Genomic DNA, 57,671 nt, shown 5'->3' on the forward strand with positions numbered 1-57,671 from the left:
GATTTCTTCCCGAAGGCATAGGTCTATCCATAGCAGTATTCCTAGTCGTTAGTTTAAGGAATACCGGCGGTCCGGGGAATCATGGGGCTACTTCAGGAATTTAAGGTGCGAGACTTGGGGGATCCAAGGCGAGACCAGCATGCGAAGGAGTTGCTAACGCTGTTGGCGGCAAAGCCCAGCGAGAGCATTCCTGGCGCATGCGACGGCGGTCCTCCTCATTGGTACTTGGTGACGAGGAAAATGGCCGGATACGTTTTCAAGAGCCTTTGACGTAATAGCCCCCGAGTGTTGGCGGCGCCTTGACGTCTCCCGCCGTTATCCCGACGCTTCCGCCGTGATCGATCACCCGTCGACGGGCGCCACCCAAGGATACGGCCACACGCGGGTAAAGATCCTCGAGTTCCGGATACGTCTCGACCAACCATGCAGGGAAAGCGGCCGCCTGGGCCAATTTGAGAACTTTCCCGTTGATCTCAATCTCGCCTTCCGCGAGATCTCTCACCATCGGAAGCGTCGCGCCGCCGCCCGTCAGCGCAACGGCGAGTCTGCCGTTGGGCGCGCCGGCGATGAAACTTTTGTCGACAGACGCCAAAATCTCTTTCATACAGGTGCGAAGGGACGCCGAGAAGCTCGCTACCTGCTGTAACCCCAGGAATTCCTCGCGAGTCACTTCTACGACGTCGCCGTTGAAGAGCGAGACGGAGACTACGCCGTCGTTGAAGAGAGCTTCCTTATAGTCGCGCAGGTTGAGCTGGAGTGCACCGAGGATGTTGATCCAATATGGGTGGCGGGAATCAATGCCGGCTTTCTTCAGCACGATGCTTTTCAACAAATTGTCAAGATGATTGCCAGCTTCGGTGAGCCCGCGCGCGGAGTTTCTTACTTCGAAGGCAGATGCCCTGCCAGTTTCATCGTTGAAACCGAGACGAAACAAGCTGAAGTCGCTAGTGCCAGCGCCAACATCCACGACCATGACCAACGAATTGGCAGCCGCCTTCCAGCTCAACAAGGCGCCGGCCACCCCAAGCGGCTCGGTGACAGCCTTGTCAATGAATCCCGACGTGGCCTCTACATTGCCCGCCGCCGAAGCGGCCTTCATGAATTCGGCCAGATCAATGCCGTCCGCAATACGGGTAGCGAAGGTGTCCGCGAGTATCTGGGCTTCGAAAAGCATCCGTTTCAAGTCCTGCGCCGTCTTTCTCGATTTCGCGCCATCAAAGCACGGCATGGCGAATCGGCGCGAGATATTTCGTTCGTAGCCCAAGTCGTCAAGGCACTGGTTCATTGTCCAAGTGAGGAATGTCAAATAAGCCAAGATCATGTCCCGGTATGTGATGGTAACGTCCGTCGGATTAAATTGACCGGCCACCCTGTCGCCAAATCCTTCCTCCGAGAGATATCGTTTGACGTTATCGATTCTCTGTCGCTTCCCATCGAGACCCTCGACTTGCGAGCGCTGGACCGCTTGCGCCCCAAACCATAACAAACCATCGTTATCGATGTAGACCGAGGACACCAGCATCTCCTCGCTGATCTCCTCTTGGTCTCCCGGCCTGCCCAACTTGAGCACGTCTATTTCCTCGTAGGGCCGGTTGGCAGTCTCATCGCTGACAAGCGTCACCTTCGACATCGCGGTGCCGAAATCGATGCAGACACGTCTATCCGTCCCGGGCGCTGGCAGCGATAGACAACTTAGGTCTAGGAACGGCGCCTCATCCTCTGGAATCGGCCCTTTATCCGTGCCAGAGGTCGAGCGTTCTACCAAGATAACAGGCCTCTCCACGGAGGAAGCCTCGAAGCCTTCACTCTTCAGAGCGGGCCTTGGAACGAGCGCCGGCGCGGGCTCGACCTCCTGCGGATGCAGTGGTTCGCCCAAGCCAAGCGCCCGCAGCCCGGACCGCAGCGCTTCGATCTCGTCCTCGGTGATTGTCCCTGACAACAGGCCGGACCCATCCTCCTGTGGTCGTATCCGCTTAAGCAGGTTTTTGAGCAGAATGTGAGCTTCGGACGTGTCCATTATCTCTTCTTATTCCTTGTTGTTAGTCGTTCGCGGGCTCGACCCACGGCTTCACCAGCGTTTTTATCTTGCCCGCAAATTCCTTCTGGATGCCTTCCCGCACGATTCGCACGTGCCTGACCCCTGGCCTGGATCCTCCCAGCAACTCATGCTGCAAGGGGTTGTATTCGATCACTGCATCAAGCAAGCTGGTCTTTGATAGCCGGCGCATGCGGGCCAACTGCGTGGCTATGCGCGCCATATCTTTATAGGCCACGGCGGCCCGCTTGACGGTCGACGCCAATGGCGGCTCCGATATTTCAAGCTGTGGGACAACGGCGCGCTCAAGCTTGTCCATCGTTTCCTTGCATGCCTCTACCTCGATCAACAGCGCCCCTATCTGCTGGTCCTCTCCGTTCCCGATCTGATGATTGACCTCCCGTTGAACTTGCTGAACTGCGCCCACGCTCACCCACCAGGCGCGAATTTCGGGATCCAGATCGTGCAGTTCGGCGAAATACGCACTCATCGACCTCGCCGCCTGCTCCCGGCTGGAGAACACGACCTCTAGCGCCGTTGCGATATCTTTATCGGTGCGATTTTGACGAGCAAGCACCAGCGCCGATTCCTGAACGCATTGACGAATCTTCAACAACACCTCGGACTTGCCAAGGTACCGGGACCATTGGTCGCGACCGACCAATGATTTTGCGCGTTCCAGTGGCTGATAGGTTTCGGCGACGAACGCATTGGAAAATCTCAGTTCCACCACTCTGAGCGCCATCGCCAGCGCATTGTCGACGATGTTGAAAACGAGTTGTTCCTCCGTGGAAGCCCTAGCCGCGTTTAGTAGCACCGCCATCCAGGCGGACAACGCGGCGCCGGGGCGCGGCCCAATCGGTCCGGACCAGCCGCGGACAACTTCCAGCCAGATGGACGAGACGTCGGCCGCGCGCCGCAATTGGCCGTCGGTACCCACGCCCTGTTTAACCATCGCCGCAGTGACGGCGTGCCACGCCGACGCCAAGTCGCCCGAACGGCCGATCGCGGTTTGCAAGAGGACTTTACGCGCGTTTTCCGCAGTGTTGATTGCGAACGCTTCGTTAAAGCAGTAGTCCGTCACCCACGGATTTTCGACATACTGCAAGCTCAACGATGCGTAGTATTTTTCCTTGCCCTGCAGTTTGTCGATAGCGCCTGGTCGACGCGCGAGAACTCGCGGAATCGCGTCGATGACGGCACGGGATTGCGCACTTCCAAGCACGCTCGCGAGCCGTCCAAGCGCGGCTCCAGCTAGCAGCCCCGAATCCTCTTCTGTTCCCTCGCCCAGTCGAGTTATCGCGTCGATTGTCACGCGCAAATCCTCGTCTCTTTTCAGAAGCGAGTGGATGGTCTGCCGCGCCATACTGTTGGTTAGGATTTCGTTCAGGTCCCGGAGGCTTCGCGCCTCCCGGATGCTGGCCAGTTGCTTATCCCAGTTGTCGGAATATGTCTGATCTTTGTTTTCCATAGCGGCAGTTAAAATTAACCCATCTATACTCATGCTTTCCAATTGGAAAATCAATAACTTTCAGCGAATGCAGACCAGAATCACATCCACCGGAAATCGCATCCCTTTCGTATTCAGCATGGCCGCCTGCTCATTTTTCAAAGACGACAGTCTACCGGACAACAGAAGTCTCCTCGCCCTCACTTTCAAAAATACAATGGGTTTCATCAAGACCAAACAGCGTACGCGATTCGCCGTCGACGACCAGTTTCCGGGCTCGTGATGTGGTTGGTTGGTTCATTCGTCTTATCAATAGCAATAGGCGCCATTTGTTTTTTTCACAAGTATGCGAAAGATGCACGATATGGAACCGCGTTGAGATAGCCTGCGGCACAGGCAGCGATCTTGGTCAGGTGCGGCATTATCGACGCGTGACAGACAGACAACGCTGGACTTCTTTACTGCGCAGTTTGCGCCATGCGGCGCAGAAACGCGCCGAACAACTCATCGAGCTGAAGCGTCTGGTTTTGCAGACGATGTCCGTCATCCAGCAGATGGACGCTACAGGCATGCTCACGACCGAAACGCACGGAATGCTCGTATGGGATGATGTCGTCGCCCCAGCCGTGGACGATCTCAATTGCGCTGCCCGGACAAGCCGCCTGCAGCGGCGGATAGGCCGGCAGGAAGAACGCGGGCGCCAGCAGAAACAGCGCCTGCGGCTTTAACTTCGCGCTGGCGGCCGTTGCGACCCAGCCGCCCATGCTGGAGCCGACCAGGATCAGCTTTTGCGTGACCGATTCGCAACTGCGTACCAGTTTTTCGGCGCGCGCGACCGGATCGTCCATGCCGGCATAATCCAGGCTTTGGACCAGCATAGGATGCGCGCGGGCGATTGCGGCAAGGCGGCTGATCTTGCTGCCCCACGGGCCGCTCTCCTTGCCATGGACGAAGTGAACCAGATAGTCTACTTCCATAATCTCAGTGCTCATTGAAGATCCTTTCAACGTAATCGGACCATGCCGCTCACGCCGCTGCGCGGTCGGTCTGCTGCGCAGCTGCCGACAGAAACGCCAACCGTTCCTCCAGCAACTCCCGCAGCCCGCTGGTGCGTTGTGTCTGCCTGTCCATGCCCTGCTCCAGCATGGACGCCAGCGGCGTGACAAGCGTGAAATTGTCCCGGGCGCGCGTGATGCCGGTGTAGATCAGTTCCCTGCTGACCACGGGCGATGGTTTGACCGGCAGTACCAGGGCTGCGTGAGCAAATTCGGATCCCTGCACCTTGTGCACGGTCATGGCAAATGCGGTTTCGACATGGGCCAGGCGTGACGCCAGCACGCTGCGCACCCCTGCGCCGTCGAGCATGTAGACCCGCATGATGCCGCGCGGTCCCGGCTCCTTCAGGCAGACGCCGGTGTCGCCATTGGCCACACCCAGGCTGCGATCGTTGCGGGTGATGATGACCGGGCGGCCTTCGTACCACTCTCCGCTGCCGTCCAGCAGTTTCATGCTCCTGGCATGCTGCTCGATTGCCTCGTTGATCCCGGCCACGCCCCAGACTCCTTCCCGGACCGCGCACAGAATGCGAAAACCATCGAAGCCCTGCAGCACGCGCCTTGCCCAGTCCGGATGCTCGGCAGCGTCGCGTGGCCTTGCCGCAAGCTCGGCAAAAAAGCGTCCGTAGCCGTCATTGGCCCGCATCCGGCCCCGGATCGCCAGTTCGAGCAGACTGGCGGTGCTGGCGCGCTCGTCCCAGTGCAGCGTGCCGTCCCCAGCGCCCGCATCCTGCAAGATCGCCAGGGCATCGGACGCGCGATTTTCATTGACCGCCAGCGCCAGCGTGCCGATCGGTCCATCGAACCGGCGGCTCTTGCGCAGCATGACGATCTGCTGACACAAGGCATGGCCATGACCGATCATGGCAGCCGGCACCGCCTGGCCGCTTGCAGCTTCGATATACCGTGCCGTCGCTTCGGAATAGCCGCCGGCATGTGCGTCGCCGCACAAGTCGCCAAGCACGGCGCCGGCCTCGACCGACGCAAGCTGGTCCTTGTCCCCAAGGATCACCAGCATTGCCTGCGGCGGCAGCGCTTCCAGCACACAGGCCATCATTTCGAGATGCGCCATGGATGCTTCGTCCAGTATCAATACGTCCACATCCAGTGGCCGGAATGCGTCGTGGCGGACGGTACGGGTTTCCGCATGCATGCCGATCAATGCATGCAGAGTGACCGGCTGCCCGAGCCGGGAACACAGCCCGGCAAGATCGATCAGCCCGGCGGCCTTCTCTGTCAATCCGGTCAACGCCGCATCGATCGACTCCCGCAGCCGCGCGGCTGCCTTGCCGGAAGGCGCAGCCATGGCGATGCGCAGGTCCGCCGACTCGCCGGCTAGCCCCTGCAGCAGTGCGAGCAGGCGCGCCACCGTGTAGGTCTTGCCAGTGCCGGGACCGCCGGTGATGATGCTCAGGCAGCCGCGCGCAGCGATGGCGCAAGCCGCCTTTTGCCAGTCAACAGATTCGCCAGCCGGGAAGGGATCGAACAGTCGGTCTAGGTAATGCCGGACCTGCGCTGCATCAACATCCCGCTCGACACCGACCCTTGCGGCAACCGCGCGGGCGATCTGGTTTTCTTCGCGCCAGTGGCGGCGCAGATAGAGCCGGTCACGGTGGAGCACCAAGGGATGGCCAGCGTCCCCGCAGCCAGCGCTCCATACCGGGCCGCAAGCCACCAGCAGCTCGCGCCAGGCCTGCGACCCGACGGGCAACGGTCCGGCGGCCTCGCACAGGCGCTGCCACTGCGCCTCTTTCCAGGCAAGCTTTTCCCATGGCTGGTCGGCCAGATCCTCCAGCCGCAGGCAGGAGTGGCCGCGCGCCTCGAACTCGGCGAGCAGGACGCAGCCCAGCAACGCAGCGGCCGGCACATCGCTAGAGGTGGCGATGAAGCGGGCGAAGGACAGGCCCAGCATGCCGACACCGCCGTTGCCGGCACAGTCATCGAGGCAGTCGAACAACTTTGAATGGGGCATCATGCGGCCTTCCTGGCAAGGTCATCATCCCGCAGCAGCGCATCGAGGCGGTCGAGGAACGCAGTATCGGGTTTCAGGTGGAAACATCCGCGCGTGCCGGCATGACCGACACCACGCAGGAAGAAAAACAGCGCGCCGCCCAAATGCTGTTCTGGCACATAGGTGGCGCCGAGCCGGCTGCGCAGAAGCCGGTGCAAGGCGAGCAGGTACAACGCCCCCTGCACGTCGTAGCGGTTGGCGGCCACGCTGGCGGCCATTGCGTCCGCGGTGTAGGCGGCATCGTCCTGGCCCAGCCAGCTGGCCTTGTAGTCCAGCACCCAGTAGCGTCCGTCCTGCTCGAACACCAGGTCCTGGAAGCCATGCAGCATGCCGTGCAGCTGACTGGAGGCCAACGCCGGCACGGCTGTTTCCCTGGCCAACAGCTGCTGGCACAGCACATCCAGCGCAGCGACGCTGGCCTGCTCGGTCGGCAGCCAGAATTCCATTTCCGGTATGGCGCCGTGGAGGTCGCGCAATGCAACGCCGATTGCCGGCAGCGGCGTGGAAACGATCGCGAGCAGCCAGTCATGCACCGACTGGTGATGCCGCTCCCACCCGGCCGCCCTGCAACGCGCTAGCACCTGTTCGCTGAAGTCCGGCGCATATGCCGCGGCAAATCCATCCCGCGCCAGCCATTCCAGTTGTGCATGCATGAACAGCCCGGGCAATGCGCCGCGCGGCAAGCCGTGCCAGCCGGTCGGTGGCGCCGCAACGACCGGAACGACGTCGCCGGTTTCCTGCAGCAGCGCGTCCTGTGCGGGCGTCTGTGGCGAGCGCATGCCGGCAAGCTTGTTGCCGAGGGCGCTGTAGCTGGAAATGGACCAGTTACGCTCGAACCGGCCCCGATACTCGGGCTGCGTCGACAGCGGCGCCCGCGGGTTCTCCCGTCGCAGCCTTTCGTTACCGGGCTCGCGCCGCGCATCCTCGACCACGATGCCGGCCTGGCCGGCAGTCATGCTGCAGATGTCGTCGAGCAGCGCATCGGACGAGGTTTTGGTCTCGCCATGAATCAGATAATTCAGCGCCGACCTGCTGATATCTTTGCTGGACAGCGACGTCGCGCCCAGCCACAACGCATGCTCGGCCCGGGTCAGCGCGACATAGAGCAGGCGCAGGTCTTCTTCCTGTATGGCAGCATTGACCGCTTCAACTGCTTCATCGCCGCCCTTCACCGCAACGACGCGCGTTCCCTGCTCGTCGGTATATTCGTAATAGGTTTCACCGCCTTTAGCTGTCCGTGCCGATACGGCGAACGGCAGGAAAACCAGTGGGTATTGCAATCCCTTGGACTTGTGAACCGTGACGACCTGCACCAGTTCGGCATCGCTTTCCAGCCGCTGGATCCGTTCGTCGCCGGTCTCGCTGCCATCCGCGATCTGGTCCGCCAGCCACCGGATCAATGCCTGCTCGCCGTCGAGCTTCTGGCTTGCCGCCTGCAGCAGTTCGGCCAGATGCAGCAGGTCGGTCAGCTGACGCTCGCCGCCGTCCTGACTGAGCAGCGTCGTCGGCAGGCCGAGGTCGTGGATGAACTTGCGCAGCATGGGCAGAACGCCGTGGCGCTGCCATAACTGCCGGAGCGACTTGAGCATCTCGACCCTGGCTTCCCATGCGAGATCGTCGCCGACGGTCGCGGCCAGTTCTGCCAATGCGACGCGGGCAGTCGACGTGGCGAACGCGGCGCGCCCCAGCGCACCGTCGAACGGGCTGGCCACCGCCTGCAGCCAGCGCAGCACGTCGCGCGCCGCTACGCTGTCGAATACCGAATCCTTGTCGGACAGATAGACGCTACGCACGCCGCGCTTCTGCAGCGCGCGGCGCACCGCGGCCGCTTCATACCGGTCGCGCACCAGCACGGCGATATCGGCTGGCTGCAGCCGGGTGAAGCCAGGCGCCCCGACCCGTCGCTCGAAGCCACATTGGGCGTCGTTGAGCAACGTGACGATACGCTCGGCGCACAAGCCCGCGAAATGCTTCTTGTATTCGTCGGCTTTCATAGGCTCGGGCCGGACCCAGATGGTCATCGGCTTCACGTCGCCGCCCGCCGCCACCAATGTTTCCTTGCGTCCGTTCGCCCGCACCGGTTCGAACGGCAACTGGTTGCTGCCATTGCTGCGGAAGCAGAATGCGCCCGCAGGATGGCCGGTTCCGCCGGCCAGCGACTCGGCATGGCTGAACAAGTGGTTGGCGGCCTCCACCAGCGCAGCGGTCGAGCGGAAATTGGTATCGAGCCGGTAGTGCCGGCCGGCAGTGGCGACACGCGCAGCGAGATAGCTGTGGATATCGGCGCCGCGGAAACTGTAGATGGCCTGCTTCGGGTCGCCGATCATGAACAGCGCACCGCGATCGGCGACACCCTGGCCTACCCGGTACAGGGCATCGAGGATGCTGTACTGGTCGGGCGAGGTGTCCTGGAATTCATCGACCAGCGCCACCGGATACTGCTGGACGATGCGCTCGCGCAGTGCTTCGGCGCTGCCCCCCTGCGCGTCGAGCGCCACGCGCAGCCGCGAAAGCATGTCGGCAAAGCCGAACTGCCGCTGCTTCTGCTTGAGTTCGGCCATACGCCTGGCTACATGGACTGCGGCGTGACGCAGCAGCATCGCGTCCAATGGCTGCAGGCTCTGTATCGCTTGCTGCAACTGCGGCGTGAGATCGAATACCGCGGGCACAGTTGCGGCGATTGTGGTCTTGTGAGCGGCGTTTGCGCAATCGACGATACCGGCACGGCTGAGCTTTTTCCAGACAGAGGCATCGAAGCCGGGAACATCGATCATGGCAGGCGTAGCGGCCCAAGTCGTCAGGCTGTCGAGCCACTCGGCAACTTTGTTCGGCTTGATTTTGCTGGCATGAAATGCTCCCGGCGTGCCGGTCAGCACCGACATCAGCCATCCATGCATGGCAAGCGCATGCGCGCCCCATGCCGCCTTCAGCGGACCGAGTACGGTATCGCACTCGACCTTGTATGCGTCCAGAAGGCTGCCCAGCGCATCTTCCGCTGGCACGTCGCAGATCAGGTGAGCCCGGTCCACCAGGTAGCGCACCTGCTTCTCGAAACCGGCAAAGTCGTTGAACACGCCACGCAGCACGGCGATCTGGTCACGGTCGAGCGCATACACCTGCTGCCGCCAGTAGTCACGCAGCGCTTCGCTGCGCAATGCGCTCTCGCTGCTGATCATTTCCTCATCGAACATGCAGCCGCTGTCGAACGCATGCTCGCGCAGCATGCGCTGGCACCAAGCGTCGATGGTAAAGACCGCGCAATCATCCATCGCCTCGGCCGCCGTCGCGAGCTTGTACGCTGCGTCGCGCCGCATCTGCGGATCGCTGTATTGCGCCAGCAGGCCTTGCAGGAATTGGTCGCCTGCGTCGGGCTGCTGCCTGTCCCGGAAACAGGCTGCGGCTTCGACCAGGCGCGCGCGGATGCGGTCGGACAGTTCGCGTGTCGCGGCGCGGGTGAATGTCATCACCAGGATTTCGGCCGGCATCAGCGCACCGCCGAAACCGTCATCGCCGCCATGGCCCAGCACCAGCCGTACATAAAGCGCAGCGATGGTATAGGTCTTGCCGGTGCCGGCACTGGCCTCGATCAGGCGCGTACCATGCAGCGGGAAGGTCAATGGGTCGAGTATGTGGCTCATGCGATTTCCTTCTCCTGCATGTCGTCGAACACGACGACGTCAGCCTGGCCGGGCACACACATCCATGCGTACAGATCGCCGTACAGCCGCTCGATGCACTCCTGCCAGTCCGGGTTTTCCTGCAGCGCATCGAAGTCGGGCCAGAGCCGGGCCAGGCACGGCTGATAGGCGACCTCACCCGGCCGATCGAAGCCGCCGTCGTATGCAGTGCGTGCACTGCTTTCCTGTTTGTCGCCGCCATGCAGATAAGCCATTGCGGTCCTGCTGCCGACCGGCAGCGGTCGCGCCATGCCGTCGAGCCAACATTCGATCAGCTTTTCGAGTGTCCGGCGCGATTCGTCCGGATCGAGCGGCGCCATGTCGACCTGGCCGTCGGCGCCGACCAGGCAGCCTGCGAGAGCCGGGGCTGTAGCGGTCTGCATTGCAGCGCTTGCCAGTTGGCGCAACCAGGCCAGAAGGATTTTTTCGGCCCTGAGAACCCTATTCCTTCCCTGGGCCTTGAGCACCCGCCCGAACTGCTGCTCGACCAGCACCTGACCTTCGTCGCCGCGCCGGACATTGTCGATCCAGTCTTCCAGCATCACGCCACGATGCTCGAGCCGGACGCGGATGCGCTTGCCAGGTTTGGGAAACCGGATACACAGGTCCAGCCAGGCCAGCCGCGCCGGCACGAAGCCTGTCACCAGTTCCTGCTGGTAGTGCATGCCGAATTCCTTCAGAGGCAACAAGCCTTCGCGCGCCAGTCGCCCGGCCCGTTCAGTCATTGCGCGGTCGGCCTCGTCCGCCGACTCCTGCAGCCCGCGGTCTTCCAGCAAACGGCGCCCGGCATGGTAGTGCTCCAGGCTGTCGAGCTGAAACGGTTCGTTGTCCTGCCCGCCGGCTGCGATGTCATCAAACCCCACCTGCAGGCGGCGACTGAAGAAATAGGCAACCGGCTGCTTGAGGAATGCAGCCAGTTCGCTCAGGCTCAACCGCTGGCCCGGTTCGGGCGTCCATGCAGGCAGCGCATCCGCCGCGGCAGGACCGGCTTCGACATGGGCCTGCCGCCATTCGACGGCGTGCGAAGTCAATCCGTCTTCCTCGAAATAGCGGCGGCTGAACGGCTGCATCGGATGCTCGGTCGTGATTTGCTTCAGATCCAGCTTCCAGCATGTCTCCAGATAGTCGCGCAGCTGGGCAACCAGCACCGATGGCGGCATCGCGCTGTTGTCGCGAATATTGCGGCCGGTCCAGCTGATGTAAAGCGTGCGGCGTGCCGCCAGCAGTGCTTCGAGCATCAGGTAGCGGTCATCCTGTCGTCGCGACCGGTCGCCCGGGCGCGCCAGGCTGGCGATCGCCAGCAGGTCGAAATCAGCATTCTGGGCGCGGCGCGGATAATCGCCGTCGTTCATGCCGAGCAGGCAGACCACCTCGAACGGCACCGCACGCATCGGCAGCAGCGTGCAGAAGGTAACGCCGCCCGAGACAAAGCGCTGATGCAGCGAGGCTTCGTCGACGCCGCCCAGCCAGGCTTCGCGCGCCACCGCGAAGGGCAGTTCGCCATCGAAACCGGCGGCGGCGCAATGCTGTTGCCAGGCCAACAACGCCTGCTCGAGCGTGGCCTGCGTCAGGCGATCGCGCTGGCTGTCGATATCGAAGAAAGCAGCCATCAACTCGCGCCCGCGTACCGCCCAACTATCCGGTGTGGCAGGCAGCGCCAGCTTTTCGCGCCAGATCAAAAGCGCGTGGATCAGGCAGGCAAGCGAGCCGGCCAGCGCCGCGTCCAACCCGCCAACCTCGGCGAACGGCTCGATGTCGAGATAACTGTCGCCACTGCCGCAGGCATAGCCCAGCAGCATGCGTTCGACGCCGAACAGCCAGGCATTCTGGCCCCCGGCCTGGCCCAGGCCGAGCGCATCGCGATGCGCCTCGTCTAGTCCCCAGCGAATGCCGGAACGCTCGATCCACTGCGCCACGCGCGGCAGGTCTTCCTCCGCCAGCCTGAAACGGGCGGCCAGCGCCGGCACGTCGAGCAGGCTCAGGATCTCGCTGTGCAGACAGCGCTGTTGCGGCAGGCGCATCAGCCAGTCGATTGCCATCAACAGCGGGTTGACCCGGCGCGCTCGGCGATGTCGACGACATCGTAGGGGATATGACGAGGATGCAGCAGCGCATGCTGGCCGAACACGGCATGGATGGCTGGCGCAAAAACTTCGATATCGGGCACCATGACCACGATGTCGCGCGGCCGGAGCGCACCCTTGTCTTCATCCAGCATGGTGAGCAGACGGTCATGCAGGACCTCGACCTCGCGCTGGACGCTGTGCGCCACCTGGAATTCGATCGAGGCGTCGACCGATGGCGCTTCGGCCGGATGGTCGTCCGGCGGCAGCAGGTCGCGGATGGCAGCCTGCACCTGCTGCAGCAGCGTGTCGCCCGGCGCGTCGTCGAACAGGTCGAGCTTGTTGACCGGGAACCGTTCACGCGCAGCTTCGTCTTCGTCGAACCCGTCCAGCAGCCGGATGTAGTCGCGCCCCTGCCGGCCCCAGCAAGCCAGCAACGGATGGCTATGTGCATGCATGTCTTCCAGTGGCATGTCCGCCAACGACTGGCCGTTTTTCAGCTGTTGCCGGCGCTTCGCCTGCAACATCTCGCGGCCGTCGATGATATCGGCCCAGTGATATTGGCAGGGATTGTGCACGGCCATGATCACCTGCACATGCTTCGACAGCGCAGCGATGGCTTCCAGCGTCTGGTAAGGCAGCGACGAGATGCCGAAGACGATCACCCGGCGTGGCAGCGGCCGCGCCGGCGCCGCGCCTTCAGCCAACGCAGCGACGAAACGACGATGCACGGCAGCGCGCGCATCGTCCTGCTGTTCGGCCGCGACGCTGTCCCAAATCGCCCGCCACAACCGCGCTTGCCATGCCTGATCCGGCGGCACCGGCTGCGCCGCGCCGCCGCCGTGACCGCGCAGGACATCCTTGCCATCCTCCCAGTCCTGCAGCCAGTCGGCGCGATACACCTGGTATTGATCCATCAGGTCCGACAGGCGCTGGCACAGCTGCAGCAGCCGTTCCAGACTGCCGTCGGCCAGGTAACGCTGCAGCGGCGCATAACCATGGCCGGCGACCAGTTCCGGCAGCAGCCGCATCAGGCGCCAGGTTAGCGCGGTCTTGTCGAACGGCGAATGGCGCGCGACCTGCGCATGGCCCAGCATGTCGCGATAGGCCTGCCACAAAAACCGCGCCGGCAGCATCACCCGTGTCGCGGCACATACCTGCAGGTCCGACGCCAGCGCGATTTTCAGCCACTCGGCCACGCCATTGGATTGCACCAGCACGACTTCCTCTTCGAGCGGGCCCAGCGGATGCTCGCGCATGAAATTGACGACGACATCCCTGAGGTTTTCGAGGCGATTGCTGTGCAGCGCGATCAGCGCGGGCGTAATGGCGGATGACATGGGAATCTGTCCCTTTCGTTTTATCTGGATGACCTGTTGAAGCTAGGCCGCACTGTTGCACGCAGCTTGGCTTGCCCTTGCGACATTCCGTGTCGCAGGCATTGTCGTCTATACTCTTGTTTCTATCAAGAAATTGTTCTAAGAGCGAGAAAACGTGCCGGCATGTGTTCAGATGGTCCATGCCGCACGACGTTTCTGGCCTTTTTTCGACCGCTAACCGATACATTCCATGGCCTTGCTTAGTCCCAGACTTCCCCCTCCCGCCGCTCGGCAAGGCGGTCTTTACCGAGAACTCGATGTGCTGGACCGCCTGCAAGCTTCGCTCTCCGACGGGTATGAAATCTTCCACAGTGTGTCGCTGCAGAACGACCACGACGGACTGGACCGCCAGCGCGAGATCGACATCGTGGTTCTGGGCCCGGCCGGCAACCTGCTGCTGATCGAAGTCAAGGCAGGAGCGGTGACGCTGCGCGACGGCAGCATCTACAAGCTGTACGGCAATGGCGAGAAGGACGTGGCGCGCCAGTGCCGGATGCAGTTCAATGCGATGCAGGGTCGGCTGAAGGAAGCCGGGCTGAACCCGCACATTGCTACCTGCCTGGTATTGCCTGACTACCAGGTGCCGGACGCACACATCGCTGCGATGCAGCGTTCCCGCATCATCGGTGCGACGCAATACGCGCAACTCGGGTCCCTTGTCCGCGAGATCATGGCTGCTGCAACGGCTACGGATAACGTGGGCGCCTTGCGGCGCTTCCTGCGTAATGAATTCCACGTCGTGCCTGATCTATCGGTCATGAGTTTGCAGCTGCGGCAGACTGTGCGTCAGCTATCGGGCGGGCTGGCAGGCTGGGTTCCGCGAATCACTTCGCCGTCGCGTTGCATCCGGGTGCAGGCAACTGCCGGGTCCGGCAAGACCCAGCTCGCGCACCGCCTTCTCGACGATGCGGTGACGAACGGCCAGGCCGCTCTTTATGTTTGCTTCAACCGCTCGCTGGCAGACCACATGGTGCGCATCTCGTCTGCGCGGGCGCAAGTGCTGACGTTTCACGAGGCCTGCGTTGCGCATCACCGGCGCAAGCATGGAGAACCGGACTTCACGCAGGCCGGAATATTCGCTGAAATTGCTGCGACCTATATTGCCGACAGCGCGGAATTCAATGCGAAATACGACGTGCTGATCGTCGACGAGGGGCAGGATTTCGAGCCGGAATGGCTGCAGAGCTTGCTGACTCAGCTCAAGGACGATGGACGGCTGTATCTGCTGGAGGACGACAACCAGCGGCTCTATGAACGTGCGCGGTTCGACTTGCCGGAAGCGGTGGTCGTCGATTGCTCGGAGAACTATCGCAGCCCGCGTGCCATTTGCGATGTGATCAACGCGTTCGGTTTGGCCACGCCGACGGTGCGGTCCTGTAATCCCTACCAGGGCGAGATCCCGGGGTTTCATGTTTATGCGACGCCGGAGCAGCTTGTTGCGCAGACTGTGCATGCGATCGGTCTGCTACTGGCACAGGGGTTCAGGGTTGAGGATATTGTCGTTCTGACTGGACATGGCCTGAACCGGTCTGCCCTGCTTGCCCGGGAGACGATCGGATCGTTTAGCACAAGGCGTTTTACCGGGGCTTATGACCGGGATGGGAATCCGGTCTGGACGGCTGGGGAATTGCTGGTGGAGTCGGTTTATCGGTACAAGGGACAGTCGGCGCCGGCGGTGGTGCTGGCGGAGATGGATTTTGTGGAACTGGGGGAGGCAGAAAGAAGGAAGCTGTTTGTCGGGATGACGCGGGCACAGGTAGCGTTGGAGGTGGTGGTGTCGCGGGAGGCGGAGAGGTGTTTTGCGGGGGTGCTGGGGGCTTAATTTTTGTACGCGTTGCATTGTGCCTGTAAGCCAAATCTCAGGCATTAACGGCTAAACCCGGGCCGCTGCCCCTTCCCTACTGAACTTTAAAAGCTGTTCGACCTTTTTTTACTGACCCACGCAATGTCCAAAATCGATCACGCCTCTTTTGAAGCAACAATATCAGCGCTCACCCAACCACTGAATGGGCAATATCCACGGCCCTGGATGACAGATCTTGTCGATCCATTTTCCGCGAGAGTTTTTATCGTGGGGCGCAACCAGGCGAAGGGCTATGACGCTGCACAGTTGACGCATCGCCGTCATATGGACGCGTTATTCAGTCGCAATGGAGAATCGTGTCGCAGGCTCTATGAAGAACTGGTTGGAACGTCTTCGCAGACTCGACAGAACACCAACCGCCTGCGCGATTTGCTGCTGCAAGCGGGTGTGGATTCGGTGCTAGAGACCAATGTCATCTGCTACTCCACGCCAATGAGTGCGATCCTTTCTACGGCTGCCCATGCTGGCGGCAGAGGGCGCGGCGCCGAAATCTTTCGAACTTTGCTCGAATCTATTCAGCCTCCCGTGCTCATCGTTCATGGAGCCGGGACAATCAAGGATTTATCCAAGGTGCTTTCGTATGATTTGCCGCCGCCATGCGCCGAGCCTGGAAAACCTGTTAGTGCGCAGATTGGAAACACCACTGTTTTCGTCGTAAGAAGTCTCGCGCCGACAGAATGGTGGCAATGGCATGGATGGGCATGGTCGCACTTGAAACTCGTTGCTGAGGAAGTTGCTGACTTGCTGAGGTAATTTTTGTACCCGGCGGCAGCGTTTGCAAGGAAGAACGACGTGTTAGTCTGATTGGAATGTCGGTGAATACACGACAACAAATAAATCTAGAAAGAGTTTTGAACCCTATCTGCCTTAGCGAAAAGCCAAACTATCCAAGCTCCTTTACCTTTGGTTGTCAAGTGATCCGGACGAGCCAGAGAGTTTTTAATATCTCGGATTAACTTAGCGTCGTGGTGGTTCGATGAATAGGTAAATCATCGACATTATTTAACCGCTCGATAACCGATTTGCAAAAATCGACAGCGAGCATTCCGAAACACTACCCTGCGGCAATACCCTAAATTAACTATAGGCTTTTACTTAACTACGAGGCATTATTGACGTGCAGAAAATTTTATTGATTCAAAGCCATCTGCGCTAGTCAACGATTACATAAAGAAATGTAAAATATTGCACGCAATCTTTAGTTTCAAAGGGCAGCAATGAAAACCAACAACAAAGTACTTAGTAAACGCCCATTCATTCACTGCGTAAGGTGCAATGAAATGATTAGGTCTGAGGAATTAGCAAAGCATGTCCGAACGGTCCATGCTGACTGCTTACCGAAACCGCTGCCTATGCCTTCATTCCCAATAAATTTCGGTTCTTCGGCGGCGGGTTACCATAGCAAAAGGGGGACTTCGGAGAAAACAATGTGTAGCGTCTGTGGATCCCCAGCCATTCCAGGTGACAACGTTTGTTCAACTCATGCTGGTTAAGTCAAGCCTGTTCCAATGACTGCTGACGCATTTTCGTGAAACTGCACCGAATCACCTTGGCTCATACGATCAAAGAAGACAAGATGTCTTGGTTGTACTTTTAGAGTCTTTCGATCCATCGTCCGACCATCCTCTAATTTTGAAGGTAGGTGGAATTAACCATTTAATGCCCAGCTCAATGCACTAAACTTTTTCCTTTCTTGTCGAATTTTTGTCGAACCTTTTACAAGATCATAGGTTGCAATCCAAACTGACGATGCGTTAAAGACTCGTTACAGGCCCCGCATTCCCGTCCCAAGGCGGTCACATAAATCTATTTTGGAACCGCTCTAAAGTATTTCTCCGACCTGTCGTTTACGTATTTGTAATATCCCAGCCGGCCGCCACTCAGTGAATGCAAAGCCAAGCGGCATTAATAGGCACGTGCAAGAAGGCAGCGTGCCTGCAGCTGACTAAAAAAAGGAATTGTAATGCAGGAAAAAATCGGGGATGCGCCGGATCATAAAGCAAGCGCAGACGAAAAATTAAAAGTTATCGTACAAAAGCGTAATCAGGATGTACGCGAATATTTCGATAAAAGATACGTTTTCGAAACGATAGCGACCGATATTAGACAACTCATTGATCTCCGTGGAAAAAATATCGACGAGGTACTTTCAGATATGTCCGATATCGAGTCGAGTTTGGAAGTGGTGAGCGAATTATTTACTGAACTCGGCTTCATGACTGAGCACGGTGGCGAATTCGATATCGATTATTATCGATGCATGAGACTCGAACGCAGGATCGCGAATCGGAATATCACCGAACTCGAGGAAATACCGGAAGAATTTCGCGACTCCCTTGGATACATGCTTGATTCCGATGATGACGAGTATCCGCGTAATACGGCCTCTATTCACGACGACCTGCGTGACGAGTATGAGGAGCTGGGCTATAGGTTAAAATCGTACCATGATTTTTCCGACTACATGCCAGAAGGCAGAAAAAAGGAAACGCAAAAGTTGAAGACTGAGCGAGAGCAGCTAAACACTTTATTGGACGAGTTCAAGCGCGCAGCGAAATCCGTTGCCTATCATTTTTGATGCAATGATTGTGAGCGCTTCCCATATCAGGGCACCCGGAACGAAGCTTTGCAAGGAAAAAATGCAGCCAATTAGTCGCTGTTCTATTATTTTGATCGCGATCGGAAATCTCAGCCCGCGACTTGCCATTGCATCTCAAGAATTTGCGAGTATGGTTGGCTCGAAATTGATGTGGCATCACGTAGAAGACGTAGAGTTGAAGCAGGACGTTTTTCTTGAAAGCCTATTCAATGAACCTGCGAAATTAGCGTGGATTTTTGCGAATGACTCGGAGGTGAAAAAACCGATGTTGGCCTATTGTCATTCGAGGTTGCAGAGAACCGTTCCAGTGATGATTGCCAGTTTTTTAGACGGGCAGGAACAGGAGATAGAAAATGCAACTCATCCGATCCTTAAGGAAGGGGCGATACTTCAACCGTATACCAACGAGACTTTCAGCCTTATTTTGGAAATGATAAGGGGGGCTGTCAGCAAGTCCAATCTGTAGGCAGCATGCTTGGGCCACTTCATTACACAGAGCTAAAATTCTGGCGGCCAGGTCCATGATTTTTAAAGCAGTCATGAGCCAAGAATGGCGTCGCGCTTACGTAAGCCTCCTGATCCTCAAAAGCTCAGCCCGCTTGTACAATCATTTTTTGGAGGATTAAAGCTGATGCCTATCTTCACTGTCGGATATGAAGGACTGGACATTGACGTATTCATGTCGTTGCTCGCAGAGCACAATGTCGAAACTGTCGTGGACATTCGTGAAATTCCTTTATCGCGTAAACCTGGATTTTCGAAGAAGTCGTTGACCAGCGCGCTGCATTTCTCTGGCTTCAAGTACGTCCACATGGTAAATCTAGGATGTCCGAAGCCGGTGCGCAATTGTTACCGTGAGGATGGCGACTGGAAGCGCTACAAACAGGGTTTCCTGAAACACCTCAAGAAGCAAAAAGCTCCCATCGCCGAACTATCGGACCTCGCAGGTTCGTCGAATTGCGCATTGCTTTGTTATGAGGCCGACTTTAACTTCTGCCACCGTTCGATGGTGGCCAATGCTGTGCGCGACTACAGTGGGATGCGCGTCGAACACATTCGGGCCGTGACCGTCTAAACAACGAGATCTGCACTACTTCGACAAGCTCCTGCTTAGGCGGATATACCAGACTGATGATCAGCCACTGGTCTTGAAACCGGTGCTGGTTGCCCAGTAGGTACATCAAGTCTCTTCCGCCAAGCGTTTTCTCCAGTTTGTCGCGGAACGGTGCTTCCCAATTGACGCCGTAGCTTTGGCGGCAGTTCCAAAATAATGCGCCAGCTTCCCAATCGACACTCTTGTGCCTGTGCTCCTTCTCGCCCTCTGGCGTGTCACATACGTACCGGTAGTAAAAGTCGAAAGGCACTTTGCGCAGTTCTTTTACTTGCCGCTTCGCCTCGGCTTCGGAAAAGAGATCGCCCTGCATCTGCTCACGCATCAGCTTCTCTTTTTCCTCGTCCGTCCAGTCGTGGTTTCGAGCCTTGACGATCTCGAGGCCTATCAGCCTTTTCGGACGTAGCAGCGCGATAGACAGCCCATCGGTGATCCGCCCTGATTCGATGGAATCAAAGCTGTGAAATGCCGGGATCTTGTCCAACCACTCCCAACGGAAGGCCCAACCCTTCTTGGCATCGATTATGTCTCCACAGGTAATTGTGTCTATATACAGCTTGTGACTTTCGGGACGATGATCCTTGTTGGCTTTCTCGACCCGGACATCAATCCATTGCCATTTCTTGAATTGCTGACCCTGCTCGATCATTCGGAACGGCACGGGGTACAAACGGCGCATCGAACCGTCCTGACTAATGCCCGCAACACACGATGTCTCGATGTACTGTGCGCTGGGCGAGGGGTATGTCTTCGCCAAAACAAGGATGCGCTCCAATTGACCCAATGCCATCGTTATTCCCCTCTCTCCCGATGTTGATTCGCCTTACAACAGAACCCGATAGTGTCGGTTGTCCGCGTCGGTTGACTTCATGAGCCGGTACTCCATGCCGCTCGCCACAGCAATTTGCTGGGCGAAGTCCTTCTTTGCCTGTACCACGGCATCTTCGATCTGGTTGTCAGCCTTTACTTCAACGATGACATACTTCAGGCTGCCATCCGGCTCTTCGCGCTGAAAAATGAAGTCGGGGTAATAGCTGCGGACAGTATGTGATCCCGGATCGATGTACTGGATAAAAAAATCGGACTGACCGTGGGTTAGCATTCCGGTGAAGTAGACCTTCTTCACCCTCTTCTCCCGCAGTAAGTCCCAGAACAACCAATTCTCCGAACCGGAGTCAAAACAGTAGGTGTCGAGATGGAAGCTCTTGGCGCGTTCTTCATCAGTGAGTTGCAGGTCGAGCCTGCGCACGATCTTGTTTTTCGCCGCTGTCACTTCGTAGTAGCCGTTCGAGGGCAACTTTATCAGCTCGACCTCGTGTTCTTCGGTCTGCTGAGACTCATCGAGGTCATAGAGCTGACGGAAAAGTCGAGGGATGATTTCGTCGTACAGCAGCTCGTTGAACTCGTTGGTAATAGCCACAAGTTCATCGGTACCTTCCTTGGTCACGTCAAGCAGCTCCTCAATTTCCAATGGCTTTCGGTTGAGGTAACGCGACACCTCGGCCACCAGCGTCATGCGCGAAAAGGTTCGCTTTTCACGGCGCGCTGTCAGGTCGAAGGTGCGGCTGTCCGACGCACGTGCTGCATCGGCTGCGGTCAGTCCTACCTGTTGGGTTTCGATCAACCGGTACTTTTCGATAAGCGTGTTCCAAGTCTCGCGATCAGCACGCTCGGGCACCAGGTCCTGGCCCGGTATGGGTTGCTTTTCGCGCATCAGGTACTGCTTCCGCACCCGCACCAGTTTGATCTTTACCGGAGGCGCGACCACGCGCACTTCAACGCGTTCTTTGTCGCTGCCCGTCTTCTGTAACTCGTCGACGCTGATGCGGAAATTTTGCTGCAGCTCGTCATTCAGGGTGTTCAGGTTGTCGTTCGAGAGGAATACATGGCCGGTATGCTGAGCCTCCCCGATGGCGCGCAAACAGCGCATCGTGGCTTGCAGGACGAATACTTTTGACTTCGGCTCGCGGAATAGACCCACCCCGAACAGCGAGCGACAGTTCCAGCCCTCGCGGCCCTTATTGACAAGTAGGACGAACTGCTTTTCTGAGCCTTCAGTATCTAGGCGATTGAACTCGCGGATGTCGTCGTTGGTGGTGAGCTTGTCGTCGCCGACGTTGACCAGGATGCGCGAGGTCGGGATACCATGCTTGTACAGCGCCCGCTCGACCGCTGGTTTCAGCTCACCGGTCAGCTCGTTAACGGTGGCGGCAAAGAAAGCCAACTTGGGCAGCAGGCCCTCCGGGCGCAACTCGCCTGACTCCTTTAGAAAAGCCTCGACGGCAATGTCCACAAACTCGTCGGTACGGGTGTTGCCATAGCCGTGCAGCACCACCTTTTTAAGGTAGTTCTTTTCGATGGCCTCTTTCAGGCCATAGGCGTATACCACCTCCGGTAGCACCTCGCGCCCGACGTATGGTGTGCCGGTATAGTTGTAGCAGGCCACGACGCGGGTTCCTGCTGCATTGAGGCTGGCCGCGAGGAGGTCGATTGTGGTACGCAGGCTGGTGTCGGCTTCCTTCGAGCCAACGCCCATGTCCTTGGCCAGCGCCTTCCCAAAGGCGTGATGAGCCTCGTCCACGTAGATGCCTAACTGCTCTAGGCGGCGCAGTTTTTCGAAGCGCTGGTTAGTGGTCAGTTCGCCTTCCTCTTCCGGCTGGTCGAAGTTGTAGAGATCGGCGGCGTCAGCATAGACGCCGGTGGCCGTGAGCGTTTCGCCAGTGGCGCTGAACAGCTTGTTCACGGCGGTCTTTTCCTTGTGCTGGCGCTTAAGGATAATCTTCTGTGTGTTAGAAACGATAATGTTGAAACGCGAGCGATCCATCGTGTCCAGCGACGTACCTGCTTCTTCAAGCTAATGAAAGCGCAGGTGCGTTGTCAGGAAGTTGACGTACTCCGGCGGCACCACGCGGGTGAGGTCGAAGGACTCGATTTCCTTCAGTGAATGCAGCACGGTCTTGTCCGGCGCGAACACCAGTGCATTGTGGCAGTAGCGCGCATCCTTCTCGAACTTGTTGCCAAGCAGGAACTCGTAGAAAATGCAGGTCGCCATGAGGATGGTTTTGCCGGTACCCATCGTCAGCGCAAAGATGTAGTTTGGGTAGACGCGCGAGTTCTTGCGCATCTTGTCGAACAGCACTTTGTACGAGTTCAGTTCCAATTCATCACTTTCGCCGAACTCGAACATCTCCTGCCCAGCGGTCCCGAGGAAGGTGCCGAACTTGCGGCCCTCAAACTTGCCGCTGCGTTTGTACCACGCCTCGAAGATTTCCTCGACCTTGCCGTTGCCGAGAAACTCTTTGAGGAAGACATAGGTTTCCAGCGCCTCAAACTGCGGCTGGCGTAGGAAGGCTTTGGGATTCTTTTCCGGATTGTTGAAATCGAGGAACTTGCGGGTCAGCTCCTTGTAGTTCTGCCGGATCACGCCCCGGTTGTCTTGGTAGAACCGCCACAGAAAGCGGAAGAAGGCGAAGTCGAGCGACGCGCCCGATGTGTTGGCCGCCTTCGCACTGACCTTGGCCGCTGTGCGTTTAGTTGCCATTGCTGACGGTCCCTTCCCACGATTCCGACAGCAAGTCGGTGATCTTCACGCGAATGGTGCCCGCGTCGTCCGGAACCTTGTACACGCCCTTGACCAGATCGTCTTTGCCCGGAATGTCCACCACTGCTGGCTGCAGTACCGCGCCGTCGTAGTTCCAGTCGATCAGCACGCTCTCGGCCAGCTCCTTCCAATCCTCGACCGACTCCTTCTGGAGTGAGAGCTTTTGCAGCAGATTCATCGGGTAAAACTTTGCGATGACCAAATCCCCCTTCTTGATGGCAACCTTTGCTTCAGAGTCGCGCTTGAACTCGAGATTGGCCTTGTCGCGCAAGATATCCACCACCTCCACGTCGATCTTGAAAGGCTTCGTAGCTAGTTCCAGTTGGGCGGTCAAGTCTGGTTCATGGCCCATACATACGAGTGAGATTTTCTCGACCGGGCGGTTAGGGTTTTCGTTCTGTTTGCGCTGCCACGCCTTGTAGTCAAAGCCCGCGATCAGCTCGTTCAGGTCGGCGCGCGTGGCAATGCGGTTGACGGGCATGATCTTGACCATGCGCCCATCCTTCTCACCGTCGAACACGGTGCTGAACTCCAGCTTCTGCACTTCCAACGCTTCGATCAGCAGTTCTTTGGCCTGAACCGGATTACGGAAAATGTCGTAGTGGTTGACGTTGTAAACCTCGAAGCCAATGAAGTGCTTGCCATCACCATCAAGCGGTTGTTGGCGCAGTTCATTTGCAATACCGAGCAACCGCTTGGTTGTCGTCTGAACAGCGCCCAGATTGATGTCTGCGCCAATGAAACGGCGACCACATTTCATGGCAGCGGCTTGGGTTGTTCCCGACCCCATGAAACAGTCGAACACAAGCTCGCCGGGACGCGTAGAAGCTTTGATAATTCGTTCCACCAAAGCTTCTGGCTTCTGCGTCGGATAGTCTTGGCGTTCTTTGGCAACAGGATTCACAGGCGGAATGTCATCCCACACTGAATCAATGATATCGCCCTCAACTTCGTCAAGGTAGATAACTCTTGCACCACCGCCAGTCGGATTCACATCGTCGCGGTAAAGACGGCCATTTTCGTCCTTCTTGAATCGCTTTATGTAATCCGGCCCGTGGGGGCGGAACTGAACTTTCCAGTAGTAGTCTTCTGTTCGGGCGTATGAAAATATTGTGTCGTGCTTCTGCGGGAATTTCCTAGACGTGGACCGTTTAAATCCAAAGTAACTCCAAATTATTTCATTTCTGAAATTGTTTGCGCCAAATACTTCATCGAGGATCATTCGGATGAAGTGGTTCTTATGCCAGTCACAGTGGACGTAAATACTCCCTTCTTTAGAGAGGAGTTCTCTGGCCAACACGAGTCTTTCGTACATAAACTGGAGATACTCGTCGTTTGTCCAAATGTCCGTGTACTGTTTTTCTTCAAAAACGCTCTGTTCAGTTTCGGCTTGATAACCTTGTAACTTGGATTTTTTTCTTATAATCTGCCTTTGAATCAAACGGCGGATCGATGTAGATCAAATCAACCTTGCCTCGGAATTTTTTGAGCAGATGGCTCATCACCTGTAGATTGTCGCCCCAAAATATCTTGTTGCGCCATCCATCAACTTCTTCACTGTGCACTTCCTTGAGTTGCGCTGGAAAGTACTGAGTAGACGTAAACGGGCGTTTCCCGCGCCAGCTCAGCATCGGGTACCCCTTGACTGGGGCGAACTCGTATTTCTCGATGCTGGTCTTACCGACATCAGCGGCAGTTAGCGGTAGGGGGGGCTGCGAAGGATGTAGGTTACTCAAGATTCTTCTCTGTTGTGGATGGTTGACTTTATGCGTGCTGGTAGGTGATCGGCGCGGCGGTATCTGCCTTGGTGTCGGAGTGGATGAAGCGGCTTTCAGGAGCCGAGCAATTAACGCATTCTTCCGTCCCGTCGACTCGACGCCCGCAGCCTCGCAAACTTGCTTGACCTCGGACTCGCCGAGATAGCCAAGAAGGGTCTCTGGCAGGCATCGCCGCGCAGACAAGATCGCGTTGATCAACGCCTGACGGTTGCGCTTGTCATTAACGGACAGCTCAAAGTCGGCAATGATCTGTCGAAGCGTTGGGACGCTGGAAATTGTGAGGATGTGCGGCTTTAGTCTCATTTTGGTTTGGCGAAATTCCAATTCTTGTTGTCGCAGTAAGCGCGCATATCGCAGTCCTGGCACAGCTTGGCCGGACGTGCGGCAATCTGATAGTCCTGCCGCTCGATACGCGCCACGATGTCATCAAAGCGCGCGATTGTTTTGCCGATAGCGCGATCGTCCTTAGTGAAGGACACGTAGGGGTTTCCCCCGTCCTCGCCGGTGTAGTACAGGTGCATCCGGCTGACTTTCTGACCAGTGCGCTGCTCGACCAGATGGGCATATACCTCCAACTGGTGCTGGTACTGTTGGATTCGGCTGCGATCCTTTTCCATGTCGGGCTTCTTCTCCGACTTGAAGTCGATGATCTCAACCGTGTCGTGCTCGCCCCGAATGAGGTCGACGCTGCCTTTAAGGATGTACTGATCCTTGACCAACGAAATCTCGACCTCGGCCTCTTTGATGCGATCCCAATTGCCGTTCTCGCGCTCGTAGTAGCGCATCACGTGCAGCAGCGCTGCCTGCTGCGAACTGGGCGCGAGGTACACGCGCTCCTTCTTGGAGAGCAGCGCGTAGTTGGCCGAAAACCAGTCCTTGATGGCATTGGAGCTTAGGCTGCCTTCTTCGCCACGCAAAACGGTCTTGTGAATGTCCTCGATGGTCTGATGTACCAGCGTTCCGAACAGCATCGGGCTTTCACGGATCGCTGCAAACCCCAGCTCCTTGAAGAAGCGGTACTGCTCCGCGCAGTTTTCGAACACGGTTATGTGCGAGGTGAACGAGTATTCGCGCTTAAGGTTGATCTGCTTGACGGCCTCATAGCTGAGGGCCGCGAGGTCAACATCGCGCCAGCTTGGCAGTTCGTAGAACAGGCGGTCGAAGTATTTGGACGGCGACCTGCCGTGCCCTTGCTTTTCTTGCGCGGCCAGCATCAGCAGGTTCTGCGCGCGAGAGAAGGCTGTGTAGAACAGCCTCCAGAAGTCGAAGTTCTTGATGTCGTCTAGCGGCTCGAAGCGTTCCTTCGAAAGGTAGCCACCGTCCTCCAGCAGCACGTCTAGTGCGCCGTATTGCTTGCGCGGTACTGCCTCCAGCGAGCCGCAGACGACGACAGGGAACTCCAATCCTTTGGACTGGTGGATTGTGAGGAAAGATACACAGCCCTTGGGCGCGTACTCGGCCTCATCCTCGTATTCGCCGATGCCGCCGTCCACAAGAAAGCGCAGGAACTGGTTGAACAGGTCGCGAATGTTCTTTTCCAGCCATTCGGGATTGAGCACGCTGACAAAATGCAGATATTCGAACTTGGTGAGCAACTTGGAGAAGGTGCCGAGGTTGCGCGCAGCGCGACCCTTATCCACGCCCTTTACGGCATCCTCGACGAGGAAGCGCGCGAACAGCGGAAACTGGAGCAGTTGGTAGAACAGGCCGGAGAACGAGTAGTCGGTGTTCTGGGCAAGCGCGGCGTGGCGCTTGGCCAGCGGTCGCGCCTAATCTAGCAGTGGCTTGTTTTCCGGCTTGCGCAATTCCGTGGTAAACGCCGTGAAGCACTGTTGGTCGTAGTAGTCCCAGATTGGAAGCGTGACACCTTCGGCCCACGCCCGCACCTTTGGAAACTGCGGGAACAAGAAGATCAGCGCGCCAATCATCAGGCGAATTTCCTCGCGCTCGAAGAACATGTTCGAGCGCGGCGAGAACACGGGGACGCCCTCCGCTTCGAGAAATCGCGCCAGCTTAACCACTTTCTCGTTCTTGACCGAACGGAACAGGAAGGCAACTTGATTCCAGTCCGTTAGCTTGCCGGACGCATTCAGGACTTTAAGAAAGGCCAGCACCTCAGCGTGCCAGTTGGTGGTTTCGTCCTTGTTGTCAGTGGCAGTCAGCCGCAGCGCGGTGGGCATGTCGGGGAAGTCACCCTCTCGCGGGAGTATCTGCTTTGCAAAGCGGAAGCTGCGTGAGCCGTCATCCCACGTCTGCTCGCGCATCCACTCGTTGTAGAAGCGGATAATGTCTGGATGCGAGCGGTAATTCACGGAAAGCGTAACGCGCTTGCACTGGCCCTCGTCGAACAGCGCGGGGAACTCCAGGATGTTGCGGATGGTGGCCCCGCGGAAGCGGTACAAGCCTTGGTCGTCGTCGCCTACAACGCACAGATTCCGTTTGTCGCCAGCCAGAAGCAGGAGAATGCGCTCTTGAATGGTGTTGGTGTCCTGGTACTCGTCGACCATCAGGTAGGTCAGCTTCTCGCGCAGTTGCGCCAGCACGTCTGGGCACATTTCCAGCAAACGCAGCGCCTCGTATTGGATGCCGGAGAAGTCAAGCGAGTTGTTTTCGTGCAGCAGATCCTGATACTTGTTGAAGCACGCGGCCAGCGCACGGATTTCCACTTCGGGGGCAGCCGCCAGCGTGGCAGGGTCAATCGCTTCCTCGCTGACCTTGTTAAGCCACTTAAGAAGATTTTCCGACTGCGCCCAGCGGCCCAACTGATCGCCTCCAATGACGAGCTGAGCATCGGGCAGTTCGCGAAAATCTTTAATGCGCTGGTAAAGGAAATACTGCTGGTCGAATTGGTCAAATAGCGTGAAGCTGCGCTTGAGTCGCGTGAACTCGCGGTAGTCCTCCAGCAAACGCAAACATATCGAATGGAACGTGCCGAGGTACATTTCGTTCAAGTTGAACTGGATGCCCAGTTCCGCCAGCCGGTTGGAAATGCGAGTAGTTAGCTCGCGCGCGGCTTTGTCTGTAAACGTCACCACAAGCAGCGACTCGGGAGCTACCCCTTTGTGGGTAATGAGGTAAACAATGCGCTCGACTAGCGTGAACGTCTTGCCGGATCCGGGCCCCGCGATGATTAACACCGGGCCATCGGTGGCCAAGATCGCTTCCAGTTGCTGGGGATTAGCCTTGCTTTGAAGAGTTACGGTACTAGCAGTCATTCCGCCCACGTGTCGAATGTTGTGGCCAGGCGGAAGACGATGCGCTTACCTGCCTTCAGGTAGGCGCCCGCTTCGTAGATCGTAAGGATCGTGTCCCGTTGGTCGTTCATATACTTGCCTGTTCGCCTATCGCTTAGTTGGTCTGCTGGCGTATCTTGGCATAAAATGTTTCGATTTGGAAAAATTAGGCAAACTTGGCACTAACTTTGAGGCCGAAATGCTGCATTAAGGGGAAGCTGTGGCGTCTAACTACGAAACAATCTGTGAAGAAAACCGGGGCCGTTATGGCACCGAAGGCGCTCAAAAATCCGGGGGGCTGGCTGCCGGGCTCTACGACAACCGCACGCATTTCATCTTCGAACTGCTACAAAACGCCGAGGACGCCCTTGGACGGCGCGGCGATTGGAAAGGTCCACGCAAGATTACGTTTGCGCTGGCACCGACCAGCTTGGCGCTATCCCACTTTGGCAAGCCGTTCGACCAAGCCGACGTCCGAAGCGTGTGTGACATCGCTGAAAGCACGAAGAACGAACTCTCCATTGGTCGATTTGGTCTTGGTTTTAAGTCGGTTTATACAGTTACCGATCTTCCGGAAATTCACTCTGGCGATGAGGATTTCGCCATTGAAGATTACGTTTTCCCGAAAGCGATAGGGCGCACGGCGCGCGCGATAGATGAAACGCAAATCGTCCTGCCCTTAAAGGAAGGAGACAGGACCGCGTTACAGGAAATCACTGCAGGATTTCGAAACTTGGGCCCCGGCGCGCTACTTTTCTTGCGTCACATTGACGAAATCAACTGGAGCGTTGAAGGTGGCGCAACCGGTTTCTATATTCGCAACAGCCCCGAATCGCTCGGCTCCAACGTCCAGCGCATTACGGTGATTGGCCAAGAAAGCGGCCAGCCCGAAGTTGATCAAAATTGGCTGGTCTTCCACCGGGATGTGTTCTCCGTCGGACAACAAAAGGTGGGGCGCGTGGAAATCGCCTTTTCGTTGGTGGCCGTAGAAAACGTCTCTGATCGGTGGGTTGTGCAGTCACTGAGCAGCTCACCCTTAGTAGTTTTCTTTCCGACCGTGGTTGAGACCCACCTTGGCTTTTTGGTTCAGGGCCCGTATCGCACGACTCCCAGTCGGGACAACATTCCGCCAAATGAGCCTTGGAACCAGCATCTAGTAAAGGAAACGGCCAGTCTATTAGTAGAGGCGATGCAATGGATGCGGGACAAGACAATATTGGATGTCTCCGCGCTGAGTTGTCTACCACTAGACCGCAAAAAATTTCCGCAAAATTCGAGGTTTGTGCCGCTGTTCGACGCGGTCCGTCATGCCTTTCTAAGTGATCGGTTATTGCCCCGCTCCGATGGCGACTATATAACGGCGAGGCACGCAAAACTGGCGCGTACAAAAGAGCTGCGAGAGTTGTTTGGCCCAGGACAGATGACAGCACTGTTCGGCTCAGAAGGCATCTCGTGGCTGTCTGGCGATATAACCCAAGACAAAGCACCAGAGATTCAGCAGTATCTGACGAATGAGCTCGACATCGCATTAATGACGCCAGCAAAACTGGTGCCAAATTTGACCAAGTCATTCCTTGAGGCGCAGCCCGATGAGTGGGTGTTGCGCCTTTACGAGTTTCTGAACGGCCAAGAGGCAGCGGTGCGTCGCCATCTCGACACGATTCCATTAGTCCGTCTTGCCAATGGCACCCACGTTGTCGCACGGGAGAATGGCGAGGCAAAAGCTTTCCTGCCTAGTGCCCTCGAAACAAGCTTTCCGACCGTACGCCGAGCGGTGTGTGCCTCGCCAGAAGCGTGTGCTTTCCTAGGTTCGTTGAGGATTACTGGACCCGATCCGGTTGATGACGTGATTCGAAACATCTTGCCGAAGTACCGGCAAAACGAAGTTGAATTGAGCAATGATGTCTACGCCGCCGATATCGAACGCATCCGCTCAGCCTTCAGTACAGACTCAGCAACGCAGCGGGAAAAACTGCGTTCAGCCCTACGTGAAACTGCGTTCGTGAGGGTCGTAGACAGCGGTAACGGAAAAGGTTCTATGGCCAAGCCCGGCGACATCTACATTGCCACGGATCGACTAAAACAGCTCTTTGCCGGTATTACAGGGGTCTTCATCGTTGATGATGCCTACGACTGCCTGCGCGGCGAGGATACAAGGGAACTACTTGTGGCTTGCGGCGCAAGTCGTTACCTAAGTCCACGTCCAGTCGTCTCTACACTGGGAGCGGACGAGAAGGCGAAGATCCGTAAAGAAGCTGGACTTGAACGGGCAAGCCGGGAGAATCAGCCTGAAGATTTTACTATTCATGGGCTTGCTCAGTTGCTGGAGATCTTGCCAAAGCTCGATGTTGACGATGCGAAAGTCAGGGCAGAATTACTGTGGGATGCACTGGCTGATTTGGAAGCGCGCGGCACAGGTGCCTTCTACGGCTCTTACAAATGGAGCTTTTTTCATGAAACGAAAACGGCCAGATTCGACGCCGCTTTTATTCAGACGCTTAATCTGGTCGCATGGGTTCCATGTGCGAATGGAGCACTTCAGCCTCCTGGCCTTGTAGTATTCGACACTCTTGGATGGAAGCCCAATCCTTTCCTGCTGACTAAGCTCGCCTTCAAGCCGCCAATCATCGACCAGCTTGCCAAGGCGGCCGGCATCGATCCTGCAGCGCTTGACTTGCTTCGCAAATGCGGCATTACCAACATTACGGAACTAGCAGCCCGATTGGGCATTCCTGCCAAGGAAGAGTCTAATGTTTACTCCAACGCCCAAGACCTTTACGACCCTGACATGCCAGAAATCAAGCCTGGGACATATGATCCTGACAGTAGTGACGGTGCGACAGGAGGCGCGGGAGGCGGCGGCAACAAGCACTTTGGCACGAGGGAACAACCTGGAGAGACTACCAGTGGGGGCGCCTACGGTGGCTCAGGCAGCAACAGGAATCATACCGGCAGAGGTGTAGGAAATGGAGACGGTGGTCAAGGAAAACGGCCGCCGGGTCATGCTGGCGGGCGGCCATTCATTTCATACATTGGAGCTCATCCGAATGACGTGGAACCTGATCCAGACGGGCTCGAGCAAGCCGCGCGTATGCAGATTGAAGAGCAAGCGATTAGACTGATTACCAGCCTTGAACCACAGCTGCGTCGCACAGCAAACGGAAATCCAGGGTTCGACCTTTACGAAATTGATCATGGCGGTAAGCCAATTCGATGGGTCGAGGTCAAATCGATGACTGGTAGCCTTGATGAGCGTCCTGTGGGACTTTCGCATAAACAGTTCGAGTGCGCACGGGAGCATAGTGCAGCGTACTGGTTGTACGTCGTCGAATACGCGAGCGCCCCTGGGAAAGCACGGGTACTAAGGATCCAAAACCCCATTGCCCATGCCCGGACGTTTACTTTCGACAAGGGCTGGGCAAAAATCGCTCATATGAAACCGCCGGCCGAGTAATTCGCGGTCAAATAGTTAAATACGCATCGTAACGCACACGAACTTGGTATCCAAATAAGCAAGCAGACGTGGGGGCGGTGCGGTTCACGCGGCAGGCGGGATCAGGACCAACCGGCCAAAACGATCGATGCCGAGCATGTTAAACGCCAGCTTTGCAGGGCTGGCGCGACACGTTTCTCGAACAACAAAAAACAGAAAGCTGAGTGCTAAACAAGAAAACTGAATTTTCCTGACCTTCCTCCTATGACGGCGCTATTGAAAAGGCGACGCCTCAGTCATGGGAACGATTACTTAGCGAAAAGCTTTGAGTTCGTTTCTGCTTGGACTGGCGCTACATCAAGGGCACAGCGCTTTTCGATGACAGACATCGTCGGCGATTTTATTGCTATATTGAAATAACTTGGCTCGCGTGTTGATGTGGCGTATTGTTTCCAAAAGGAGATTTATCATGACTTACTATCGTCGTAGCAGACGTCGGCCGAGCCAGTACAGATTTTTATTTAAACTAAAGCCAACGGCCTTTGCGTTCGTATTTGCAGTTTTCCTGGACCAGGTTCTCAACGTGCCATGTTCTTTTGCCATCATAGGCAGAATTCAGCCAGCCTGCCGCGCTGTGGTACCAACATATGTCTGGTGGGGTATCGTTTTTATGGGGATCTATGGGATTGCGGCATGTTTGTACCGCTACTACCGGGATTTTTACTTGGGCGAATACGTAATGGATTTAGAAGATAGATAATCCTGCTCGCCAAGCAACTTAGTTAGCGCCGCGTCAAGCAGCTTTCCCCAAAGCTGTCCTGCACCAGTATCTCAAAATACATGCTCAGCCCGCATCGAGATAGTCGCTACACCAGAGCCCGCCCAGCGGCAGCCCCTCCGCCACAAGGTTTCTGACTACTTCATATTCAGAAACCCGGCGAATCGTTGAAAAACCCTCCTGCCCCTTCTCAAGGATCCACACCTCCTCCGGCGACAGCGCATCGATGAAGTGCGGATGATGCGTGGTCACAAAGATCTGCGATGCGTTTTTCTTGCCCGTGGCATGGCTGCGGAATTCCTGCGCCAGCGACTCCAGCAGCTTGTGGTGGAGCCCGTTCTCCGGTTCCCTGATGCAAACGAATGGCGGCGGTTCCGGATCTTCCAGCAGCAAAAGATAAGCAAACATTTTCAGCGTGCCGTCCGACATTTGCTGTGCGAAAAACGGGTCGTCGAACGTCCCATCGTTAAAACGCAGCAGAACACGCTTTTCCGCGGTTACCTCGGTATCGATCTTGGCGATGCCCGGAATCTTGCTGGCAATGCGCGCCAGGATGCTTTTGAAACGGTCCTTGTGTTTGCGCTCCATGAACTGCACCACGTTGCCAATATTGTCTCCACGCACGTTCAAATGCCGTTGAGGCCCGGCGCTAGGCAGACTACGCGCCGCATCCGGGTAAAAATAAGAGAAATACCACCCCTTCAGAAAATCCCGAAAACGTTTGATGCGCGGGTGCTCTTTCAACGTTTTCAGGGTGGCAATTCCCAGCTGGCGCAGGTCGGTCAGCTCGACGACTGATTGAGTGCGGTCCTCTTCACCCTCGATTTCGACCGCCTCTTCGCCGGCCCAGGCCAGCCCCTTGCCGCGATCCAGTCTCAGAAAAGGAAAAGGGCGCCCATGGGTCTGCCCCTTGCGCCGCTGTTTCAGCAGTTCGAATGCCACATATGGCCGGCCCGTGTCGTCCAGATTGATGATCAGTTCATAGCTGATAGCCCGCTCGTTGGGCGCTTCCCGGTAATAAATTTCGAAGCGGATCGGACCATCAACGCCTTTGGACCGCAAGCGTTCGAACCCTCCCCGCTGTTTAATATTGCACGCGGTTTCCACATCGCTTGCCAGGCAGTCAACCACAAAGCCGAAGGCATCGAGCAGGGAGCTCTTACCCACCCCGTTCTTGCCGATCACCGCCGTGATCGGCGTCAGCGGCTTCCTGGCAGCCTGCCCCGAGAGTTTGCCCAGTGACACATCGCGTAAGGCGCGAAAGTTTTGAACGTGGAAACCTTCGATTATGGCCAACTAGCTCTCCTCGGTTCCAGTCAACGCGCGATCATAAAAGATCAGCAGCATTTCGCCCTATTACAGCGTTTCCTCGGGAAATTTATTTGCGATGATGATAATCGTTGCGTAGTTTTTATTGGCGCATGCGACGCGGATGCCGGCACGCAGAAACTCGGGACCGGATTCCTTTATCTTGAGACCAAACCGAGATGTTCGCTTTCACCCTTCGGGCGCAGACTGCGCTTGCGTTCGCACCTACTCTGGAAATCTGGAAACACTGGTTTATTGATTGACAGAAGCAAGAGTAACGACTTGGTACCGACAACACCTCGCTGTCAATCCGCTGACGCCATAGGCGAGTCACAAATTGTCAAATGTTCTACGGGCGTAGCCTGCTGACGTATTTCGTCGCGCCAGTTGGGCGGCTGGCCACGGAGCTGCGTCTTGATTGCATACAGCTCGCCGATCCGGCGCAACGCTTCGGTCGCCGTTGCAGTGGCCCGACGCACATGCAACCCCCGCATGCCGCGGCGCGCATGGGCCACGCCTGCAGCCTCCGTGATGCGCCCATCGCCGCATATTTGTCAGGCCAGCTTCTGCACGTGCGACACAAGCGCATCACGGAAGGCATCCAGCTGCGTAGCACTGGTCTTCGCCGACAATGCGCTCCTCTCTTTCCGCCCCGGGAAATGCGCGATATGTTCGGCATTGGCACCGGCCGAATGTGGCATCCCATGCAAAATCCAGTTTTGCTTGTAGTTGCATGTCTTCGCTTTTTTCCGCCAGTCAGCTAATTTTTCTGCGTCGGAAAATGTCTCATACGTCTTTCATGACATTATTTTTTACGCAAAAACTCAGGAATATCCTCAGGCTTGAGCGATGCAACCCAGTCATCGTAAGTCTTGCCGAACTCCCCTTCGCGGCGCCAGATACCACTTAACCGCGAGACGACCTCGACGAGCGGCCCTGCTTCTTGCCCAGGCATTTTAGGCACCGGACCATCTGCTTCGGTAGCCGGGATCGCAACGCAATAGTTCAATGACGTGTACAACGCCAGATCCTCATCGGTGTGGCACATGTACACGTTGCGGTCGCAAGCGTCACAGTGCCGGACGTTAGCGCTGAAGCCGGCCTTCATGTTGGTCCAAGCCTTTGGACAAGCGAAATCGAAGTCGTCTGCTGTGCAGTTGCGGATGCGGAAATCGGACGGGCCAGTAGTCATGACTTGTTTTTCAGCGCGATAAGTGCCGTAGTTTACGCCCAAGGCCTCTGTGTTCGCATGGCACAAAATTAACCAAGGTCTTGCGCCGTTCCTTCGAAGCCAATTGGGTTAGGCGCATGCACACAAGTCCATCCATGTTTTTTACCAAAGGTTTGCGCGAAGAGCGCTGTTTCTGCGCGAATTTGACGTCGAGCGAAGCCTCGCCTATCTCTGACCAGTGCCAAATATAGCGTGCTCGGGCGTAAGGGTATCGCCGTGTTCGGCCGCTTCGCCATTTTTCAGAATCGCTGCCTTGTTGTGCGGCAGCGCTGTGCGCTCAGAGAGCTGGATACCGATCCGGCGGTCCAGCCTCCGCGCAGGGCTTCGGTTTCATAAAAGGTATGGGCTTGCGGTTTCCTAATCGAAAGCAGACGGACGTGGGCCGGCCAAGGCAGCGGAAAGCTTGCGCCAAAACGGATAGGTCTGATGCGTGTCCCGAAACGGTTTTGAGATTTCCTAGGGCAGCAGATTCGCCAGATAGCGTCTGACGAACCTGCTGCCCTGGCCAAGCCAAGTAAAAGCACGCATTGAATTGTTCCTTCGCTCCTGCGCTAGTCCTTTCAGGCTGAACAAATCAGGTTGGCTTGTCATTTTTGCCAAATGGAACGAGAGCGTAAGAAATTTCAGTGGGGCTTGCGTTGCTGCCGTGAGACGTTTTATTTAAGCGAATACGACCTAAGCGTTTCATTAAATTTGCGACTACCTAAAGTTCACAATCAGGCGTATTATTTCTTTTAGGAATCTTATTCCCTGAACAGGGGCCTGAGTTATGGCATTAGGCTAAAGACGAAAATCATGAAATTGTTAACCCACTTGTTTTCCGTATTATGTCGCTCACGTGCACTTGCCGCTCATGATGACAACCTCCGTGCCGGCAGCGACGGTCCCACACGTCTCGTGCAATTCAACAGTTTGAATAGCCTGCTCTTGTAAGTTTTAGGCTAGTGGATAACTCAGGTCGTCGTCACATGGCATCAGCGTCGCAAATTTTCAGCTCAAGATCTTGCGCTTAGTGCAAACCTTGCATTGGATGAAGTCAGCCGCATCGACGTTGGAGAGATTGGCCTGGCTATCTCACGGTGACGCGCCCGACCTAGGTCCTCCAGGAAAGCCTTGCAAATTTCGTTCTTGTGCGAATTGCTTGCTGCTTTTTTCGGAAAAGTCGCACCGCACGGCCATTTTAGTAAAACCTTGATAATGAACCCAGGAGTCTCCATGAAAATCTTCCGTGCAGTGTCTCGCACTAACTTTGATCCGGAGCGTGAGCACACGCGGCACCCTGGCACCCGCCTTCCAGCAAATGTCCCGTATCTGGTCGATAACCTCTGGGAGTTCACGCGTCCGGACGACATGCCTTCCCGGCGCAATGGTGTGTATGCCAGCCCGACCGCTGCACTGGCTCTGGATGGTGCAGCCGGCGTCGGACAGCCACAGGATGGCTTCATTGCATGCCGGGTCGCATGCCGCAGCACACCGAAGATCTTCCAGATGTCGGTCGCCGATGCCCGTTACCATCCGGACGTCAAAAGACTGCAGAAAACAGTCCACGATAAACTGGTCGGGCAGGACCTGGTCGGGTTCGAGGGCAAGCTCGCGCTGGCGCCGCTGTTCGTGCCCGGGATGACGCGCGATGAATTGAAGGCGGCCATGGAAGGAAATGCCGGACTGCGCGATTTGGTGATGGAACTTGCCACCCTCGTCACCTTGTGGACGGACACGCCAAATTCCGCTGTCGGTGAACTGTTCTTCGAGATCGACGAAGACAACCACTACAAATTGCATCCGGTTTGAAAGTCGAGGAGATCCGCAATGCGTCACGTTTTCTTATTAGGTGATTCGATCTTCGACAACGCTCCCTATGTACCAAAAGGCTGTGAAGTTCAGGCCCAACTGCAGGCAATGCTGGGTGACGAGCATCGTGTAATTCTGCTGGCGCGCGATGGCGACGTACTGGCAGATGTAAAAACACAGGTAAGCCGTCTGCGGAATATGCCGGCGCAGTTCAATCACGTCGTTGTAAGTTGCGGCGGCAACGATGTCTTGGGCCTGGTCGGCCATATGCAGTTGGGCGTCAAGTCGGTGCTCGAGGCGGCAGAGCTCCTGGCCTCGTGGCAAGCGGAGTTTCGCATCGAGTATCGCCGCATGCTCGATGAGGTATTAGCACCGGGCCTGCCAGTGGTTATCGCGACCATCTACGACGGCGTGCCCGGCCTCTCGCCAGGCTTGCGTACCGCCCTGGCCGTGTTCAACGACGTGATCTTGCGCGAAGCGGCAGCACGGCGGCTGCCTGTACTCGATCTTCGACTTGTCTGTGATCACCCCGGCGATTATTCACCGGCCTCGCCGATTGAACCATCGCAGCAGGGAGGGCGCAAGATCGCCGCGGCGATCGCGGAACTGGTACGCTCGGAGGACATGTCAGTGCTGCGGACGGTCGTGTTCGGAGCTGGCCTGAACTGAATATTCCTGCGCCATCATTTTGGTTTGCAGACCGTCGTTAATAACGGGTTGTTGAACATGATCTTGGCCTGCGTTTTCCACGCATCAGCAGCGTCTTCACAGGTTTCCTTACTTGTAAATTCCGCGGTAGTCATCGTCGCGGGCATAGTCCGGTTAAGGACAAGAGTCAGGATGAGGATGTACAGGGTTATCCTTTCGTAGGGCAAGTCTGGCTTTGTGGGCTTGGAGCGAAATGATCGACAAGTCGCTGGCGCCAGGGAAGGCAGGAAGATTTTTGGTGCCAAACAATGCGTCAGTCGACGCTATGAATACGCCGGAACATGCTTCCATCCGGGTCAGCATCTCGTTGACCGTTGTTATATCCCAAGACTCGTTATTGCCGCATATAAGCCAAGCGTTTCTCACGGCATATATCTTCCCATAACTCGCTTTGTCCACAGTGCAAACCATTCGGATAGTTATCTCAATCATTGATAAGTCGTGTTATCAATGGTTGCCGAAAACGTGGTTAAATACCCTACTTCTATTTGCAGCGGGCCCATTTCCGCTGTTCGCCCGAGAGAAAACCGCATGCCGCTCCACCCGTTGCCCACCGCTATTGCTCCCCCGCGTCTGCCCATCGATACCACCCGGAAGCTGCACATCGGTCATTTCGCGTTCATGCGGGCGCTCATTCAAGGCGCCGACAGCAAAGCCGCCTGGGAACGCTATTTACAGATCGAGGGGGCGCACAGCGATGCCCGGATCGTCCGGAAAACCATCCTCTGGGTTCGGGATGCGTTTGCTGCTGCCGCCAAGCGGGAACACAAGTTTGGCACCGCCCGCCTCGTCGTCGCGGATTTGTCCAGCTTCGATGACAGGACAGCAACGCAGCCGAGTCTGGATGCGTTCGTGGCGGACCGGAGCTTGGAGGAATTTTCCGAGTCCGAGCAGATCGAAGCTTACCTGGCTGAGTATCCAGGGAATGCGGCCCAGCAAAAACGCCGCGCAAAACTGATTTCTAGGCAACTCGAGGCGCTCAAATGGCTCGAATCCTTGGCCGCGCAACCGCCCGGTGCCGGCGATCCGGTTGCTTCCTGGCTGAATCCGGACCAGGCCAGGCGCCTGCAGGCAGCCGGGCTATGGACGCTGCGCGCGCTCATTACCCATATCAACGGCATCGGCCAACGCTGGTATGCAAGCATTGCCGCGGTGGGTCCGATCAAGGCCAGGCGCATCGAGGAATGGTTGCGCCATCATGAAGCAAGCATCGGCTTGACGCTGGGTAGCCATGTCTTGGTGGCGCCATCGAAGGTAGGCCGGGACCTCTTGGCGCATGTCGTGCCGCGCCAGACGGCGATCGTGCCGATCGACAAATTAATTATCCCAGGCGCGTTGGATGGCGCAATGGGGCGCTACCGGGCACCCCGCGAGCGCTGCATGATCCGCGCCGACAATGACTATGAAGCGGTGCTGCTCTGGATTAAAACCCGGCAGGGAATCGCACCAGAGAAAAAGCAAGCGCTTCGGCAGCGGCGTGGTACCGCGCCTGGAGGAACAGAGGGACCGCACGATTGGCTGCAGACTCTCTCCCATACGCAGCGCTCCTATTTGAAGGAAGCCGAGCGCTTCATGCTCTGGGCGATCGTCCAGCACAAGAAACCGCTTTCCTCCTTGGCGCTGGAAGACTGTCAGGCATACCAGGCATTTCTTGCCGATCCATCGCCGCGAGACCTGTGGTGCGCGCCGCGTGGGCGGGACAAATGGTCGACGCTTTGGCGCCCGTTCGAGGGTCCGCTCTCCCGCAGCGCGCAAGCGCATGCGGTACGCGTGCTCAAGTCGCTGTATAAATTCCTGGTCGACCAATGTTATTTGGTTGGCAACCCGTGGAATGGCGTCACGGTCCCGAAGCCAACCCGCGTTGCTGTCTCTCGCGGTCGCAGTTTCACGCAGGCGCAGTGGGCGTTTATCGAACGTCAGGCGGCGCAACTCTCCGACCGGTCTGCCGATCGCCGGCTGCGCTTCGCGCTACGACTGTATTACTCGACCGGAATACGGCTGATTGAAGGCGTGCAGGCCCGTGTCGACGACCTTCGCTGGGTACAGTATCCGGATCCGGCATCTGATGACGTGATCTCTGGTTGGGAACTGAGAGTGACTGGGAAAGGCGACAAGGAACGCATTGTCCAGGTGCCGCAAGAGGTAGTGGACGAGTTGGCCAAGTATCTGGCATCGCGCGGGCTTGATCCAAACCCGGAGGCGCCAAGCAACCGGGGGACGTACCTGCTTGGCCACGCCACCGATGTAGCAACGCGGGCGCCGTGGTCACCCCGTGCCCAGATGGCTGTCGACCCGAAGGCAGGCATATCACACGGGATTGTGTACGCGGCAATTAAAAAATTCTTCAAGGGGTGCGCCGAGCAACTTGCTCCGATCGATCCGATAGGAGCAGAGCGACTGGCGACAGGGTCCACGCACTGGTTGCGGCACACACATGGCACCCATGCGGTCGCTGCGGGGATGCCACTGGACTTGCTGCAACAAAATATGGGGCACGCGTCCTTGGACACGACAACGGGATACACGACCAGCGAAGAACGCCGGCGCATGAAAGCAGCGCAAGCGGCCTGGAAGCGTATGCCGTTGGGATCGGTCCGGTCTTGAACGGGACTGGCATCTTTGCATGGGATAGGCACCCTCCCCTCTCCGCAGGCAGGCCACGCGCCACCGTTTTCCATTTGTCATCGTCCGCCGCGCGTGGGGTCAACGCAGCTTCAAATTAATAAACAACAGCAGGTGAATGGCAGCTGGTTAACGTCCCGATGGCTTTTACGGTACGACATGGCATGACGGTAAATGTGTTTCTGGACGGTCGGTCAAGGCGGATAGCATGGGACAAATCGGAGCCCGATGCCGATGCCGATGCCGATGCCGATGCCGATGCCGCATTCAAGATGATCGATCAAGCAGTGAATGCATTGACTTTTTCACGCAATCGACGCACCAAATTCAATACGCAGAAGTGCAATATACGTTTAATTGATAAAAATACTCTGGTAATGAATATTTATCCGAGGCACTAGGAAGTTGAGATGTCTGCATTGTCGTGGTGGCTTCGCTCACGTGGCGTGCGCTTCTTCCACATACTCGTAATAGCTTCGTTGCGCAGCCAGCGCGATCGGCGATGGCTGCGCAACGTACGCGGGGAATTATTCCGCGCAGAATAAATACGGTCCCATGGCGAGGAGTGAAACAGTTTCGTCGTCGCAAATTAAATGGTATAACCAAATGGATGCGGAAATATCACTCAATATAAAGACATTGTACTAGACATGAAAGCACTGAAATGCTTTGAAATGTCGCATCAATTACTCACAATGCCAACTCGCTCAATGTTGTGACTCGCACTTTAGAATTGCAACGTGCCAGCACAATACGGCTCTAAGTTTCCTAGAATATCGTTAGGCACATGAAGTTCGGCATCGACGTAAGAGTCTACGGTGCGCGGTCCCTTGCGAAATTTAAAACTTACCGATCATCTGCTGGGTTGTGCGTGTCGCTTATGGAATCATGCAAGTGGGTACAAATCGCAATTTTTTGAACCACGCATCTGTGATTCGACGGTCAGCGTCGAATGTTTGCTCAAGACCCTGCTACCCAATTTATTCCGCGCGGAATAAATTGGGCCCAGACACATTTCCACGAGTACTGCCAAGTCGCAATAGGAAGACTAGCAATCAGGCTATGTGCGTATCTGGGAATCGGATTACGCATACGACACTTGTGTAAGGACATTGCTACAGGTACCGAAAAATTCGTTTAGCACTATTTCGACTGTTGAAGGCACTGATTATTATGTGCGGGCTTTCGTGAGCCGTGCACGAAGCGATTTCGCGGACAAATAGACTGCACAGTGAGGGAATAGAAAGAAAAAACACGGATGCTGGAGCAGGAGCAACGGGGTCCGCCAGTGGCACACAATTATTCCGCGCAGAATAATTGTGTGCCACAAGCGTTGCTAATCTGCCTTTGACGCCAGTGCCGACGGTTGACAGACCAGTACATAGGCAATAGTCTTGCAAACTTACTCCCCAGACGACCAGAAAAAATGGCAAAAATATTGGTGATATTTAATCAAAAGGGTGGGCCTGGAAAGACCACGCTTGTCATGAGCCTGGCTGGCTATTTGATTAAACAGGGGAAGCGAGTCGTGGTGGTCGATTCCGATCCCCAGGCATCGTCCCACAAATGGGAAACGCGGCCGATTGAACAATTTCCCCAGCACCCAGCAAGCGTGCGTCCCATTGTGGGGGTGACCGTAAGCCAATACGCGGCCAATATCGAGAAGTTGATCAATGAAGGCTATGACTATATTGTCATCGACACGCCGCCCCGGCTCGACTCCGCCGATCTGGCGGCTGCGCTGTTCGTTGCCGACCGCGGATTGATTCCATTTGTCCCGGATATCATGCACAAGGATGCGCTCGAGGAAGTTCAAGAGTTACTGGACACCGTGAACGAGAAGCGGATACGCAAGGGATTCGAGGCGCTTCCTGTCGGTCTGGTCGTCAATATGATGAAGCCCGGTCGCGTCGCGCAAAAGCACCTCGCCGAGCGCGCATCCGACATGTCCGGTTTTCCCGTTCTTGCAACGATCGGAGACCTGGCCCCGTTCGAATCTGCTTCCAACTTCCGCACTACCATCGAGGCAGTTTCCAAACCGTCTGATAAGGCGCGCAAGGAACTTGCCGCTCTCGCCCGTGCAGTCGAGGAGTTCATGAAATGACATCGAAAAAGAAAACCAATCTGCTCGCTGCGCTCGATGCGTCGTCTACGCGTGGCGCGGATAGCCGCGGCGCAGCCGAGCGTCGCGCTGCTGCCCTCCGCGAAGATGCGCCTGATTCCCCGCCGTCCGATCCCGCTCCGCACCCGCAGAGTATGCCCATAGCGGAGAGCGCTGTTCCGCCAGGCAAGCCAGACCCTGTGGTCACGGGTCCGGCCCAGGCAGGCGTGCAGGACGTGCCTCTCATGTCGATCACCGATAACCCGTTCAATGCACGTCGGGTCTATCGTGATTCGGATATTGAGGGGCTCGCTGACAGCTTTCAGAAATATGGGCAGCAGTCTGCCGCCCGGGGGTTTTGGCGGGACGGAAAATGCGTGTTGATCTACGGGCACCGTCGCAAGCGGGCAGCATTGCAGTTGGGCTGGAATTACCTGAAGGTGGACCTTGTTGCGGAGCCGGAAGGCGACAAGGCGCTTTATCTTGCCTCGCGCGAAGAAAATGCCCAGCGCTCTGCGCAAACCTTGTTCGACGACGCGCTGGTGTGGCACGACTTGCTCGATAAGGGAGTCTATGCGACCCAGGAGGAACTGGCCGACTCGCTCAAGATCAGCCAACCCGTGATTGCAAAAACGCTGTCATTGCGCAAGCTACCGATGCACATCATGAAAGAGTGCATCGCCAAGGACCTGACCTCGCGCGCCGTGCTGTATGCGCTGTCGCAATATCACGACGACGTGGGCGATGAGCAGAACACGATGAAGCTGATCGAGGAGGCAAGCAGCAAGGGTATGTCGTCACGCGATGTCGAGGCCCGTGTCCGTTATCTCAAGGAGCGCAGGCGGGCAGGGAATGCAGTGATCCCAAAACCGCGGTCCGAATCGTACAAATTCACCTACGGTAATAAGGACGGAATTCTCAAGGAATTCGTCACCAAAGGGCGCGTCGAACTCCGGATCGACGGCCTGGACGAAGAGACCCGCACCGCGCTGGTTGATCAGCTCCGGCGAATCCTGCCAGCCCAGGCTTAAGGCGGACAAATTCGCGCATGGCTCCACCGACGGAGCGCTGCGGACTACAGCATGGCTAACGCAGCTCCACCCAAAGCGCTCAGCAGGGTAGGGGGCAGGATTTGACCTGCTCCTATCGGCAGACCTGATGCTCACCAGACCATCCGATTGCATCCAACCCTGTTCAACCACGTCAAAACGCAAGGATTGCTGCTCATCGGTTCTGCCGGCGTGGGGACGATTTCGCTGGAGCCTACGTGCGCAACCCATTTGACCAATGCCCCGTCGATGTGGAGGGCGCGGACCAAGGAGATGCAAGCCACGCCAGAGGACACGGCCAACAAGGGCAACGCCGGGTCGCAGCGCCTCTGAAGGCATATCGCTACTGCAGCCGCACGCTAGCACTCTTGGTGTGCCTCACCGGCTCGCCAGGACGCCTTATTTCGTTGCTCGCTCGGGTCTTCCTAGCTTTTCCGAAGTCTTTCCACACGACCTGATCTGGAAAGGCGCGGCAAGCTTCTTTTTCGACAGTGACGGTTTGCTTTCCAAAAGCAAGCCTTCCTGCCTTGCCAAGGGGTTGACGAAAGCCGGCAGTAGTAACGCCGAGGTTTGACAGAATCTTTGTGCGCCACGTGAATGGCGCGGCTCTGGCAAGAAGGCGCTAGACCAAATCGGACCTCGATGCAGACTGGAGCGATTCCGGACCATCTGCAGCAGATGCCGGTTTTTACCCATGTAGCGCTAGGTGACAAACGAAGCCGGGCAATCCAAACTTGTAACTGTCATACAACTGACGCCGCCTGGAAAGATGGGAACCGCCCTCCAGGTGGGGCGCGGACTCGGCAAAATGGCGGCCATGCAATCCATCCGGTAGGCTTCACCAGAACGTCCATGCTGGGAAGGGCATTACATGGTCAAGTTGCAGAACGCTCCCTCACCCCGAATACGGCAGGATGCGAACACCGGAGAATAAAGGAAATCGCAAAACTGATCCGAAGGCAGTAACGACAAGGGACCGAGCCGACCGAGACAGCTCCATCAGTTTGATTGAGGCGGAGGCAATGATTGCCTTCCAAGCATTCTGAGCCCGGCAATCAAGCAAAGGGGAAATGTACGGATATTCGACCTCCCGTCTAGGCAGAATGTCCGAACGCTCAAATTTCAAACGACTTCACAAAAGTTCTCACCAGTGGAGCATGTTGGAACAGGAGTCGCAGAGTAAAGCTGCCCGATCGCTCCAAGTCCGCCGTCCCGGACCTGGAGGAATGTCATTTCACGGCTGCTGCACCACGATGAACCGTCCCGTTGCCATCTCGGAACCGCCATGGCGGCCAACAGCTGACTCAGGTAGATCCGCACGACAACTGCAGAGCAGCACGAGACGGTCCACCGCCCCGATCAGCCATCAGTGAATCACTAAATTTCCACTCGCACCTCATTTAGTGATTCGCTGATGGGCCGGCAGGTGGCAAGAACCCGAACAACCTTGCTGGCTGCTCCAACCAACGAAAATGAGGTTCTGGTACTAGTGATTCACTGATGAGCCGATCTTTTCCACAACAAAAAGCCAGGAAACGCGCGCCGAGCCGGGATTTTCTTCCGCGCTAGTGTTGTAATTTACGCGTCATCACGCTGCCTGCAGGAAAAAGCATCAGTGAATCACTAATAGCGATCCGCTGATCTCACTAAATGGATCTTACTGGCTCCACTTTTCGTGGCGGGATCAGTGAATCACTAGGCCCAAAGACCCCATTTTCCCTATGAAGACGGTTAAGAACGCCCGCATCGCATGTCACGCTGGAGCTCTACCGTAGCGCATGCCAGCTTGTCAGACGGATCAGACATAGTGAATCAGTGAATCACTAATAGCTGATCAGTGAAGCACTAACAGTAAATCAGTGAATCGCTAACAGGGAAATCAGCGAATCACTAGTAGCGGAATCAGCGAACCACTAATAGTGAAACCACCGAAAAACCATCTGCAAGTGCATGAATAATAAGAACTTTTCCCCACTATAATCTTTTGATTTTAATCTTCTTCTTTAATCATAAGCACCATCAACACATACTCTCTAGCAGCATCGGGTGTCTGTGTGTCGTCCAGTGATGGTGAAACCAACTGCAGCAATGACGAACCCCGAGGATGCACAACGCAAAGCATCAGTGAATCACTAAATGTCCGCATTGACACTATTTCCAGACCATTGATAATCAGGCCTCATCAGAAGTATCCACTGAAGGAAGCAGCATGGCCGAAATCGCTAAAAAGAAAACCGGAGCCAAAGACCCAATGGAAGCGGTTGCGAGGCTGAATCGGTCCGTGCAGGCTAAACAACGCGTCAAGGAAGAAATCGCCTCCAATGATCCGGTCCAGTTGCCGATGTGGGACGACGACCTCCGGGGTGTGCCAAACTGCCTTGCGCGGGGAGCATTATTCACCGCGATTAAGTCGGACGGATCAAAACGCGAATTCTACCGGGGTAAGGAAATAGCCACCCTGGCAGGCATCGACGTGAGCTACCGTGGAGAGGAATTGAGGCAGGACGATTACTCGGTGTTTCTGAACATCCTGCACTTCGCCCGGCATTACGATCTCGGGAAGCCCATCCCCTTTACCGCGTACCAGATGCTCAAGGAACTCGGTTGGAGCATCAACACGGACGAGTACGCCCACTTACGTGAGTGCTGCGAGCGACTGCTCGCCACCAGCATCACTGTGGCGCTGCCGAAGATGGGCGGTTCCCAGGGCTTCAGCGGTAGCTTGATCCAGTCTTTTGCGTGGAAGGATGACGGGGGCAAGCAATTATCGCAGTGGCAAGTGATGCTTGAGCCAAGGATCGCGGCATTGTTCATCGATCCCCTGCTGTCGTTGATGAATCCCGCGGAGCGCAAGGCAATCGGTGGGCGTTCGCCTCTGGCGCAATGGCTACACAGTTTCCTTTGCACGCACCAGAAGCCTTTCGCCATCTCGGTGGAAAAATACTATGAATTGTCCGGGAGCCGGACCGCAAACATGGGCGATTTCCGCGCCCGTCTGAAACTGGCATTTCTCAAGCTGATGAACGTGGGCTTCTTAGAGAGCTTTGAATTCCGAAATGATGTCGTGCACGTGGTCAGAGTCCCGCGACACTACCCGGCGCCTGTATTCCACCGCCTCGGGAACAATGCCGATCAGGCAGGACTACAGATTTAGTGATTCACTGACGGTACTGAAGAGTCCTGGGATTTCCTGATCGATTCAAGAAATCTAGTGATTCGCTGATTGACCGGATTGCGTGAAGCACGCCGCGGGCTGCCAGCACGATTTTTCTCTAGCCACAAGCGTCAATGGTTCAAATGGCAATAGGTGCAGCCGACCGCAGCAGCTGCGCCGCTGAAGCCGACTTCGTCGCTGGGGCAAGGGTTAGAAGCAACCTGCGTCCCAATACCTTCAACAGTTGCGGACGCGTTCGACAAGGAGCCGCACGTAATTCGTCAGCCTGCTTTCACCGGAAGGGATTTCGCTTGTATCGCCATGTGCAGACGCTTGATGTCGGCCCGTCGCGACCTAACTCAAGTCATTTGCCGGAAACCGTGATGCGCAGCTCTCGTGCCAACAGCTATGGGTTCGTCGCGAAGAGGGGACACCGACAGGCGTAGTTCACCCCAAGCCGCACAGAAGGCGCCTACCGACGCCTTCTGCCTTCCGTTGCTGCATATCCTGTAACTTGCCGCAGCGTCGAATCTTCGGCTTCTATCGGGACTGAAGGTCGACGGCAAGCCACCGCATCAATCGGGCTGGATGTTTGCCGTCTTGATAACCTTGGCCCACTTCGTCGTTTCCGCGCCAACGAATTTGCCAAAGTCTGCCGGGGAGCCCGGAGTCGTCACCGCGCCGAGTTCGCCCAGCTTCTTTACCACCGCCGGATCCGCCAGCGCCGCACGCAGGCTATCGTTGAGCTTGGCCACGACGTCGGGCGGTGTGTTTTTCGGCGCCACCAGGCCCCACCAGACCGTCGCGGAACTGCCGGGCAGTTGCAGGGTGTTGACCGTGGGTGCGCCCGGCAGCAATGGCGTAGGCTGCTTGTCCATCACGGCAAGCGCGCGCATTTTCCCACCCTGGATGTGGGAAATCACTTCCAGCGGATTGATCGACATGAAATCGATCCTGCCGCCCAGCAAATCCGTAATCGCAGGCGAGCCGCCCTTGTAAGGGACGTGCAAAGCCTGGAATTTTCCTTCTTCCTTCAGCAGTTCGCTCGCCAGGTGTCCGGAGCTTCCGTTGCCCGCCGAAGCGTAGGTGAGCTTGTCCGGGTTGGCCTTACCGAAAGCAATCAACTCAGGCAGGGTCTTGTAGGGAGATGCTTGCGGAACGACGATCACCAACGGTGCATAGCCGATGCTTCCTACCGGTGTGAAATCGTGGGCGATGTCGAAATCCATATTCTTGTACAGCGCGCCATTGCTCGCCAGAGTATTGGACGCCGTGAGCAAGGTATAGCCATCGGCCGGCGACTTGGCCGCCGCACTCATGCCGAGATTACTGCCAGCGCCGGGACGGTTGTCGACGATGACAACCTGCTTCAGGCGTTCGGCCATCTTCTGGCCGACGAGCCGCGTCACGATATCCACCGCGCCCCCGGCAGCATAAGGCACGATCACGCGGATGGGCTTGCTGGGGTAAGCGTCCTGCGCATGCGCGGCGGTGACAGACCCCGCCAGCACGGCGAATGCGACGGCAAGGCGACGGGTCAGACAAGCAAACTCTGGCAATGACAGCGGTATCGACATCTTCTTTATCTCCGTTTGTAAAAATTAATGAGCGAGTAAAACAGTCCGGAATATCCCGGAGGACAGGCTTAATCGATGTAGACCAGTCCAGCCGCCTCGAGCGGACCGCGCATGTTGTACATGTCCAGACCCAGCACACCGGACGCCAGCTTCGCGCGCTTCTCGCCTTCGAGGTCTTCGCGCTTTCTTGCCGCGGCGGCCACGCGGGCAGCATCGGCGGCCGGAACGATGACGATGCCATCGTCGTCGGCCACTACGACATCGCCGGCGTTCACCAGGGCGCCGGCGCAGATTACCGGGATATTGACCGAGCCCAGCGTGGCCTTGATGGTGCCCTTTGCGCTGATCGCCTTGCTCCACACAGGAAAACCCATCTCCTTCAGGATGCGCACGTCACGCACGCCGCCGTCGATGACCAGGCCTTTCGCGCCGCGCGCCATGAAGCTGGTCCCCAGCAGGTCGCCAAAATAGCCGTCGGTGCATTCGGTGGTGACCGCCGCGACCACGATGTCGCCGGGTTGTATCTGTTCAGCCGCCACGTGCATCATCCAGTTGTCGCCCGGCTGCAGCAGCACGGTCACGGCGGTGCCCGCCACTTGTGCGCCAGCATAAATCGGGCGCATATAGGGGCGCATCAGGCCGACACGTCCCATGGCTTCATGGACGGTCGCGCTGCCGAACGTTTCAAGCTGGCTGGCGGCATCGCGGTCGGCGCGCGTGATGTTGCGCTTGACGACGCCGAGCTGGTTCATCAATGGAGTAGTCATCGTTAATATCCTCTGGTTTCAAGTGCCGCATTCAGCCGCGGGAAGACCCGGCGGGCATTGCCTTCGTAAATCTTGTAGCGTTCGTCTGCGCCGAGCTGTGTCGACGCATCGATATAGCGCTTCGTATCGTCGTAGTGGAACCCCGTTTCCGGGTCGATCCCGCGCACCGCGCCGATCATTTCCGACGCGAACAGTATGTTGTCGACCGGGATGACCTTGGTGAGCAGGTCGATGCCGGGCTGGTGATAGACGCAGGTGTCGAAAAAGATGTTATTCAGCAGGTGGTCCTTCAGCAGCGGCTTTTTCATTTCCTGCGCCAGGCCGCGGAACCGGCCCCAGTGATAGGGCACCGCGCCGCCGCCGTGGGGAATGATGAACTTGAGCGTCGGGAAATCCAGAAACAGGTCGCTGGTCAGGCATTGCATGAACGCGGTGGTATCGGCATTCAGGTAATGCGCACCCGTGGTGTGAAAGCAGGCATTGCAGCTGGTGCTCACATGCACCATCGCAGGAATATCGAGTTCGACCATCTTTTCATAGACCGGGTACCAGCTGCGGTCCGACAACGGCGGCGAGGTCCAGTGGCCGCCCGACGGATCCGGGTTGAGATTGATGCCGACGAATCCATAATCGTTGACGCATCTTTCGAGCTCGGGCAGGCAGGTGGACGGAGCGACGCCCGGCGACTGCGGCAGCATTGCAGCGCCAATGAAATGCTCCGGAAAGAGCGCCGAGACCCGGTAGCACAGCTCATTGCAGATCGCGGCCCAGGTCGCACTCGTATTGAAGTCGCCGATATGGTGGGCCATGAAGCTGGCGCGCGGCGAGAAGATCGTCAGGTCGGAGCCGCGCTGTTTCATCAGGCGCAGCTGGTTCGTCTCGATCGACTCGCGGAGTTCATCGTCGCTGATCCGGAGTTCCGACGGTTTCGGACCCCGTTCCGGCGTAGCCAGATTCGCAATCTGGCGGTTGCGCCATTCTTCGAGCGCCTTGGGCGCAGTGGTGTAGTGGCCATGGCAATCGATGATCAGGGGTTGCTGCATGTCTCTTGTCCTTTCCAGGCAATGGCGGGAATCATGACTTCTCCCCGCATGATGAGTCGGGCGGTTCGTAGTAGCGCGGCGCGGATGACGTGCTGCGGATTCGCCGGATCGAGCGCCAGCTCGACACTGAATTCACCGGCGGGATGCTCGACCGAGATGCTTTTGCTCAGTCCCTCCGGCACGACCGCAAGTCCGTCTGCGATCGACCCGCGAACCACGCAGGCGGTGGCGACTGTGACGGCGGCCAGCACACCGATGGCGTCATGGCATACGTGTGGAATGAAACAGCGGGTCGCAATGCTGCCGCCGTTACGGGGTGCGGCGACCAGGCACATCTTCGGGTAACTGGAGGCGCTGACATCACCCAGTCCCATCAACGGGCCGGCCCGCAGGCGCAAGGCTTCCAGCCTTGCCTTGAGGTCGCTGTCGGCATTGAGCTGCGCGACCGGTTCGTCACCGCGCAGGCCAAGATCGGCGGCCCGCACCAGCACCAGCGGCATGCCATTGTCGATCAGCGTGGCGTCGATGCTGAAGGGCGCGATGTGGGTGCCGTCGACAGTGATCGTGTCCCGTGCGCGGCCGGTCGGCAGCAGCGCCGGGCAGAACGAGCCCGCAATGTCGATAAGGTCGATGGCGATCGGCGCGGCCGTGCCTGGCACGCCATCGATCCGGGCGTCGCCGCCATACCGCACGCGCCCGTTGGGCGTCTGCACGGTGATATCGCATTGCATGCCGGTGTTCAGGATCATTACCCTGGCCGTGGTCGTCGCGCCACGAGCGGCGACAATGCTGCGCTCCAACGCGAAGGGGAGCACGGCAGCCAGCATGTTGCCGCAACTAGCCGTGGCATCGACGGTATCCGATTCGGGCTGCACCTGCACAAAAAGAAAGTCCAGGTCCACCCCAGGCGTCGCACTGGCCCGCACAATGCCGATCTTGCTGCTCAGCGGGTGCGCGCCGCCGAGGCCGTCAATCTGGCGGCGGTCAGGCGACCCCATGACGGCCAGCAGCACGCGGTCACGCGCGGCCCGATCCTGCGGCAAGTCGGATTCCAGAAAAAAAGGGCCTCGCGAGGTACCACCGCGCATCAACATGCAGGGCAGGGCCAGCAGGTCGGCATCCGTATCGTAGGGCGTGAGCATGGCAAATCGGTTATCGAGCCAAAAGCCGGCTATTATCGCCACACGCCATCCCGCACTGGTTGCTTTCTACCCTGTCGGGCGTTCTAATTTACTTATGTACGACTGTCGATACCCTGTCTTGCCTGATGCGGCCGCTTACTCCAAAGATCAATCTTCATCATCTTCATGCGTTTGGCATCGTGGCGGCGACCGGCGGCATTCGCCGCTCGGCTGACATCCTGTTCCGGGCCTCGTCCGCGGTCGCGAGGTCGGTCGCGGCGCTCGAAGAAAGCCTGGGCACGCAGCTGTTCGAACGCAAGGGCAGCGGCATGCTGATGACCGCCGCGGGCCAGGCCGTGCAGTTGCGGGTGCTGCGCATCGAGGCGGCGCTCAGGGAAGTCCGCGACGACGCCGCCCGCCTGGCCGCCCGCGACGGTGCGCATCTGGGCAGCACCGATCCGTTATTCAATGAACGGCGCCTGCAGGCTGCCGTGCTGCTGGCCGAGGTGCACCACATGCCCAGCGTGGCGCGCGTCATGGCCATTTCGCAGTCCGCGGTCAGCCAGGCGATCACGAAGCTGGAAACCGTACTGGGACAGGCGCTGTTTCGCCGCTCGCCCTACGGCACCGTTCCCACCGACGCAGGCACCCGCTGGATCATGCGTTTCAACCGCGTGCTGGCTGAACTGGACCATATCCTGTCCGACATCGCCGCCCTGGAGGGCGAACTGACGGGCAGCATCACGGTGGGCGCGTTGCCGCTGGCGCGCACTTCACTGCTGCCGACCGCCATTACGTCGCTGCTGGCGAAATATCCCAGGCTGCGCGTGCGTTCGCTCGAAAGCACGTATGAGGAACTCGCTGCCGGCCTGCTGAGTGGACGCGTGGATTTCATCATCGGCGCGCTGCGTTTGCCAACCGAGCAGGGCTTCCAAGCCTATCCATTACTGCAGGACCAGATCGCGGTAATTGCCCGCGCGGGGCATCCGCTTGCATCCAGTTCCACGCTGGATTTCGATGCCCTCGAAAGGTACCCGTGGGTGCTATCGCGTGCCGGCACGCCGCTGCGGATTGCGCTTGAGGCCTTCTTCCGGGAGCGCGGCAGGCAGGCGCCACAGCCCGCAGTCGAGACAGGGGACCTGGCACTGCTACGCGGACTGCTGGTCTCCAGCGATATGCTGACCGTACTCTCCGCGCACCAGCTGCATTACGAAATCGCGACCGGGCAGTTAGGCGTGCTGCCGTTTCCGATGTTTGGCCTAGAGCGACCTATCGGCGTCATCACACGGGCAGGGGCTTACTTATCGCCCGGGGCAGATGCGCTTTTGGCGGAGCTTAATGGCGTCATACGCACCAGGCAATAGGCGCTCTGCCACGTAATTCGTGCAGCGGTCGGATGGGCACTGCCCGACCCGAGGCCGATCGTCGTTGATGAATGCGGCTTTACCCTGGACAGTCCAAAGTGCGGCCTTCGACGGAGGATGGCGGTTTCCGTCCGTGCTTCCAGCATTCTCGCAGGCAAAGGACGGCAGGCTCGACTAGGGCCCGTCGCCAGGGATGCCTGCTTCATTCCCGAGAATATCCCGCGTGGCAATCGGGCTGCGCTCGGAGATGCCTGCCTGCCCGGCGTCCTCGGCTTGCGTACATGCCGCTTCCACCGCGTCCCGTAATTCATCCAGAGTAGCCTGGGCCGGGACCATGACGCCGAGATTCCGGGCCTTCTCCGTCAAGGGGAGCAGGGACCAGTGCTCGGTAATCTCATGGTCTTCGGCGGCAGCGCCAAACTCGCAGATTTCCATAAGCAAGGCCTGAAGCGCGTTCGATCCCGTGACCATGGCAACCTCCTGCAATGACGGTGCAGATTGTAAAAATTTAGTCTAGCACCTGCGGCATCAGGATTAAATGGGACAGCGGGCCGATTTTTGGCAGGTGCTTTTCTGCAAGGAACCATCTTTTGCTGCACGACGTCCAGGCGGCGTTTCGCAGGCAAGCCCATTCCCGCACCGGGCCATGCGAGCCGTCGTCCGGTGCTACCTGCCGGCTTTGCCCATGGGTGCGCCGCTCAGGAAAGGCTGCGCGGCAGCGTGAGCGAAAAGATACTTCCCATGCCATCGCCATCGCTGCTCACCCGGACCGTGCCGCCGTGGGCTTCCACGAGGCTCTTTACCAGCGCCAGGCCCAATCCAAGGCCGCCGCCCTTTCGATCCGTCGAACGTTCAGCCTGGGTATAGAAATCGAAGATGCTGCCAATGGCGTCGGAGGGAATTCCGATTCCGTTGTCGGTGACCTCGACCAGAATCTTGTCGTGCTCGGGCACGACCCGCAGGCTGATATTCCCGTCGCCCGGCGTGTACCGGGCGGCATTGCTCAACAGGTTGGACAGGACCTGCACCAGCCTGGTCTTGTCCCCAAAGGTCTGGCAGGGGATAAGGGGCAAGTCCAGGGTCAGGGCATGCCGTTTCGCGACCATCATCGGGCGGATCTGCTCGACAGCCTCGTGGGCGATGCGCCCGATGTCGACCATTTGCTTATTCAGCAGCACCAGTCCCATGGTGACCCGCGACATGTCGACCAGGTCCTCGACCAGGCGCGACATATGGCCGACCTGGCGCTGGATGACTTCGCCCAGCTGTACCGCGCGCGCACTGGTCGTCGCCGGCGATTCGATCAGCCTGGCCGCCATGCTGGTGGCAGCCAGCGGGTTGCGCAGTTCATGGCTGAGCACGGCGAGAAACCGGTCCTTGCGCTCATTGGCCAGGCGCATTTCCTCGGCCTGCATGATTTTGTCGGTGGTGTCAGTGCAGGTGCCGATCCATTCGAAGACATGCCCGTTCTGGTCCCTGAGCGGCACGGCGCGGGATTCGAAGTGACGGTATTGACCATCCATGCGGCGGACGCGGTAGGAGTCGATGGCCGGCATGCCCTCCGCCAGGTACCGTTTCCACGCGGCCTGCACGCGAGCACAATCCTCCGGATGCACGGAATTGATCCAGCGCAGCTCGTCGCTCCAGTCGTCGGTATAGCGCCGCCAGGACGTGGTGTCGCCGATCGGCTTGCCGTTGGCGTCCGCGCGCCATACCAGATCCGATACGGTTTCGCTCAGCATGCGGTAGCGCTGGGCGCTTTCCTCGATCTCCTGCTGCGCCAGCTTGCGCTGGGTGATGTCGCGAAAGTAGAGCGCCAGGCCTTCGTCGATCGGCTGGGCGCTGAGCTCGAACCAGCCGGTGCGTCCCTCCGGGTCGGTCCACATGTTTTCCAGCTGAACGGGGACGCGCTCCCGCATCGCGCGCCGGTATTCCCGGCCGACCGGGGAATCGACCGTGTCCGGCCATAATTCCCAGTGGGACTTGCCTATCATGTCCTCGACCGGACGCCTGTTGATATGCACCGCGGTTGCGTTCATTTCCAGCACACGAAAGTCGTGATCGACGACGCACAGGCCTTCCGCCATGCCGCGCAGCACCTGGTCACGCCGATCCCGTTCCCGCCGCAACTGGTCTTCGATCGAATCGCGCTCCAGGATGGCTGCCACCGTGCCCGCGCAGATCTCGGTGAGTTCGACCTCGTGCTGGGCAGGTATATGCGGCGCGTCGAAATAAACGGTCAGCACCCCCAGGACATCGCCAGCCGTTGTGAACATCGGTGTCGAGTACCCGGCGCCGATGCCATGCTGCTGCGTCCAGTCGCGGAACTTCTCGAATAAGGAATCCGTGTCGAAATCCGCAACGACCACGCGGCGGCCCTGCGCAAATGCCATGCCGCAGCAACCCTGCCCAAGTTCGATCTGCGACAGGTCTTCCACCACGGTCGCACTCAGGCCGGTGCTTGCGCGCACGAACAGGCGTGCGCGGCTGGAGTCGAGCAGGGAAATGAGCGCCTTGGTCGTGCCATGGAAATGGTTGATCGCTTCCAGCACACGCTCCAGCTTGCGTGTCGTGTGCTCCGAATTGAGCAGGTGCACGCTGAGTTGGTGCAGGATCTTCCAGTCGTCTAAATGCGGCACATCCATCACCATTCAAAAATTGCTAAAAAATCCAAACACGGTCGCAGCGCCGCCCTGACCGGGAGTCAGTGTTTCCCGATCAGGGATTTTACGGGAATAGTGGTTTCGAGAACGGTAAAGAACGATTTACTAGGAACTGCTTTTCAGTAGCGGTCCCGGCCAGCGCCATCCACGCGGCTTTGTGGATAGCAGTGTCCGGGCAGCTACGGTCGCTGGCCTGATGCCGGACCGGTCGATAAATCGGCGCCATTCAGCAGATTGTCAGACAGGAACCGGATAATTCCTTTACCCCGTTCACGATCGTTCACGCACGGCCAGGATTTCATCTGTTTGACAGCCTGCATCAGTGGGCGTGCAATCGGCGATGGGATTGCGTCCTGCGCTGAACGCGTTGAGCCTGGCCAATTACAAGCAGGGGTGGCGTCGCAAGCTGCACAGATTCCAGAGGGCAATGGATTGTTGGCGCGAACGACGCGTTGATTACCTTGGTTCCCCAATAGCGCATAGGAGGCGTCATGGATCGCAAAATGCTGGCAATGAAGGCCGACAGGTACTGGAAGATGTGGCTGCCGGAGAAAACAAGGAAACTCAAGGCGATGGGCCATTTCGACGCTGCGGTCCAGGCTGCCGCCTCGCGCGCCGCCGCCGAGCTTGCCTCCCTGTCGGCCCAGGGCTACCGCGGGGGTGAGGCAAATGACATCGTGCTTCCCAAGTTTATTTATCCGCAGCCGGAATCGCGGGAATACGACTGAGTCCGGTTGTAGACCCCGGCGCAGATGACAGGCGCCCGGTGACGATCTGCCATTCGCAGTATTTGACGCGACCAAGCCTGGAATGCCTCCATTTTTTCCAAGCTGGAAGCAAGCGGCGCAGCCACCTAAGCTGCCAAGCCAGCGCAGTGGCGGGGATGAGTTAACTGTTTGTTGCTTATCCGCCGCAAACTAGAACTTGGTAAAATTGTTTATAGGAAATATTTCTTGGTTTAAATATAATTAAACCTCGGGTCATTAACGTCCGCGCGTCGAACGAACCTTCTCCTTAACGGCCATGCCGGTTTCACCTATTCATTTTCTTGCTACCGTTTCCAACCGCCCATGTTTAAAAAAGTTCTCGGCCAATCGATAGAAAAGGCTGCGCCGGCCCCTTCGTCCGTGAATCCTGCGCTGGTGGAAAGCGCCGGGAACGTGCTGCATGCAGTTGCAGAACAGTTGCTGCAGGCACGGGGCGAGCTGTCGGTCTTCGGTTCCCGGCTGAACCGGTCCCTGCAACGCGAAGACTGGCCGCTGGCGACCAGGACTTTGCTCGACCTGGTGGAAACGTCGGCTGAACTGTCGACCCGCGTGACGCCCGCCAGGCATGAGGCCGCCGATCATTTGCTATCCCGGCAGGCGCATTCCGCCGTAAGCGACGCCAGCGCCGCCGCCTGGAAGGGAAGCGTCAGCGCGCTGCTGGAAACCGGCATCCCGGCGCTGCTTCCGGCGGATGCGGCTATTGCGGAACAGGTACGGCAGGCAGCGCGTCAGGTCGAGAAGTCCGGACTGGACGAGACAGGCGAAGCGCTGGAACGTATCCACGCATTCGTGACTTCCTGCAACGGTCACGGCGCCAGCATCGACGCCAGGCAGGCGCTGTTGCTGGACGTGCTGCGCCAGCTCACCGCGAATGTCGCCGTGCTGTCGGAACAGGCATCGTGGGCGCATGGCCAAGTCGCAAACATCGAAAGCCTGCTGGCCGGGCCGCTGAGCGTCGACCTGCTGCAGGCTGCCATCGAGAACTTGAAAGATGTGGCGCAGCGGCAGGGGGATATCCGCAAGGACCGCGACAGCACAAGGGACTCGGTCGAACACATGCTGCAGGCCTTCTTGTCCAATCTCGACACGGTCGCCAGCGCGACCAGCCAGTACCATGCCAGGATCGGCGATTACGCCGAGCAGCTGGCGTCCGTGCTGACTGCCGAACAGCTGCAGCCCATCCTGGCAGGCGTGCGCCGGGACACCGCGGCCGTGGAGGTGCAGGCCCGGACCGCGCGGGAGCAGGTCAGCGCTGCGCGTTCGGAACTGCACGAGGCGCAGGCGCGGGTGCGGGCGCTGGAAGCCAAGCTCGAAGAAATGAGCGAGCTGGCAAGGGAAGATCCATTGACGAAAAGCCTGAACCGGCGCGGCATGATGGAAGCACTGGGCCGCGAGATGAATCGTTCAAAACGGTATCGGATTCCGCTGTGCATTGCCTTGCTGGACATCGACAACTTCAAGCAGCTCAATGACAGGCTGGGACATCAGGCTGGCGACAACGCGCTCGTGCACCTCGTCACGGTCATCAAGGCCACGCTGCGCCAGATGGACGTGATCGCCCGGTTCGGCGGCGAGGAATTCCTGCTGCTGCTGCCGAGCACCAGCCTGGATGACGCGATGCTGGCCGTCACCCGGATACAGCGCGAACTCACCCGTTCCATCTTCATGCATGAACACCAGCGCGTGCTGGTGACCTTCAGCGCGGGCGCCGCGCTGGTCGACGGGAACGAGAGCCAGGACGGGCTCATCCAGCGGGTCGACGCGGCGCTGTACCGGGCCAAGCGCGAAGGCAAGAACCGGGTGGTGGCTGCCGATTGCGCTGCGGCCGAACTGGCTGCGTGACAGACCGCTACGCCGGAATCGATGCAGGGACGGGAACTGGGCGACGTGCCATCCGATGAACTGGCAGGCTGAATCTGCCCACGCCGTCCGGATACAGGAAGCGACGATTTCCAGGCAACGCCGGCCGGCAAACCCGCGCCTCCATGCCGCGCCCGGGATCAGGCCGGCCGATATGCACGCCCAAGGCCGTGCGCAGAAACCCCATCAATCTGGCCGTGCATCGAAGTGGTGCATGGCGACTAAAGTTGTGCCCGTTTATTCCGTAATACCCACTGCGCACAAGGGCGCCTTTATCGAAAGACGGCATGTCGCCGGTCAGGAGAACGTCCTTGCAACACTATATCAATACGAGGATAGACCCTGCCATGTCGTTCATAAGAAATGCTTCAATCGGCAAGAAGATTGCGATCTTTTTTGGCGTCGTGTTATTGGTTGCCACCATGACCACCGGTGTCGGGCTCTGGCAGCTGCACAAGATGACGGTTTCCACCGAAGA

The 57,671-nt window shown here is 57.7% G+C and carries 41 protein-coding genes and 1 pseudogene (1 of these 42 running past the window's edge); 19 read left to right on the plus strand and 23 right to left on the minus strand.

Annotated features, from left to right (window positions below; genetic code table 11):
* The first annotated feature begins 81 nt into the window (after positions 1–81).
* Positions 82–270, plus strand: coding sequence for a transposase DNA-binding-containing protein (locus QOL82_RS26330; protein WP_283445295.1), 189 nt, complete (start codon positions 82–84; stop codon positions 268–270).
* Here the strand turns inward: QOL82_RS26330 and QOL82_RS26335 are convergent.
* The 7 genes from QOL82_RS26335 to QOL82_RS26365 form a co-directional block, all read right to left on the minus strand.
* Positions 257–2,017 (minus strand): Hsp70 family protein, encoded by a 1,761-nt coding sequence (locus tag QOL82_RS26335; protein ID WP_283445296.1) that lies wholly within the window; start codon positions 2,015–2,017, stop codon positions 257–259. The genes QOL82_RS26330 and QOL82_RS26335 overlap by 14 nt on opposite strands.
* 22 nt (positions 2,018–2,039) lie before the next feature.
* Positions 2,040–3,539, minus strand: a complete 1,500-nt coding sequence (locus tag QOL82_RS26340) for a hypothetical protein (RefSeq protein ID WP_283445297.1) — start codon at positions 3,537–3,539, stop codon at positions 2,040–2,042.
* A gap of 404 nt (positions 3,540–3,943) precedes the next feature.
* The gene (locus QOL82_RS26345; RefSeq protein WP_283445298.1) at positions 3,944–4,477 is read right to left on the minus strand and encodes an alpha/beta fold hydrolase; all 534 of its coding nucleotides are present in this window, start codon (positions 4,475–4,477) and stop codon (positions 3,944–3,946) included.
* 34 nt (positions 4,478–4,511) lie between these two features.
* On the minus strand, positions 4,512–6,515 hold the full coding sequence (gene recD / locus QOL82_RS26350) for an exodeoxyribonuclease V subunit alpha (RefSeq protein ID WP_283445299.1): 2,004 nt from the start codon (positions 6,513–6,515) through the stop codon (positions 4,512–4,514).
* Entirely contained in the window at positions 6,512–10,189 is a 3,678-nt protein-coding gene (recB, locus tag QOL82_RS26355; protein WP_283445300.1) for an exodeoxyribonuclease V subunit beta, read from the minus strand. Before recB ends, recD begins: the two co-directional genes overlap by 4 nt.
* Complete coding sequence (locus tag QOL82_RS26360) at positions 10,186–12,267, minus strand: hypothetical protein (protein ID WP_488158811.1); 2,082 nt, start codon at positions 12,265–12,267, stop codon at positions 10,186–10,188. The genes recB and QOL82_RS26360 overlap by 4 nt, the downstream gene beginning before the upstream one ends.
* A complete protein-coding gene (locus tag QOL82_RS26365) occupies positions 12,267–13,631 on the minus strand; it encodes an exodeoxyribonuclease V subunit gamma (protein ID WP_283445301.1) in 1,365 nt (454 codons plus the stop codon). The genes QOL82_RS26360 and QOL82_RS26365 overlap by 1 nt, the downstream gene beginning before the upstream one ends.
* A 229-nt stretch (positions 13,632–13,860) precedes the next feature.
* Between QOL82_RS26365 and QOL82_RS26370 the strand changes: the two genes are divergently transcribed.
* From QOL82_RS26370 to QOL82_RS26390, 5 genes are all read left to right on the plus strand, one after another.
* Positions 13,861–15,492, plus strand: coding sequence for an NERD domain-containing protein (locus QOL82_RS26370; RefSeq protein WP_283445302.1), 1,632 nt, complete (start codon positions 13,861–13,863; stop codon positions 15,490–15,492).
* Positions 15,493–15,615: 123 nt separating this feature from the next.
* On the plus strand, positions 15,616–16,287 hold the full coding sequence (locus tag QOL82_RS26375; protein ID WP_283445303.1) for a hypothetical protein: 672 nt from the start codon (positions 15,616–15,618) through the stop codon (positions 16,285–16,287).
* 1,210 nt (positions 16,288–17,497) lie between these two features.
* The gene (locus tag QOL82_RS26380; protein ID WP_283445304.1) at positions 17,498–18,112 is read left to right on the plus strand and encodes a hypothetical protein; all 615 of its coding nucleotides are present in this window, start codon (positions 17,498–17,500) and stop codon (positions 18,110–18,112) included.
* A gap of 61 nt (positions 18,113–18,173) precedes the next feature.
* Complete coding sequence (locus tag QOL82_RS26385; protein WP_283445305.1) at positions 18,174–18,599, plus strand: hypothetical protein; 426 nt, start codon at positions 18,174–18,176, stop codon at positions 18,597–18,599.
* 84 nt (positions 18,600–18,683) lie between these two features.
* Positions 18,684–19,208, plus strand: a complete 525-nt coding sequence (locus QOL82_RS26390; protein WP_283445306.1) for a DUF488 domain-containing protein — start codon at positions 18,684–18,686, stop codon at positions 19,206–19,208.
* Here QOL82_RS26390 and QOL82_RS26395 read toward each other — a convergent pair.
* The 7 genes from QOL82_RS26395 to QOL82_RS26425 all read right to left on the minus strand — a co-directional run bounded on the left by QOL82_RS26395 (position 19,120) and on the right by QOL82_RS26425 (position 27,838).
* Positions 19,120–20,034, minus strand: coding sequence for a hypothetical protein (locus QOL82_RS26395; protein ID WP_283445307.1), 915 nt, complete (start codon positions 20,032–20,034; stop codon positions 19,120–19,122). The two genes, QOL82_RS26390 and QOL82_RS26395, sit on opposite strands and share 89 nt — an antisense overlap.
* Positions 20,035–20,067: 33 nt before the next feature.
* The gene (locus tag QOL82_RS26400) at positions 20,068–22,068 is read right to left on the minus strand and encodes a TnsA endonuclease N-terminal domain-containing protein (RefSeq protein WP_283445308.1); all 2,001 of its coding nucleotides are present in this window, start codon (positions 22,066–22,068) and stop codon (positions 20,068–20,070) included.
* 30 nt (positions 22,069–22,098) lie between these two features.
* A complete protein-coding gene (locus QOL82_RS26405; protein ID WP_283445309.1) occupies positions 22,099–22,785 on the minus strand; it encodes a hypothetical protein in 687 nt (228 codons plus the stop codon).
* Positions 22,775–24,160, minus strand: coding sequence for a DNA methyltransferase (locus tag QOL82_RS26410; RefSeq protein ID WP_283445310.1), 1,386 nt, complete (start codon positions 24,158–24,160; stop codon positions 22,775–22,777). The genes QOL82_RS26405 and QOL82_RS26410 overlap by 11 nt, the downstream gene beginning before the upstream one ends.
* Before the next feature lie 64 nt (positions 24,161–24,224).
* Positions 24,225–24,926 carry a hypothetical protein gene (locus tag QOL82_RS26415; RefSeq protein ID WP_283445311.1) on the minus strand — a complete coding sequence of 234 codons (702 nt, stop codon included), beginning with the start codon at positions 24,924–24,926 and terminating at the stop codon, positions 24,225–24,227.
* Positions 24,923–26,263: a RecB family exonuclease gene (locus QOL82_RS26420; RefSeq protein ID WP_283445312.1), complete on the minus strand. Its 1,341-nt coding sequence runs from the start codon at positions 26,261–26,263 to the stop codon at positions 24,923–24,925. Before QOL82_RS26420 ends, QOL82_RS26415 begins: the two co-directional genes overlap by 4 nt.
* A 129-nt stretch (positions 26,264–26,392) precedes the next feature.
* Positions 26,393–27,838 carry an ATP-dependent helicase gene (locus QOL82_RS26425; RefSeq protein ID WP_283445313.1) on the minus strand — a complete coding sequence of 482 codons (1,446 nt, stop codon included), beginning with the start codon at positions 27,836–27,838 and terminating at the stop codon, positions 26,393–26,395.
* Between the two features lie 238 nt (positions 27,839–28,076).
* Here QOL82_RS26425 and QOL82_RS26430 point away from each other — a divergent pair, with 238 nt between their 5' ends.
* Together QOL82_RS26430 and QOL82_RS26435 are read left to right on the plus strand one after the other, a co-directional pair.
* A complete protein-coding gene (locus tag QOL82_RS26430) occupies positions 28,077–31,310 on the plus strand; it encodes a sacsin N-terminal ATP-binding-like domain-containing protein (RefSeq protein WP_283445314.1) in 3,234 nt (1,077 codons plus the stop codon).
* Between the two features lie 448 nt (positions 31,311–31,758).
* The gene (locus QOL82_RS26435; protein WP_283445315.1) at positions 31,759–32,049 is read left to right on the plus strand and encodes a hypothetical protein; all 291 of its coding nucleotides are present in this window, start codon (positions 31,759–31,761) and stop codon (positions 32,047–32,049) included.
* An 84-nt stretch (positions 32,050–32,133) separates the two neighbouring features.
* Here QOL82_RS26435 and QOL82_RS26440 read toward each other — a convergent pair whose 3' ends face one another.
* The 3 genes and pseudogenes from QOL82_RS26440 to QOL82_RS26450 form a co-directional block, all read right to left on the minus strand.
* Positions 32,134–33,363, minus strand: coding sequence for an AAA family ATPase (locus QOL82_RS26440; protein ID WP_283445316.1), 1,230 nt, complete (start codon positions 33,361–33,363; stop codon positions 32,134–32,136).
* 374 nt (positions 33,364–33,737) lie between these two features.
* Positions 33,738–33,914 (minus strand): annotated as a pseudogene (locus QOL82_RS26445) (IS66 family transposase); the annotation flags it as partial.
* A 266-nt stretch (positions 33,915–34,180) separates the two neighbouring features.
* Positions 34,181–34,567, minus strand: coding sequence for a hypothetical protein (locus QOL82_RS26450; RefSeq protein ID WP_283445317.1), 387 nt, complete (start codon positions 34,565–34,567; stop codon positions 34,181–34,183).
* 1,254 nt (positions 34,568–35,821) lie between these two features.
* On the opposite strand from QOL82_RS26450, the gene QOL82_RS26460 reads away from it, so the two are divergent.
* From QOL82_RS26460 to trfA, 7 genes are all read left to right on the plus strand, one after another.
* Positions 35,822–36,397: a hypothetical protein gene (locus QOL82_RS26460; protein ID WP_283445318.1), complete on the plus strand. Its 576-nt coding sequence runs from the start codon at positions 35,822–35,824 to the stop codon at positions 36,395–36,397.
* Positions 36,398–36,415: 18 nt separating this feature from the next.
* On the plus strand, positions 36,416–37,066 hold the full coding sequence (locus QOL82_RS26465) for an SGNH/GDSL hydrolase family protein (RefSeq protein WP_283445319.1): 651 nt from the start codon (positions 36,416–36,418) through the stop codon (positions 37,064–37,066).
* Positions 37,067–37,636: 570 nt separating this feature from the next.
* Positions 37,637–39,709 (plus strand): site-specific integrase, encoded by a 2,073-nt coding sequence (locus QOL82_RS26470; RefSeq protein WP_283445320.1) that lies wholly within the window; start codon positions 37,637–37,639, stop codon positions 39,707–39,709.
* Between the two features lie 182 nt (positions 39,710–39,891).
* Entirely contained in the window at positions 39,892–40,128 is a 237-nt protein-coding gene (locus QOL82_RS26475; protein ID WP_283445321.1) for a hypothetical protein, read from the plus strand.
* A 1,025-nt stretch (positions 40,129–41,153) separates the two neighbouring features.
* A complete protein-coding gene (locus QOL82_RS26480; protein WP_283445322.1) occupies positions 41,154–41,831 on the plus strand; it encodes a ParA family protein in 678 nt (225 codons plus the stop codon).
* Positions 41,828–42,859, plus strand: a complete 1,032-nt coding sequence (locus tag QOL82_RS26485) for a ParB/RepB/Spo0J family partition protein (RefSeq protein WP_283445323.1) — start codon at positions 41,828–41,830, stop codon at positions 42,857–42,859. The genes QOL82_RS26480 and QOL82_RS26485 overlap by 4 nt, the downstream gene beginning before the upstream one ends.
* A gap of 2,227 nt (positions 42,860–45,086) precedes the next feature.
* Complete coding sequence (gene trfA / locus QOL82_RS26490; protein ID WP_283445324.1) at positions 45,087–46,031, plus strand: plasmid replication initiator TrfA; 945 nt, start codon at positions 45,087–45,089, stop codon at positions 46,029–46,031.
* Positions 46,032–46,606: 575 nt separating this feature from the next.
* Here the strand turns inward: trfA and QOL82_RS26495 are convergent.
* From QOL82_RS26495 to QOL82_RS26510, 4 genes are all read right to left on the minus strand, one after another.
* Complete coding sequence (locus tag QOL82_RS26495; RefSeq protein WP_283445325.1) at positions 46,607–47,608, minus strand: Bug family tripartite tricarboxylate transporter substrate binding protein; 1,002 nt, start codon at positions 47,606–47,608, stop codon at positions 46,607–46,609.
* A gap of 68 nt (positions 47,609–47,676) precedes the next feature.
* Positions 47,677–48,360, minus strand: coding sequence for a 4-carboxy-4-hydroxy-2-oxoadipate aldolase/oxaloacetate decarboxylase (gene ligK / locus QOL82_RS26500; protein WP_283445342.1), 684 nt, complete (start codon positions 48,358–48,360; stop codon positions 47,677–47,679).
* Between the two features lie 17 nt (positions 48,361–48,377).
* Positions 48,378–49,406: an amidohydrolase family protein gene (locus QOL82_RS26505; protein WP_283445343.1), complete on the minus strand. Its 1,029-nt coding sequence runs from the start codon at positions 49,404–49,406 to the stop codon at positions 48,378–48,380.
* Complete coding sequence (locus QOL82_RS26510) at positions 49,403–50,560, minus strand: 4-oxalomesaconate tautomerase (RefSeq protein ID WP_283445326.1); 1,158 nt, start codon at positions 50,558–50,560, stop codon at positions 49,403–49,405. The genes QOL82_RS26505 and QOL82_RS26510 overlap by 4 nt, the downstream gene beginning before the upstream one ends.
* Positions 50,561–50,685: 125 nt before the next feature.
* On the opposite strand from QOL82_RS26510, the gene QOL82_RS26515 reads away from it, so the two are divergent.
* Positions 50,686–51,903, plus strand: a complete 1,218-nt coding sequence (locus tag QOL82_RS26515) for a LysR family transcriptional regulator (protein ID WP_283445327.1) — start codon at positions 50,686–50,688, stop codon at positions 51,901–51,903.
* A gap of 174 nt (positions 51,904–52,077) precedes the next feature.
* Here the strand turns inward: QOL82_RS26515 and QOL82_RS26520 are convergent, their stop codons facing one another.
* Together QOL82_RS26520 and QOL82_RS26525 are read right to left on the minus strand one after the other, a co-directional pair.
* The gene (locus QOL82_RS26520; protein ID WP_283445328.1) at positions 52,078–52,374 is read right to left on the minus strand and encodes a hypothetical protein; all 297 of its coding nucleotides are present in this window, start codon (positions 52,372–52,374) and stop codon (positions 52,078–52,080) included.
* 227 nt (positions 52,375–52,601) lie between these two features.
* Positions 52,602–54,542, minus strand: a complete 1,941-nt coding sequence (locus QOL82_RS26525) for a sensor histidine kinase (RefSeq protein WP_283445329.1) — start codon at positions 54,540–54,542, stop codon at positions 52,602–52,604.
* Positions 54,543–55,057: 515 nt separating this feature from the next.
* On the opposite strand from QOL82_RS26525, the gene QOL82_RS26530 reads away from it, so the two are divergent.
* From QOL82_RS26530 to QOL82_RS26540, 3 genes are all read left to right on the plus strand, one after another.
* Positions 55,058–55,294: a hypothetical protein gene (locus tag QOL82_RS26530; RefSeq protein ID WP_283445330.1), complete on the plus strand. Its 237-nt coding sequence runs from the start codon at positions 55,058–55,060 to the stop codon at positions 55,292–55,294.
* 342 nt (positions 55,295–55,636) lie between these two features.
* Positions 55,637–57,175: a GGDEF domain-containing protein gene (locus tag QOL82_RS26535; protein WP_283445331.1), complete on the plus strand. Its 1,539-nt coding sequence runs from the start codon at positions 55,637–55,639 to the stop codon at positions 57,173–57,175.
* A gap of 365 nt (positions 57,176–57,540) precedes the next feature.
* Positions 57,541–57,671, plus strand: the start of a protein-coding gene (locus QOL82_RS26540) for a methyl-accepting chemotaxis protein (protein ID WP_283445332.1). Its footprint extends 1,591 nt past the window's final position; only the first 131 of its 1,722 coding nucleotides appear in the window; it begins with the start codon at positions 57,541–57,543; the stop codon falls past the right edge of the window.

The organism is Noviherbaspirillum suwonense (assembly GCF_900182955.1).
Lineage (GTDB): Bacteria > Pseudomonadota > Gammaproteobacteria > Burkholderiales > Burkholderiaceae_D > Noviherbaspirillum_A > Noviherbaspirillum_A suwonense.

What these genes read in the sequence shown, in the direction of transcription:
- QOL82_RS26330 (WP_283445295.1), top strand. Translation starts at nt 82, where the DNA reads ATGGGGCTACTTCAGGAATTTAAGGTGCGAGACTTGGGGGATCCAAGG.
- QOL82_RS26335 (WP_283445296.1), bottom strand. Translation starts at nt 2,017, where the DNA reads ATGGACACGTCCGAAGCTCACATTCTGCTCAAAAACCTGCTTAAGCGG.
- QOL82_RS26340 (WP_283445297.1), bottom strand. Translation starts at nt 3,539, where the DNA reads ATGAGTATAGATGGGTTAATTTTAACTGCCGCTATGGAAAACAAAGAT.
- QOL82_RS26345 (WP_283445298.1), bottom strand. Translation starts at nt 4,477, where the DNA reads ATGAGCACTGAGATTATGGAAGTAGACTATCTGGTTCACTTCGTCCAT.
- recD (WP_283445299.1), bottom strand. Translation starts at nt 6,515, where the DNA reads ATGATGCCCCATTCAAAGTTGTTCGACTGCCTCGATGACTGTGCCGGC.
- recB (WP_283445300.1), bottom strand. Translation starts at nt 10,189, where the DNA reads ATGAGCCACATACTCGACCCATTGACCTTCCCGCTGCATGGTACGCGC.
- QOL82_RS26360 (WP_488158811.1), bottom strand. Translation starts at nt 12,267, where the DNA reads ATGGCAATCGACTGGCTGATGCGCCTGCCGCAACAGCGCTGTCTGCAC.
- QOL82_RS26365 (WP_283445301.1), bottom strand. Translation starts at nt 13,631, where the DNA reads ATGTCATCCGCCATTACGCCCGCGCTGATCGCGCTGCACAGCAATCGC.
- QOL82_RS26370 (WP_283445302.1), top strand. Translation starts at nt 13,861, where the DNA reads ATGGCCTTGCTTAGTCCCAGACTTCCCCCTCCCGCCGCTCGGCAAGGC.
- QOL82_RS26375 (WP_283445303.1), top strand. Translation starts at nt 15,616, where the DNA reads ATGTCCAAAATCGATCACGCCTCTTTTGAAGCAACAATATCAGCGCTC.
- QOL82_RS26380 (WP_283445304.1), top strand. Translation starts at nt 17,498, where the DNA reads ATGCAGGAAAAAATCGGGGATGCGCCGGATCATAAAGCAAGCGCAGAC.
- QOL82_RS26385 (WP_283445305.1), top strand. Translation starts at nt 18,174, where the DNA reads ATGCAGCCAATTAGTCGCTGTTCTATTATTTTGATCGCGATCGGAAAT.
- QOL82_RS26390 (WP_283445306.1), top strand. Translation starts at nt 18,684, where the DNA reads ATGGCGTCGCGCTTACGTAAGCCTCCTGATCCTCAAAAGCTCAGCCCG.
- QOL82_RS26395 (WP_283445307.1), bottom strand. Translation starts at nt 20,034, where the DNA reads ATGGCATTGGGTCAATTGGAGCGCATCCTTGTTTTGGCGAAGACATAC.
- QOL82_RS26400 (WP_283445308.1), bottom strand. Translation starts at nt 22,068, where the DNA reads ATGGATCGCTCGCGTTTCAACATTATCGTTTCTAACACACAGAAGATT.
- QOL82_RS26405 (WP_283445309.1), bottom strand. Translation starts at nt 22,785, where the DNA reads ATGGCAACTAAACGCACAGCGGCCAAGGTCAGTGCGAAGGCGGCCAAC.
- QOL82_RS26410 (WP_283445310.1), bottom strand. Translation starts at nt 24,160, where the DNA reads ATGTACGAAAGACTCGTGTTGGCCAGAGAACTCCTCTCTAAAGAAGGG.
- QOL82_RS26415 (WP_283445311.1), bottom strand. Translation starts at nt 24,926, where the DNA reads ATGAGACTAAAGCCGCACATCCTCACAATTTCCAGCGTCCCAACGCTT.
- QOL82_RS26425 (WP_283445313.1), bottom strand. Translation starts at nt 27,838, where the DNA reads ATGACTGCTAGTACCGTAACTCTTCAAAGCAAGGCTAATCCCCAGCAA.
- QOL82_RS26435 (WP_283445315.1), top strand. Translation starts at nt 31,759, where the DNA reads ATGACTTACTATCGTCGTAGCAGACGTCGGCCGAGCCAGTACAGATTT.
- QOL82_RS26450 (WP_283445317.1), bottom strand. Translation starts at nt 34,567, where the DNA reads ATGACTACTGGCCCGTCCGATTTCCGCATCCGCAACTGCACAGCAGAC.
- QOL82_RS26460 (WP_283445318.1), top strand. Translation starts at nt 35,822, where the DNA reads ATGAAAATCTTCCGTGCAGTGTCTCGCACTAACTTTGATCCGGAGCGT.
- QOL82_RS26465 (WP_283445319.1), top strand. Translation starts at nt 36,416, where the DNA reads ATGCGTCACGTTTTCTTATTAGGTGATTCGATCTTCGACAACGCTCCC.
- QOL82_RS26470 (WP_283445320.1), top strand. Translation starts at nt 37,637, where the DNA reads ATGCCGCTCCACCCGTTGCCCACCGCTATTGCTCCCCCGCGTCTGCCC.
- QOL82_RS26475 (WP_283445321.1), top strand. Translation starts at nt 39,892, where the DNA reads ATGACGGTAAATGTGTTTCTGGACGGTCGGTCAAGGCGGATAGCATGG.
- QOL82_RS26480 (WP_283445322.1), top strand. Translation starts at nt 41,154, where the DNA reads ATGGCAAAAATATTGGTGATATTTAATCAAAAGGGTGGGCCTGGAAAG.
- QOL82_RS26485 (WP_283445323.1), top strand. Translation starts at nt 41,828, where the DNA reads ATGACATCGAAAAAGAAAACCAATCTGCTCGCTGCGCTCGATGCGTCG.
- trfA (WP_283445324.1), top strand. Translation starts at nt 45,087, where the DNA reads ATGGCCGAAATCGCTAAAAAGAAAACCGGAGCCAAAGACCCAATGGAA.
- QOL82_RS26495 (WP_283445325.1), bottom strand. Translation starts at nt 47,608, where the DNA reads ATGTCGATACCGCTGTCATTGCCAGAGTTTGCTTGTCTGACCCGTCGC.
- ligK (WP_283445342.1), bottom strand. Translation starts at nt 48,360, where the DNA reads ATGAACCAGCTCGGCGTCGTCAAGCGCAACATCACGCGCGCCGACCGC.
- QOL82_RS26510 (WP_283445326.1), bottom strand. Translation starts at nt 50,560, where the DNA reads ATGCTCACGCCCTACGATACGGATGCCGACCTGCTGGCCCTGCCCTGC.
- QOL82_RS26515 (WP_283445327.1), top strand. Translation starts at nt 50,686, where the DNA reads ATGCGGCCGCTTACTCCAAAGATCAATCTTCATCATCTTCATGCGTTT.
- QOL82_RS26520 (WP_283445328.1), bottom strand. Translation starts at nt 52,374, where the DNA reads ATGGTCACGGGATCGAACGCGCTTCAGGCCTTGCTTATGGAAATCTGC.
- QOL82_RS26530 (WP_283445330.1), top strand. Translation starts at nt 55,058, where the DNA reads ATGGATCGCAAAATGCTGGCAATGAAGGCCGACAGGTACTGGAAGATG.
- QOL82_RS26535 (WP_283445331.1), top strand. Translation starts at nt 55,637, where the DNA reads ATGTTTAAAAAAGTTCTCGGCCAATCGATAGAAAAGGCTGCGCCGGCC.